This window comes from Anaerocolumna xylanovorans DSM 12503, from assembly GCF_900143645.1.
Classification (GTDB): domain Bacteria; phylum Bacillota; class Clostridia; order Lachnospirales; family Lachnospiraceae; genus Anaerocolumna; species Anaerocolumna xylanovorans.
On record NZ_FRFD01000003.1, the window covers coordinates 1,326,446 to 1,384,116 of the forward strand.

Here is a 57,671-nt window from a genome sequence, read left to right on the forward strand (position 1 = left end):
AGTACTGCCTGCAAAGAGTACAGGTTTCGGTTGCTTATGTACATTAAGGACAACCACCAGTCATTCCAGTAGGCAAAACTTAAAAGCAACCCTATGGTAGCAAGCAAAGGCTTTGATACCGGCAGTACAATGCGGCTGTAAATTAAAAACTGGGAAGCTCCGTCCATTTCCGCGGACTCTATAATAGACTGTGGAATAGTCGTCTTAAAGAAGGTCTTGCATATGATTACCTGAAAGGAGGATACTGCCATCGGAAGTATCAGCACCCATACAGAATCACCTAAGTGAAGTACTGTAGTGTAAACATTGTAAGTAGATACAAGTCCTCCGCCGAATACCATCGGAATAAATACTACCCAGGTCAGAAATTTCTTTAACTTATATTCGCTTTTTGAAAGCACATATCCCATGGTAGTTGTAAGGAGCAGTCCAAGCAGGGTTCCGGTAATTGTAACGAAGACAGAGATTCCCATTGCCCTTCCTATCATTTCGATATTGTTCCAGAGATAGATATAAGCATCCAGTGACCAGGCCTTTGGAATAAAAGAATAACCAATGGAATTAATACTTTTAACACTGGAAAAGGATATAATCGTTATAAAGATAACCGGTATTACACAGCAGGCTGCAAGCAGAAGGAAAACCGCCGAAAACAGGGAATTCGTAAGAGGCTTTATCCGGTTATATTTGGGAAGGCTGTCTTCATAAGTCTTACTGTCATTTATATTTTTCATTTCAACATAACCTCTTTCTCTTTTATATAATGGCATTTTCCTTATCAACTATTTTTACAATCTTGTTGGATAAAAGGATCAATGCACAGCCAACTGCCGACTGTAAGAAGGCTGCTGCCGCACCCATATTAGGATTGGGCTGTTCCTTTATCATCTTGTAAATAAATACGTCAATGGTTTCCGTAACCGCGTAAAGAGAATTGGAAGCCTTAGGAACCTGATAGAACAGACCAAAGTCAGAACGTACCAGCCCGCCGACACTTAAGATAAACATCATAATGATTATGGTCTTCATTAACGGAAGGGTTATTTTCTTTGCCTGTTGCCACTTGCTTGCCCCGTCCATCATGGCCGCCTCATACAAAGAGCTGTCAATTCCTGTGATAGTCGCCAGATAAACAACCATGCCGTACCCCATACCCTTCCAGGTATTTAAGAAAATCAGGAACGGCGGCCAAAATCCCGGCTTTCTGTACCAATCATTCGTCTCCATGCCCATGGTCGGTAATAAATGATTCAAAAGACCTTTATCAGGACTTAAGAAAGCAAATACGAAATAGGTCACAACTACCCAGGACATAAAGAAAGGCAAAAACATGAGTGTCTGACAGAACTTCGCATAACGGCTGCTGTATAGATTGCTCATCATAATGGCTAAAGTGACAGGAACCACTATACCAAGTATGATAAAGATTACATTATAAAACAAAGTAAGCTTGATTACGTCTCCGCCGTACCCGCTGCTGAATAAAAATTTAAAATTCGCAAGCCCTGTGGTCTTACTGGCTAAAAGGTTGTAAAAAAAGCTTCTATCCGCATCAATGATACGGAAATTCTTAAATGCCATCAGGACACCAAACATAGGCATATAGCAAAAACACAAATACCATATTGTTGTGGGAACCGCCATGATGGTCAACTCTAAATCCCGTTTCTTCCATGACATCTTTTTCTTTTTTTTCTTGTTTTCCAGAGAAAACACCTCTTTCTTTTTGAATCTGCTGATAAACTCTAGCGACAAGTTTATTATAGATAATATCCGGTGGGGTTTATAGTTGAAAATTTATAGATTCACTGTACATATTGCATATATTTTATCTGCAGTAATACAGGAATATAGAAAAAAGCAACAAGGACAGCTATGGTCCCTGTTGCTTTTTGCATAAAATCATTTCAATTTGGAATTATTTTTAATGAACTCTATAAGCGGTTTCTCCTGGGCAAAGCACATGCCGGTTACGGTATCCGCACAGCCGTAGTAAATTGCTATTCTTCCGCTTTCCTTCTCATGAAGGGCCGCGCAGGGAAAGACCACATTGGGAACATCCCCCATGCATTCGTAGTCTTTCTGGGGAGAGAGCAGATACGGTTCTGTCCTGTATTTTACGATCCAGGGCTTTTCAAGGTCTAAGATAGCTGCTCCAAAGCTGTAAACATATCCGTTGCAGGAAGTAAGGACTCCGTGGTAAAATAACAGCCAGCCCTCTTCTGTCTCAATAGGAACCGGACCCGCACCGATTTTTGTTGATTGCCACCAGCCTCTGGGTCCCATGACAAAGCGGTGTTTTCCCCAATAGGTCAAATCCGGTGAATCACTGTAGAAGATATCTCCAAAGGCGGTATGTCCGGTATCACTGGGTCTGCTTAACATGGCAAAGTTGCCGTTTATTTTCCTTGGGAATAGAACTCCGTTCCGGTTATAAGGTAAGAAAGCATTTTCTACCTGAATAAAGTTTTTAAAATCAAAGGTATAAGCTATTCCGATGGTAGGTCCATGGTATCCATTGCACCAGGTGACATAATAGCGGTCCTCAATAAAGCATACCCTTGGGTCATAGCCATATTCAAAATCTGCGATTTCCTCTTCACTGCACTGAAATCGTATGGGTTCCTCATCAATCTTCCAATCCACCCCATCCTTACTGAAACCTGCATGAAGCCCCATTTCACGGCGTTTGTCATCACAGCGGAAGACTCCTGCGTAGCCGTCTTTAAAAGGCACCACCGCACTGTTAAAAATACTGTTGCTGTTCTTTATGGCATCTCTCTTTATAATAGGATTTTGTGAATATCTCCAGATTACATCTTCTGACCCGGCTGGTTTTTCTTCCCAGGGTATTGTGTGCGGGCTGGTTTGTGTACTCATTCCATACTCCCCTTTCGTTTTAACTTACAACCTCATAGTATTATTTTCTTCTGTATGGTAACATTCCAAAGCCGCCATTTCAACCGTTTCAAAAGGGTTTATGAAATAAATACCGTAAATCTAGAAATCTTCCAGCCAAAGTGTTTCCTGCAATATTCTATTTTGGGGTCTGTCTTAAGAATGTTAAGCTTGTTCAAACTTATTGCTTTTTGTTGCCATTTGTAATATACTACCAAATGTAAAAAAATATTGTTAAGGAGGTTTTATGGATAGAAAGCTATCAATTTTGCTTGTTGAAGACGACCGGACAGTTTGCGAAGAATTTATTGAATATATTGAAAAATCCAATGATGCAGCCTTGATTGGCGTTACCAACGATTCGGCAAAGGCAATTGAATATATAAAAGACCTTCTGCCGGATGTGGTTATTTTAGACTTGGAGCTTCACAATGGAAGTGGAAACGGCTTAATGGTATTGCAGGGACTAAAGCAATCCGTCATAAGCAAATATCCATATATTTTGATAACCACAAATAATTCAAGCCCTATTACTTACGAATCTGCACGTCAGCTGGGTGCTGATTTCATTATGTCAAAGCACCAGGCAGATTATTCCGTCAAAAACGTAATAGAATTTTTAAGGATAATGAAAACTGGCATACATAGCCGTAAGGAAACCTTTTGTGCCGCACATTCTACTACCGAGCCCACAGAGGTTAAGAATAAACGAATAATAAGCCGAATCAGCAGTGAACTGAATTATGTGGGTATCAGTCCCAAAGCTGTCGGCTATCAGTATCTGATTGATGCCATACTTCTGGTAATAAATCAGCCAATGCAGAACCTATGTAATGCCATTGGAAAAAAATACGGCAAGACGGAATCCAGTGTAGAACGCGCAATGCAAAATGCAATCAACAGAGCCTGGCATACCTCTGATATTGATAACCTGCTAAAATACTATACTGCCAGAATCAGTTCAGAAAAGGGCGTTCCCACAATAACAGAATTCGTTTATTATTACGCTAACAAAATAAAAAATGAATATTAAAAATAAGCCGCACCTACGTACAGCCTGTTCACTTTATATAGAAAGCCATTCCCAAAGCTTTTCCCAAAATTTCATCATTTAACATCACCCCGTTTCTTTTCAGAATTTATCATAGCTTTATTATATAAGAAACGGGCCGATAATTATGTTTGTTACTGTCAGGGGTTTTTCGTTACATATAGTTGTTTTTAGAGTTTGAGGGGGAAAATAATGTTAGTAACGGTCTTTAAATACTGTGCCATGATTATCTGTAGCTTCTACGTTTATGTCAAACTGCTCCACATAAAAACGGAACGTTGTATCTGTCTTCCGTGTGTACTGTTTCTTTTATTTTTTGTGCCTGAGATTTATTTCTTAAGGTTATATGCAGCACCTTTAAGTATTTTCATTATGGTCACTCTATTCACACTTTTTGTCAAAGAGGTCTTTAAGACACCTCTGGACTTATCTTTCATTACCTCTGTGATCTCCTTCGGAATTGCTTTCTCCACCTTTTTAATAGCTGCCGCTGTAACGTACCCTGCCGGATACCTTATTTCCCGTATCACGAAGCAGTATCCGTCCAATCTGTCTGCCATTATCTGTATCGGCATTCTTCAATTTTTGTTAGCAGCTATGCCGTTCCGGCTCAAACGCTTACAAAAGGGCATGCCCTTTTTGATGGGACATGACTCCAATGACATAGGTGTCTATATCAGCCTTCTGCTATTACTGGCCTCCTCCTTTTTTGGCATGAGCAAGAAAGCAGACTTAATATATATTATCCCTGTCTTTTTCTCCCTGATCTGTGCTCTTGCCCTTTTCTTCTGGTGGAGAAACCGTATTACCCATAATTACATCGAGAAGGTTAAAAGCAAGGAAATGGAAACCCTGCAGCGAATCATACAGGAGAAGAACGAAGAAATCGAACAGCTTAAGTATCACAATGAAGAATTGTCAAAAATCATACACAAAGATAACAAGCTAATTCCCGCAATGGAATTAGCCGTCAGTGAGTATTTATTATCCGCCGGAGATGAAAGGATTACGGAAGTACGGTCAGCCAAAGCCAGCGAACTGATAGAACAGTTAAAGAGTATCTCCGGTGAACGTGCCGGAATTATAAAGAATTATGAGACCACCTGCAAGAAGCTTCCTTCCACCAGTGTTACCTCCATTGACACGTTGCTTTCCTATATGCTGCACAAGGCAAGCTTATGTCAGATTGAATTTAATTTATCCATATCCGGAAGTGTCAATTACCTGGTTCAAAATCTAATCAAAGAATCAGATATGAACACATTGCTTGCCGACTTAATCGACAATGCAATCATAGCCACCAGGAAAAGTTCAAAAAAGAATATCATCGTCAGCATAGGCATTTTAGATGGCTGCTATTCTATTGATATTTTTGACAGCGGCGAACCGTTCATGCCGGAGACTCTTTTAAATCTCGGATTAAAGAGAACTACCACTCATGTCCATGAAGGCGGCAGCGGTATCGGCTTAATGACTGCCTTTGAAATTTCCAGAAAATACAAAGCCAGTTTTGTGATCGAATGCTTTAATGAGAAAAGCCTCTTTACCAAAAAAGTCTCTTTTTGCTTTGATAAATTGGAACAATACCGCATTAAGCCCAGATATACAAAAGAAATGGAATTGCTCTCGCTGCGTGGGGACATCATACTGGTTTAAATTAACCTTATTGCATTACTTTGAGGCCTTAGTTTCTGTACCTGATAACCACTTAGTCCTAAATCTGCCTTACTGTCGGAAAAACAATTCAATTGCATACAAAAAGCTACCTTGCACTTAGGAGTATGCTATGTTATAATTACAAAATATGGATTTAATATTTGTTAAAATAATTACTTTAAGGAAGTGAATGTATGCTAAAAAAATCTCCAAGCGGAAGTTTATGTCCATATTATTATATGGGAGGCGAGTTGCATCCTCTCAAATACGGAAGCTACTTTACAAATAAAAAAGAGTTATTTGCAATAATAAAGGCAGAAGAAGATTTTATCCTAAGTTCACCTGGAACAAACAATAGGCGGATTTGGATAGACTTGTACGAGACGAATCTTGATGATGAAGTTATTGACTGCCTCGTCACTCATCTTCAGGCAATAAGACATAAAATACTAAAATTGAGTTTAGTTGGCTGTTCAGTTAAAGATAAAAGAAGAATCTCCAGCTTAATGAAAAGCAGAAACTGTGATCTGGCAGACAAAGCAAGGTACTTCCGTGATCCGGAGGATGCCAAAATGTGGCTTATAGGTGAAAAAAACAGATAAAAACGTTCTGGAACTTTCTGTAAGCTCACACCGGAAAGTCAACTGCATAAACCCTATCCGCATTTATGCAGTTGCTAATCCCAGTACCCTGTTGAAGTTCTTCAAGTTATTATACGGAGTAATAATTGGATAAATATTCTGGATACTTTCATTACCCAGGCAGTATTTCGTGAAATTTGCAAGTGTTCCTGACGGACCTAAATCAATATAAACAAACTTATCCGGTTTTTCAACTTCTTTAATGGCGTCTGCGAAATTAACCGGTTTCCTTACTACCTCCCAGAAGTAATTATCTTCAAAAGACAGCTTGCGTCCACCGGACATGCATGAAATCATCAAATAATGTACCGCCCATTCCTTTAGCCTGATCACCCTGTCCCGGAAAAACAATTGTTGACATACCTTTTACCTTCCTCCCATATAATATTGGCTCTATAAATCTTTATTGGTCATATTCAATACTCATTAAGGTTTCCTGATTCTTCACGGTACATCCTTCCTTAACCAGTATTTTTCCAACTACACCATTCCTGTGGGCAAACACATTGATTTCCATCTTCATGGATTCCAGGGTTGCCACTATGTCATTCTTTTCTACCCTTTGGCCTTCCGCCACATGAACGGCTATAATCCTTCCCTGCATCGGGCTTATTATCTGTTCCTTATTGCTGCTGTCATCAAATACGAAATCCGGAAGCCCGTCTCCTATCCCATCCTTATCCTCTGCAGAATCCGGCACGATAGCTTCCCTTTCATCCACAATGCATACCATGTTGTCATCGACTTCAATGCCGTAACGTGTCTTCCCCAATATTACTTCATAAACCATTTTCATCCCCCTATTTCATATACATTCCTTATCTTTATGTTTTCCGCACTTTTCCCGGTCCGGTATGCAATAATGGCCCTTAATTTTTCTTTCGTAAGCTTTGGTAATTCTTCCGTAACTTTTATCCAATCGCTATTTATCTTACCTGCCGCGGACTCTAAGAATCCATACCGTTCCCCTTTTTCCGTATCTCTGCCGGCTAGGAAGCTGTCTCCCATTCCGGGGAATAGAATGGTAGTCAGTATATCGCTCCTGCCATAGTTTTTATCCAGCAATTTCAGTTTCTGTATTTCATATTGGCGGGGCAGTTTCTTGGACAATCTTGTCCTGGGGAAATCCTCTTTTCCAACGAGTCTTTTCATCAGCTTTTTATCCACTTCTCCGGGCGGCGTACCATATTCCCCCTCAAAGTAAGCCTTTACTTCTTCAATTACCTGCTTATAACGTTCCCCCAGCATCACATTTACAGTCGCCTGTGTACCGACCATCTGACTGATAGGCGTCACTAAGGGAGGATATCCCATATCCTTTCTTACATTGACAACTTCGTTTAGTACATCATCCATTTTGTTTTCAAGGTTCTGCTGCTTTAACTGGGACAGCAGATTGGAATACATACCGCCGGGTATCTGATTGTCTATGGTTTTAGGCCTTGTCAGAAGGACTTTTGTTTCCAGCAGGCCGCTTTTGATGCCTTTCTCCATAATACCTGCAAAATGGTCGTTAATCCTCTCCAGCTTCCTTCTGTCCAGGGAAACTTCCCTGCCCATATCTTCCGCCACCCGTACCATTATTTCAGTAGCCGGCTGAGAAGTCCCTCCGGAAAAGCTTGATATTGCAGTATCAATGATATCCACTCCCGCTTCTATTGCTTTTAAATATGTCATATAGGCATATCCCGTACTGCAATGGGAATGCAGTATAATTGGCAGGCTTGTGGCCCTCTTTAACTTGCTGATAAGTTCATAGGCCGCATTTGGAGCCAATATGCCTGACATATCTTTAATACAGATTGACTTCGCACCGATTTCCTCCATCTGCTTCGCCAGGCTGATATAAGAATCAATCGTATGAACAGGACTGACGGTATAGGATATTGCACAGGAAGGGTGTGCGCCGCACCGGTTCGTCTCATCGACTGCCACTATTATGTTTTCAATGTCATTAAGGGCATCAAAAATCCGGATAATATCAATTCCTTTTTCAACGGAATTATAGACGAACTTTCTTACAACATCATCGGAATAATGCTTATATCCGAGCAGGCTCTGCCCTCTTAAAAGCATTTGCAGCTTTGTATCCGGCATGGCCTTTCTCATTATCTTCAGTCTTTCCCAGGGATCTTCCTCCAGGTACCGGATACAGGAATCAAAAATAGCCCCGCCCCAGCATTCAACGGAATAATATCCCGCTTCCCCCATAATATCCAGGATACTTTCAAAGTTTTCCCTTGGAAGCCTTGTTGCTATCAGTGATTGATTTGCATCCCGCAATACGGTCTCCGTTATATTTAGCTTCATACTCCCTCCATCATCATAAAGGTATATTGCCGTGTCTTTTCCCGATAGTGACCGGCGCTGCTTTTCCTTTTAACATCTGCAGGCTTAATCCAATCCGGTCACGCATCTCGCCAATCTCTATTATTTCATCTATATAGCCCTGCTCTGCGGCTGTTTTTGCATTCAAATAATTTTCTTTATACTCAGCCACCTTTGCCCGGAACAAACTATCGTATTCCTCTGTGGCGGCACTTTGAAGCTCGCGCCTGTTTATGATGCTCACGGCACCCTCTGCTCCCATAACGGCAATCTCGGCATTTGGCAAGGCAAATACAAAATCAGAGCTAAGATGCTTGCTTCCCATTGCAATATAAGCTCCCCCATGGGCCTTTCGTAAAATGACCGTTACTTTTGCAGTGACTGCTTCCGCATAAGCGAACAGCAGCTTGGCCCCATGCCTTATGATTCCGTTATGCTCCTGCTCAATCCCCGGCAAATAACCCGGTGTATCTACAAAAGTAATCAACGGAATATTAAATGCATCACAGAACCTTACAAATCTTGCTCCCTTATCGCTTGAATCGCAATCCAGCGCTCCTCCGTTGTTCTGTGGCTGGTTTGCAATAATTCCGACTAATTCCCCGGAAAGCTTTGCAAATCCAACGACCAGGGAAGTGGCAAAATTCTCATGGATTTCAAAAAAGCTATCCGCATCAGCGCAGCAGCCTATGATTTTCTTCACATCATAGGATTGCTTCTCGTTAGACGGGATAATGCCGCTAATTTCATCCCTTCCTACTGTATTGCCTGCATTCTTATCAAAGGTTTTCGGACTTTCGCCGGTACAGCAGGCAGGCAGGTAATCAACTAACCTCCGGACTTTTTTAAAGCATTCCTTTTCGCTGTTGCAGATAACGTGGGCCACTCCGGATATACCGGCATGTACTTTTGCCCCGCCCAGTTCTTCAGCCGTACATTTTTCTCCTGTGACGCTCTCGACAACCGACGGGCCTGTTATGTACATATTGCTGATTGAATTGACGCAGAATACAAAATCATTGATTGCCGGTGAATATGCCGCCGCCCCTGCACAGGGTCCTAACACAACGGCAATCTGCGGAATATAACCGGAGGCCCAGGTATTGTACTTCATTATTTCCCCGCATCCGGCCAGGGAATTAATTCCCTCATTTATTCTGGCTCCCCCCGAATCATAGATTCCGACCACCGGACATTTACAGGAAATAGCCATTTCTATCAAATGAGCAATCTTTCTGCCATGGTATAAGCCTATGGTTCCTCCGCTTAAAGAAAAATCCTGTGAAAAGACAAAAACCTCTTTTCCATTGATTTTTCCATGTCCTGTTATAACTGCATCATATGCAATATTGTTCTCCCCATGAATCCTGCTTCCAATTTCGCGGAATGAATCTTTATCCAGTAATAATGATATCCGCTCTATTGCATGATACTTTTTCTTATCGTGCTGATATTGTACGTTATACTCCATTTTCCACCTCATACGGTAAATTTAGAGGGCATCCTCCGGATATCCGCCTCTCATAATTATGTATTTTTTCCCAGCTTCTCCTAAAATCATATAAAAACCTTTTATTAACTGCAATTACTTTTTGATTCGATTTTTGTTATTTTTTGTTGCTTATCATTGTTTTCGCACTAAAAAACGCTGCAGAAAGACTAAAAATATTAGTCTTCCTGCAGCGCCTCTTATTGCGGTGAAAAGGTGCTTACTAGAGCACCTTCCATTTACCTTCTTTTAAAAAATATTCTGCATTATCCGAAGCCATTATTGTTACCTGATCCGGGTATCCCATAACTTCAAGCAGCTTTATAGCATTTTTTGATACTGCCCTTCCCTTCATCAGCTTATAGTCAAACAAAACATTATTGTCTGCAATCTGCTCCTTAAAATGATAATTCGTATAATAGTTCTCCAGGATATGTGTGAGTTCTATATCGTGGGTAGCCGCAAAGCAAACCGTATTTGTGCGGCTTAAGTAATAGAGAATCTGGGTGGATGCAGCGATCCGTTCCAGGGTATTCGTTCCTCTAAGCACCTCATCTACAAAACATAGTGTGGGTATTTTCTCATCTATCTGGTCTATGATTCTCTTTAGCGATTTTATCTCAACAATATAATAGCTTTCCTTTCCCAAAAGGTTATCCTTTAACGCCATAGAAGAAAGCACCTTAAAATAACTGGCTTTGTAGCTGCTGCTTAAAGAAGTGCAAATCGTCTGGGACAAAATAGCATTGACAGCTAAGGTCTTTATAAAGGTTGATTTACCGGAAGCATTGGAGCCGGTTATTAAGACAGAATCATTTGTATGGATGGAATTTAGTACAGGCTCCTCTATCATAGGATGATAGATGTCTTCCACCTCCAAAAAAGGCCCTCCTTCACCGGTAAGATCAGGGATGGTATAAAACGGCATCATCTTTCGAAAAGAGGCTGCCGCAATGCAGCTTTCCATCAGCCCTATGGTTTCATATATTGTATTTAAATCTTTACGGTTTGCTTTAAAGCAGTCCAGCATGGAATAAAATTTTATTAAATCAATATGAAAAAGAATCTTGATATAATCCAAAAATATCTCCGAAAGATCACCGCCGGCACTTTTTGTTGTTACCAGAAAAGACCTCTTTGTGAATTTAAGAAAAACTTCCTTGGTTTTTTTTAGTGTAGCGGTATATTCACTGATTTCAGGAATATTAAGCTTTATTATAGTGTTAACACCGTCCAGTAACCGTACAATATAAGCACATACGGTAAAATATAGCTCAATCTTTGCTTTTTCCCTGTAATACTGGTAAGTATTATTGCCAAGCATTAATACGGTCAATACTCCTCCGACAGCCGGGCTAACCGCTATCAGCGCTAATGATGCTACCAAACCAATCCCCATAAGAATATGGGGCCAGGTACTTTTGGTTTCAAGCCCCTCCAAACGGTTAATGTATTCATGTACGGAAACATTTCTGATTTTACCCATCTTGTACAGTGCCAGCTGCAGGGACAGCCTTTTCTCTTCATTATCTGAAAAGAAATTCATAAGCCGCTCTCTTTCCTTTAGCTTCTCCTCACTGAATTCCAGCTTATGAAGCAGTGCATACAGATATTCTTCTCCAATGGCACTGCCTGTATTATTAATCAGCATAAAAATCTCTTCCATACTGATATCATTCCAGGTAATATTATCCACATCATTCGTTTTATCGGCCTGTGAACGGTAATAGGCAGATAAGGATTGAAATTTCTCGGTAGTATATTCCTCCTCCGGTACTTTTCCCCAGTCGTTAAGAAGCTTTTGCTTTAAGTTCCTGTACCATACCCTTTTATCATAGACTCCTTTAACTACAAAAACTGCAACTATTGCAAGAATACCTAATGCAATTTCCATCTGTTTCATCCTCCTGTTATTTGAGGCAGTAAATCATCTTCATACAAATGATTTATACCATCGGTATTAATTCAAGAAAGAGTCTGGCTTACCAGACTCTGGCGCTGATGCGCTGTCACGCAGTGACAACTTCTCTGGCGCATCATGTGCATCCCGCCCGTAGGGCTTTTGATCTTATAGGACGCAATTTCCTATAAGATCAAAAAGGGCTGCGTATTGCAGCCCTTCAACTCAAACTTATTAATCATTGATTACTCTTACAATTTTTATTGGTGAACGGTAATACATGTTAGAAATTTTTATGCCGGTTCTGGGATTACTTGCATGAATAACCTGTCCGTTACCGATATACATAGCAACATGACTGATATAACTTCCGCTTCCGTAGAACACCAAATCTCCTGGCCTGATATCGCCGGAATTAATGCTTGTTCCTGAATATGCCTGACTTCTGGAAACTCTGGGTAAGGAATAACCGAACTTCGAATAAATGCCTAAAGTAAAACCTGAACAATCTGTTCCGCTTGTAAGACTCGTACCTCCCCATACATAAGGATTACCAAGAAACTGCTTTGCATAGGCAATCATCTGTGCTCTGATACCGGAGGTTCCTGACGTAAGTTCATCAATTGTTACGGCCTTTTCCAACTGATAGGATAAAGCAATATACTGTCTTGCAACATATCCTTCATCATCATCAATCTTAACCTTAAGCCAGTCCGTAGATACCGAAGTAACCTCTAAATCTTCATTATTCGGCACACTGGTAACTACACTGCCTAAAAGACTTGGCTCTACTCTGACATTGAGAGTTTCTGTATTTACTGTTGCAACCAGACTTCCTACCTTCTTGGCAAGGGATACTGCTTTGTCTCCAGTAATAAGGAATTCTTTCTTCACATAACCTGTAACTTTGCCGGATTTGATTTTAACCCATCCGTCTTTATCTTCGTCTATTATTGTACATCCTGCGTTCTTTGGTAATTTACCGATAATCTTTTGGTCCTCACCGGGAGCCTTGCGGATATTAAGATGATTATCCACATTCGCTATACCAAGGTTATTATAGTCATAAGCGGCAACACTGGACTCCAGCGTGGCAATGGTAATCTCCGAGGAAGCAGCCGTATTGGCTGAATCATAATATTTATCCAAAGTCACGGATATACCTGCTAAAGGCTGTTCCCCATAGATGGCCTCAGCGCTTGTGTACTTGGTATTTAAGGCAAATAATAACGCACCGGTTACACAAAGGCATGAAATCTTTAAAAATCTGGTAGTGCTATGGTTCATTGGGTTCCTCCTGCTAGTTATCCCTCATCATTAATTATGTATTAGTATCTCCATAGTTGTTACAAATATGTTAAATTTATTTCTAAGTTATTATATCAATGGTTCATAGTTTTGTCAACACTTTGCCTTAATTTTGATAAATTCTCTTTAATTTATTGTAAGTATTTCCAGTAAAGGGGATTTTTATACCCAAATAGAAGGCCGGGAACGGATTGTCTATTCTTAATTTGTAGAATAATATCGAAAAAACAGAAAAAGCGCCATGAAATTCATGACGCTTTTTCTATTTCCTCTTATATGATAATACAGATAATTCCTCCATTGCTTTCATTAATAATCTTTTGCATGGTTTCCTGAAGCTTTATCTGGCTTTCATCCGTCATCTTGCTGATTTTGGTATTAATTCCATCCTCTACAAGCTGTTGAATAGACTTTCCATAAATATTGGTTTCCCAGATTCCTTCCGGATTCTCGGAAGCATTCTTTCGAATATAGTTAATCAGGTCATTGGCTTGCTCTTCGCTTCCTACAATAGGGGCTATCTCAGTCTCTATCATTGCCTTTATCATATGCACCGATGGAGCCGTCGCGCGGATCTTAACACCGTATTTATTCCCATGTCTCATGATTTCAGGCTCTTCGATAAGAATTTCTTCCCTCCCAGGATTTACTACGCCGTATCCTTTCTGGCGAACTTCTTCACAAGCTCCGGCAACCTTACCATATTCCTTCTTAACCTCTGCTAATTCCCTGATCGTATTGATGAGCTGGTAATCATCTGCTATGGTCACTCCGATAAGGTCACTTAAAATATTATAATAGTAGGAATCATCAAACTCGACATCAACTTTAACCGAACCGTTTTCCATCTCAATCTTATCAATTTTAAAACGGTTGACATACTTACTGTCCGTAATCATATTGTCATTTTTCACATCATTGATTAAAGTAATACCCTTTAACAATTGCTTTACAGAATCAATCAAGTCAGCCTTAAGCCAATGATCATCAGGAAGTATTTCCGCCCATTTCGGAGTATAGAAATTAATTTCTGATACCGGAAATACCGAAAGGATATTGGTCATAACATGGTTGATATCTTCTTTTCTTAACTGCTCACAGTTTACAGGTATACAGTTTACATTGTATTTTTGGGTGATGTCATTGGCAAGATTCTGACTGCTTTCGGAATAGGGCCTGTTGGTATTGAGAAGCACAATAAAAGGTTTTTTTAATTTTTTAAGTTCTCCGATTGTTTTTTCTTCCGCTGTAACATAATTCTCCCTTGGAAGCTCTCCGAAGCTTCCGTCGGTAGTGACTACAATCCCTATCGTAGAATGATCGTTAATTACCTTCTGGGTACCGATTTCTGCTGCCTGGGTAAATGGAATTTCATAGTCATACCAGGGTGTCTTTACCAGACGCTCCTGCTCATTTTCAATATGTCCGGCAGCACCTTCCACCATAAAACCTACACAGTCAATCAAACGTATATTTACTTTTGTATCATCTCCCAGTTGAATCTGGGCTGCTTCCTTGGGAATAAATTTAGGCTCCGTGGTCATTATGGTCTTACCGGCAGCACTTTGCGGCAATTCATCAATTGCCCTTTCCTTATTGTTGACATCGGCAATATTAGGAATTACCAGCAGATCCATAAACCTCTTTATAAAAGTTGATTTCCCCGTTCTTACCGGCCCCACCACACCTATGTATATGTCACCGCCTGTCCTAGCCTTAATATCATTATAAACATCATATATCTGGCCTGACGTATCCAGTGACGAATATTGGTCCAACATACACATCCTCCTTTCGGTTATACTTAAGAATATGCAAGAGGATATCAAATAATGAATTCAATGTTTAATTTTTACATTTTAGAATTATTTCAGCTATAAAAAAGGCTTTGAACAGATGATTACACATCCATTACAAAGCCTTGTTTACCCTATTATATTATTTCTTCCACTGAAGCTCTGAATACTCTCTTCTCTTATCTCTTAAGAGTAAGTCCGATACCGCCTCAAGAGCCGGTTTATCCTCAAATAATATCTGATTTACCTGTTCTACGATAGGCATCTCTACCTCATATTTCTTTGCCAGTGCAAGAGCGGCTTTGGCAGAGTAAACTCCTTCTACCACCTGCTTTACTTCCTTCATGGCTTCTTCCATGGTATAACCTTGTCCGATAAGATAACCTGCATTACGGTTTCGGCTGTGTTTACTGGTGCAGGTCACAATTAAATCTCCAACACCGGAAAGCCCGGCGAAAGTCTCCATTTTGCCGCCCATGGCAATGCCTAAACGGCTGATTTCTGCGATTCCCCTTGTCATAAGTGCTGCCTTTGTATTATCGCCAAAGCCCAGGCCGTCAGCCATACCTGCTGCCAATGCTATGACATTCTTTATGGAACCTCCAAGCTCTATACCGATTACATCAGGACTTGTATATACGCGGAAACGTTCAGTCATAAATACATCCTGAATAAAATGTGCCGTATCCTTTGAATCCGCTCCCACAACACAGGTCGTGGGAATTCCCCTGCTTACTTCCTCTGCATGGCTTGGTCCTGAAAGAACCGCCACATCGGCCTGGGGAATCTCATCCTTTAAGATATCCGTTAAGGTCTCAAGGGTATTCTCTTCAATACCCTTACCGACATTGACAATTATCTGATCCTTTGCAATAAAGCTGCTTGCGTTTTTGGCAGTTGCACGTACATAGGGGGAAGCTACGGCAAACACGATTAAATCCTTGTTTTCACAGGAAGACTTCAAATCCCCGCTAATACTTACACTGTCCGGAAGCTTGATTCCTGGCAGCTTATCCTTTAATTCCCTGTCTGCAGTTAATTGTTCTACTTCACTCTTTAAAGCCGACCAAAGTACAACTTCATGACCGTTATTTCCAAGTAAAATAGCGATGGCCGTTCCCCACGCGCCTGCACCCAATATGCTTATCTTCGACATGAACACTTCTCCCTTACTTTTGTTCTATTTTTACCTTTTGTCCAATTTTATTCTCAGTTCCATTCATAAGCCTCTTGATATTCGCCCTATGTCTGATAAAGGCCAATACCGTAAAGATAATACTTATCAGAAGCATATGTAGATCTCCCGGATAAAAAACCAGCACTCCAATGGGAAACAGGAGTGAGATTAACAAAGAACCTACTGAAACATATCTGGTTATGGCAACAGAGAGAAGAAATACGACGAAAGCCGCCAATCCAATTCTCCAGTCAAAGGCCAGAATAGCACCTCCTGTAGCCGCAATTCCCTTTCCTCCCTTAAAATTCAGCCAGAAAGGGAAGTTGTGGCCTATCACAACCCCAAGGCCGGTGTAAAGTGCCAGTAAATGAACATATGGTTCATTCTTAAAAATAACAAACGTAATTATTAGAATTGGAATAAATGCCTTTAGAGCATCCCCTAAAAAGGTAAGAATTCCTGCCTTTATCCCTAACAGACGCATGGCATTGGTAGTGCCTGCATTTCCGCTTCCGTATTTTCTGATATCAATATTATTTGCTTTTCCAATAAAGTAAGCAGTCGACAAACAGCCGCACAAATATCCTAAAATTAAGCATATTATTATGTTTTGCAGCATCTTATTCTTTTTCCTTTCGCTCCCTGATGAAAAATTTAAGTGATGTTCCTGAAAATCCGAAGGCTTCCCTTATTTTATTTTCAATATATCTGGTGTAGGAAAAATGCATCAGTTCTTTGTCATTTACAAAGATAACAAAGGTCGGCGGTTTGATGGAAACCTGGGTGATATAGTATAATTTCAGTCGTCTTCCCTTGTCGGAAGGCGGCTGCTGAAGAGCTACGGCTTCCGCCATAATCTCATTCAATACTCCGGTAGCAACTCTTAAATTCTGGTTCTGGATAACCTTTTCAATCAAATCAAACAGCTTATTAAGCCTCTGCCCCGTTAGCGCTGATATAAATATCATTTCTGCATAGGACATAAAGGAAAGGACGTCTTTTATTTCATTGGTGTGTTTATAGATCGTTTTATCATCTTTTTCAACGGCATCCCACTTATTTACCGCTATTATAATGCCCTTACCGCGTTCATGAGCGATTCCTGCAATCTTGGCGTCCTGCTCAGTTACACCTTCCTTGGCATCAATTACCAGAACTACAATATCCGCACGCTCAACAGCTGATACGGTTCTTACGATACTAAAGCGCTCCAGCTCTTCTTTAATTTTACTTTTTCTCCGAAGTCCTGCGGTATCAATAAAGATGAATTCCTTGCCATGGTATTTAACCGGGGTATCAATGGCATCTCTCGTGGTACCGGCAATTTCAGATACAATTACCCTTTCTTCACCAATAAGCTTATTGATGATAGAGGATTTCCCGACATTAGGCTTTCCTACAATCGCAATACGGGGGCGGTCATCCTCCTCTTCCTTTAAATCAGCAGGGTTAAAATGGCTGATAACCTCATCTAACATATCTCCAAGTCCTAACTTGGAGGAGGAGGATACCGGATGAGGGTCTCCAATTCCCAGGTTATAGAATTCATAGACATCCGGCATTAATTTATCGAAATTATCTACCTTGTTTACCACAAGAACAATTGGTTTTGTTGAGCGTCTTAACATATCCGCTACCTTAAAGTCATTATCTACAAGCCCCTGCCTTACATCTACAAGAAATAAGATAACATCCGCTGTCTGTATGGCAACTTCAGCCTGCTGCCTCATATAGGAAAGAAGCACATCATTGCTCTCCGGCTCAATTCCTCCCGTATCAATCATGGTGAACTGCTTATCAAGCCACGTAACATCGGCATAAATTCTATCCCTGGTGACACCCGGGAAATCCTGGACAATGGCTATCCTCTCGCCTGCCAGGGCATTAAACAACGTTGATTTGCCTACATTAGGCCTTCCGACAATTGCAACAATCGGTTTACTCATTTTATAAAAATTCCTCTCTTTTATTTGCATGTTAATGTATGACTGCATCCACTAAGGATTTTCCGTCTGATTTTACAATACAAACTTTATTTGTAAAGCCTTTTCTCTATTACTTAGATAGTATATCAGCTATAGGAATAATTATCAAATATATTTTGTCAAAAAGCCACCGTATATTGACATTACAGCCACTAAAAGCGCATAATATTTCTGGATATTTTACAAGGATATTGATACAAAAGAGAAAGGCATGGCTATTAATATGAAGATTGAATTAAAGCACAGCCTTACCGTTGAGGACTACAATGCCGTAAGAAAAAGTGTGGGTTGGAAGGAAATACCTTCCAAACAGGCTAAAAGAGGTCTTTCCAATACTTATTATCTTACTGCTGCCGTCATAGACGGACAAACCGCCGGTATGGCACGCTTAATCAGTGACGGAGGATATGTGGCTTATATTGCGGATGTGATCGTAAACCCGGAATATCAGGGCCAGGGTATCGGCAGGATGATTTTGAATGATATAATGGATTATATAAAGAATACCCTGTCACAAGGAGAACAGGTTATGGTTATTTTGGTTGCCGCAAAGGGAAAAGAAGAATTCTATGAAAAGTTTGGCTTTATCAAAAGACCCAATGAAGAGTACGGAGCCGGCATGACCCTCTTGTTATAGGAAAAATTCCTTATAAGGTTGACTTACCATTTCTCCCATGCTATAACTAGATATGTGTAAAATGAGGAAATTCTGTTATCGTGACAGTTAGGAGGACAAGCAATGTCTGATAATTCAGTAAAAACCCCTGTAGCACCTTTGAGAATATTATCTCTAGATGGCTTTCGCTCTATGGCAGAAAAGGTGGACAAACATATTTCCGCTTCCAGAAAGGCAAAAGAAGAAGCCTCTCCCGATAATTTCTCATTTACAGGGTATTATAAAGAAAGTTACCTTGTTGATGCAAGCGTACCCCGTTTCAGTTCAGGAGAAGCCAAGGGTATAATCAATGAAACCATTCACGGCACCGATCTTTTTATCCTTGCGGATATCAGTAACCACTATCTGACCTATAATCTGCATGGCACGGAAAACGGTATGTCACCGGATGACCATTTTCAGGATTTAAAGCGTCTTATTGATGCCTGCAACGGAAAAGCCAGAAGAATCAATGTTATACTTCCTTTACTCTACGAAGGCCGTCAGGATAAGCGAAATGCTTTAGAGTCACTGGACTGCGCCACTGCTTTGCAGGAATTAGTACAGATGGGCGTTAAGAATGTCATAACCTTTGATGCCCATGACGGAAGAATACAAAACGCCGTCCCTCTGGAAGGCTTTGATAACTTTTATACCTCCTATCAATTTTTGCAGGCATTATTACATACAGAGGATGGTATATCCATTGAAAAGGAAGACTTCATGGTAATAAGCCCTGATGTGGGCGGTATGTCAAGAGCCGTATTCTATTCAAATATTTTAGGTGTAGATATGGGAATGTTTTATAAAAGACGTGATTATTCTGTTGTTAACGACGGTAAGAATCCCATTATCGCCCATGAATTCCTGGGAGGAGATGTAGCCGGAAAATCTGTTTTTATCGTAGATGATATGATTGCTTCCGGTGAAAGTGTCTTAGAGGTCGCCGCTGAATTAAAGGCAAAGAAAGCCGAAAAAATCTATATCTCAGCAACTTTCGGGCTTTTTACCACCGGCTTTGACCGGTTTGATGAGGCCTTTAAAGAAGGTATCATTGACAGGGTATACACAACCAACCTTATATATACTCCAAAGGAGCTGATAGAGAGGACTTACTATACGAATGTAGATGTCAGCAAATACCTCTCCCTTATAATTGATACCATCAACCATGACAGCTCTGTGGATGGCATTATGAATTCCGGCGGACTAATAAGAAAGCATCTGGCAGAATACAGGGAAAAGTGTAAAGGTACTCTCTAAAGTTTCCCCTACTCTGTTAACATCAAAAATGCCGCTAAGGTTCCCCTCTTTCCTTTTGATGCCCGGTGTGAAAATAAAAGGTCAGAATGACAGCAGGTACATAAACCGCTGATATGGATATTTTCTTCTTTTAAGCCTGCGGCTTTTAAAATGATACGGTTTACTTCCCATAAATCCAGTTGGTATCCGCCAGCTGGATTTTTTGTAAAAATTCTGCTATACTCACCATGAAGTTCCTCACTAAATTCTTTTCTGAATTCCTCTGCCACTTCCCTGCTCACTTCATAGCAGTCCTTACAAATAGAAGGTCCGATCAATGCTCTTATGTGCTCGGGTTCGGAACCAAATGCCTCCTGCATGGCAGTTACAGTCTTTAATCCCATTCTCCCCACTGTTCCTCTCCAGCCGGAATGGCTAAGCCCTATGGCAGGCTGCTTCGTATCCACAAAATAAAGAGGTACACAGTCTGCATAAAAGGTCGCAAGAGGTATTCCCCTCTCTTTCGTAATAAGTCCGTCAACATCTTCGTAATCTCTTGGCAGATATAATCCCTTGCCCTTATCACTGTTCTCGACCAGACGAACATTTGTTTTGTGAACCTGATGGGTTGCTACCACATCCTTATAAGGGACCTCTAAGCTTCTGCAGATTCTTTTATAATTTTCATCTACATTTTCCTTCTCATCCCCTACGGAATAGGAAAGATTTAAAGATTCAAAATAACCCTCGCTCACCCCTCCAAGCCTTGTGGTAAAGCCATGCTTGATAAAAGGAATATCCGACAAATGAGCAAAGGTCAAAAAAGGCGTTTCTTTTTCTGTATGCAGCGTTACATTTTCATTATTTTCAAACAATTCCCATGCCTCATTTCCAGCTATTTAGTATTGTGCATCAAATGCATTCCGTATTAAGGTCACTTCTTCTCCCACAATTCCAATCACATCAAACCGACAGGGAGTGTCCTCTGGTATATGGTTTATGTACATATAATATCTGGCTGCCTTGCAGATATTTCTTATCTTTTTTGAATCAATGGCTTCCAGAGGGGAACCGCTTTGCAAATCCTTACGGTATTTTACCTCAATAAATACAAGAGCCTCTTCTTCCCTCGCTATCAGGTCTACTTCCCCGGACCGGGTAAAGAAATTGGCGGCAAGAATCCGGTAGCCTGCCGCTGTAAGGTAAGCTGCTGCCATTTGTTCCTTTTCACTTCCTACGGCTCTTTTATTGTACATAACCCTTCCCTGTCTTATTACTGCTTTTTGTTCTTAAAATTCCAAACTAATAACATCAGAAATTCCACTGGCCTGGGAGTTTTAACTTTTCCATATAAGGAAACTGCTTATCATATTCTTCCACTTCCGAAACATTCAGATTCTCAAAGACTTCCGATTCATAGAATTTCCCGCTTACATCCTTTAATCCATCCGGTACCAATTCCAGGCCCATGAAGGCATCAAAATTCTTTCCTTCCCTGGTGGTAATATGAAAATTATCACAGGTCAGGAAGCCATGCCTGGGATAGTATCCCGGTTCGCCAAATATGATAATCGCTTTATGTCCCTGTTCCCTTGCCAGCTCAAAGGTTGTCTCTAGGAGCAGCTTTCCGATTCCCTTATTCTGAAGTTCTTTATCGACACACAAAGGCCCGAAAGTTAAGACCTCTGTCTTTTGCTCTCCATTATCAACATATGCCTTTGAATACATGACAGTACCTGCAATTTTACCGTCTATTACTGCAACTCTGCTTATTTCCGGAATATAATCCTTTGAGAGGCGAAGCAGGTGCACCAGATAATGTTCATCACATCCCGGTACATGCAGGTTCCAAAAAGCTCTCTTCGTCATGCACTCTGTTTCATACCAGTCTTCCTTTTGTTCTTGCCTTATAACGATATCCACTGATATCATATCCTTTCTTTTCCGGTATTTTTATCCCATCATTGACCTGACCGATAAAGGCAACAGCTGTCCTTACTTCTCGAATTTGGCTTTCAGACGGTCCATATCATCTACGAATATCATAATTTCAGAAACGATCTGGTAAAGTTCCGGCGGTATATAATCTCCCAGATCAAGCTTTGAAAGGCTGTTCGCCAGTCTGCTGTCTTCATGGACTGGTATTTGGTTTTCCCTGGCTCCCTTTAATATCTTATCAGCCAGATATCCCTTCCCAGTGGCAATAATTCTTGGTGCTTCATCCTCTGGATTGTATCCAAGGGCAACTGCTGTCTTATTTTTAAATTTTTCACTATCCGAAGGTTTTTTTTCAGAAAATTCTTTTTTTTCCATAGAACTTTTCCCTCCTGACTAACACCAATTTATAAAAAGTTCTTTATGAAGCTTCTTCTGTGAAGCAAAGTCGGCCCGTATTTTTTCAAGGTTTCTATGTGTTCTGCTGAACCATAGCCTTTATTGGAAGCAAAGCCATAAGCAGGAAAAAGCTTGTCATAGGCTGTCATAATGCGGTCTCTGGTAACCTTTGCAACGATACTTGCAGCGGCTATGGAAACACTCTTGGCATCCCCTTTGATAATCGGTACCTGCTTAATGGCAACTTTCGGTATGGTTACGGCATCATTAAGCAATATATCGGGGGTCATACCTAGATTACCTATCGCCTGACGCATGGCTTCATAGGTTGCCTGAAGAATATTAATTTCATCAATTTTCCCCGGAGGTACGGAACCGACACCTACATAAAGAGCCTTCTCCATAATCTCATCGTAAAGTTTTTCTCTCATCTTTTCCGATAACTGTTTGGAATCGTTAATGTATAGGATATCACAATTCTTTGGCAGGATAACGGCAGCCGCCATAACCGGACCGGCTAAGGGACCTCTGCCAACCTCGTCAATGCCACAGATATAAGAATATTCCCCATACTTTCTTTCAAAAGAAGTCATCTCGTATATTCGTATCTTTTCCGCCTCTATTGCCTTTTGTTTCTTCTGATATCTGTCAATCAGGCTTTTTACGCCTGTTCTGGTATCTTCCTGATACTTTATAATAATATCGGCTATTTCCTCTTCCTTCGCCAGCAGAAATTCTTCTTTTATTGCCTGTATGCTCTTCTCCATGTAGTTTCTCCGCTATTTTTATCTTGCTATAAACTTTAGTTATCTGTTGGTATATTTAAGGCATCCTCTTCCCTTACCTGCTCTGCAGGAAATTCCAAAGTCACCTTGCCAAGCTTGGCATTTCGGAAATCATCTATAATAAAACTTGAGGCCCTTTCAAGGTCCAATTCCCCGCCCTTTAACAGGCAGGCCCTCTTCTTTGCTATCTCAGTCAGGTTTTCTTCCGGTGTATCACTTTCTGTAATTCCGTAGCGCTCTGTAAGCGCTCCTTTATAATTCTGTATAAGAAATTTAATCAATGAAATGCTTAAATCATAACTGTTTAAGATTTCTTCCCTAATAGAACCAATAAGTGCCAGATGAAGGCCTACCTTCTGATCCTCAAACTTCGGCCAGAGAATACCGGGGGTATCAAGAAGTTCAATGGATTTATTTAACTTAATCCATTGCTTTCCTTTTGTTACACCTGGCTTGTTGCCGGTTTTGGCCGCAGCCTTACCGGAAATACTGTTAATAAAGGTAGATTTACCAACATTGGGTATACCAACTACCATTGCACGCAGGGGTCTGTTCAGGATTCCCCTCTTTCTGTCTCTTTCTATCTTTGCTTTACAGGCCTCTATTACCGCATCATTTACTCTGCGGATTCCATCCCCCTTCTTTGAATTTACCAAAACCGCAATATATCCCTGGTTTTCAAAGTATTCCTTCCATTTCAGGTTCTGGCTGTCATCTGCCAGATCAGATTTATTCAACAGAATGACCCTGGATTTACTCCCTGCCATCTGATTAATATCCGGATTCCTGCTGCTAAGTGGAATACGTGCATCCACTAATTCGATGACTACATCGATTAACTTCATATCTTCCTGCATCATACGTTTTGCTTTGGACATATGACCGGGATACCATTGAAAATGCATTACTCCTCCTCCTTTGCAATGTTTAATTTATTAATAAAAGCAAAACCATTCTGTCTGATCCAGGCTTTGCCCAGTATATCTCCCGAAACGATGTTTCCGACATTCGCAAAACGGCTGTCTTCGCTGTTGTTTCGGTTATCTCCTAAAACAAAAAATTCATTCTCATCCAGCTTGATTTCCTCTTCTGCCAAGCCGGGGTTTTCAATCGGATCGTTTACAATCTTCTCCGTTAACGGTTCACCGTTAATGTAGATCTTGCCTTCCTTTATCTGTACTGTTTCACCAGGCAGTCCAATGATCCTTTTAACATTCAAATAACTGTGCTCTTTATCGGATTGCTTAAACACGATAACGTCAAAACGCCTGGGCTGATGAAAGACATAGGAAAATTTATTAATTATTATCTTATCCTGGTCCATCAGCGTCTTTTCCATGGAATCTCCCGGCATGACCGTCTTTTCCAGCGCATAGTTGGCTATAAAATAGGCCAGACCAACCACGGCAGCAATCTCTGCAAACCATATGATCAAAGATAGAATTACCTTTTTTACAACAGGACCCTTATCCTCTTTTTCAAAATCATATCTCATTTTTCAACTACTCCCATGCATATCGCAGGCTTGACAGCAGATTGCCCGCAATCTGCGATACTGCTCAAATAAAACGTGTTTTACCGCATACACGGATAATAAAAGGGACAATACCATAAGTAGTTGTCCCTTCCCGTTTTTGGTCACGTGCTATTATTTTACGATTTCTTTAACTTTAGCTTTCTTACCTACTCTACCACGTAAATAATTCAACTTAGCTCTTCTAACCTTACCATGTCTGATAACTTCGATCTTTTCAACACTGGGGGAATGCAGGGGCCAAGTCTTTTCAACGCCAATACCATTAGAAGACTTTCTTACGGTAAATGTTTCTCTTGCACCGCCGTTCTGTCTCTTTAAAACAGTACCCTCAAAAACCTGTGTTCTTTCGCGGTTACCTTCTTTTACTTTTGCGTATACTTTTACAGTATCGCCTACGTTGAAATCTGTGATTTCACTCTTAAGCTGTGCAGCTTCGATTTCTTTAATAATATTATTCATTTTTGTGACCTCCTTTAAATTCGATGTTCTTAATACCTTGCCTCACAGAAATCTGCTTGTACAAATCCGTCAAAGGGCGTTGTATCAGAGGACCATCCCATCTCACAACATCTTACTATAACATGCCAATATAAAAAATGCAAGTAATTTCATAAGATAACTTTCGTTTAATTTAAAAAGGTGCACAGATGTAATACAACCTCTATAAGATTATACCCCCCTCGTACCCGTGCACCCATTTATAAGTATATCCTCGACTACCATAATAGTCAATAGACATTTGTGTCTATGCCTCGTCCAATCTGTCCGTTTTCTGCTCCAGTGTATGAAGGAAACGCTTTTCCTTTTCTGTCAGCACTGCCTTTTTAAGCATATCCGGCCGGTTTTTTAAGGTTCTTAGGAGGGACTGCTCCCTTCGCCATTCTTCAATTTTGGCATGATGGCCGGATAAAAGAACCTCCGGTACCTTTTTCCCTTCAAATTCTTCCGGTCTGGTATACTGGGGATATTCTAACAGGTTATCCTGAAAGGTCTCAAACTCTGCCGAGGTTTCGTTATTCAGCACCCCAGGCACCAGTCTGCTGATAGCGTCTATCATAACCATAGCAGGAATTTCCCCGCCGGTTAATACATAATCCCCAATAGAAATATTGTCTGTCACAATCATTTCCAAGGCCCGCTCATCAATTCCCTCATAATGACCGCACAGAAAAATGAGATTCTCTTCCTTGGATAATTCCTCTGCCATAGACTGATCAAACACCTTTCCCTGAGGAGTGAGATAGATGACTCTTGTAGTCTTCTTATCTTCTGCTTCTATCCGCTCTTTCACAGAACGGTATGCCCTCACTACAGGCCCGGGAGCCATAACCATGCCGGCTCCTCCGCCATAAGGGTAATCATCCACCCGGTTATGTTTGTTTTCCGAAAAATCTCTGATATCCACTGTATTTAATTGCAGGATTCCTTTTTCCAGTGCCCTTCCGGTGATACTGGCAGACAAACCCTGTCTTATCATTTCAGGAAATAAAGTCAGTACGTGAAAATTCATTTGTTACGGCCTTTCGGTATATTCTGCATTTTAAGTTTTTATGTTGATTCCAGTCCTAATCTATAGCAGACCCGGCATCAGATGTACCAGTATCCGCTTATTTTCTGCATCCACTTCTTTGATGCACTCCTTAATGGAAGGCAGGAGGATTTCACCTCCGTCCTTTCTGGTTACCACATAGACATCATTAGCACCGGTTGCCATTACGTCCGTCAAGGTGCCAAGCTCCTCTCCTTCTTCCGTAACCACCAGGGAGCCTATAATGTCGCAGATAAAATATTCATCCTCTGCAAGCTCCACTGCATTTTCTCTTGAAACCCAGAGATCATGCCCTTTATATTTCTCAATATCATTTATATTATCAATTCCCTTGAACTTCAGGATAGCCCATTGCTTAAAGAATTTTACCCCTTCTATTTCAAGTTCCATATATTCTTTACCCATGCTTAAAAACACCTGTTTTAACTGCTTAAAACGCCCCACATCGTCTGTTGTGGGGTATACTTTTACTTCCCCTTTTATCCCATGGGTAGCTGTTATTATTCCAACTCTTAAATAGTTTTCCATCAAAACTCCTTTTGTATCTGACATCAAAAATAAGAACCCATGACAGTTAGGATACGGAAAGAATTCTCCGGAAAATAACTGTTTTCCGGAAGGTTCTTTCTATTCACCTATTCCAGACAGGGTCCTTTAAAGGTTTATGATCATTATTGAAGTATTTCAACAACTACCTTTTTGTCATCCTTAGCAGCTGCTGCTTTTACAACGGTACGAATGGATTTTGCAATTCGGCCTTGTTTGCCGATGACCTTCCCCATGTCCTCAGGTGCAACCTTTAACTCCACAATAATGGACTGGTCGGTTTCCTTTTCTGTTACAACAACTTCTTCAGGGTGATCAACGAGTGATGTAGCAATTACTTTTACTAATTCTTTCATTACCCTACACCTCCAATGGAATATGACTTACTTTACCATAAATCGGAATTTACGGCAATACGCCATCATTCCTTAAAAATGTCAAACAGAAAATTATTTTGTAATTCCTGCTTTTTTAAATAAATTGCCAACTGTATCAGTAGGCTGGGCACCGTTTTGTAACCACTTCTTCGCTGCTTCCTCGTTAATCTTAAAAGCATTGGGTTCTTTCGTAGGATCATAAGTACCGAGTTCTTCGATAAATCTTCCATCTCTCGGGGATCTGGAATCTGAAACAACGATTCTATAGAAAGGAGCCTTTTTTTGACCCATTCTTCTTAATCTGATCTTAACTGCCATGATTTCACCTCCTTAAAATCTCAAATAAATATCTATTTATTGAAAAGTTATAATGTATTTATAACCTGACAACCTAAAATCCAAAGGGCATCTTAAATTTGCCTTTTTTCATACCCTTAGAGCCCATCATACCGGACATCTGCTTCATCATCTTTTTCATCTGGTCAAATTGCTTTACTACCTTGTTTACTTCGCTGATGTCAACGCCTGCTCCCAGGGCAATCCTCTTTTTTCTGGAAGGATTTAAAATATCGGGATTCGCTCTTTCCGCCTTTGTCATGGAATAAATAATGGCCTCCACTCCGCCGAATGCATCATCATCAACTTCAACGTCTTTTAACTGGCTTCCCATACCGGGCATCATCTTAAGGATATCATTGATACCGCCCATTTTTTTAATCTGCTGTAACTGATCCAGATAGTCATTAAAGTCAAATTCCGCTTTTTTTAACTTCTTTTCCAGCTGTTTGGCTTTTTCCTCATCAAAATCTGCCTGGGCTTTATCTATCAGTGTCAGGATATCTCCCATGCCAAGGATTCTGGAAGCCATACGGTCAGGGTAAAACTGCTCTAAATCTGATAGTTTCTCTCCCATACCTGCATAGAGAATGGGGCGCCCTGTTACTGCCCTGATAGAAAGTGCTGCACCGCCTCTGGTATCACCGTCAAGCTTGGTAAGAATAACACCGTCAATACCAATTTTATTCTGGAAATGCTCTGCTACATTGACAGCATCCTGACCAGTCATGGAATCGACTACCAGAATGGTCTGGTGAACCTGTATATTCTCTTTGATCTCAATGAGCTCATTCATCATGTCTTCATCAATATGAAGACGTCCTGCGGTATCCAGGATTACCACATTCATATTATTGCTCCTGGCATGCTCTAAGGCAGCCTTTGCAATATTAACGGGCTTATGTTTATCTCCCATGGAGAAAACAGGTACTCCCTGCTTATCGCCGTTTATCCTTAACTGCTCGATAGCAGCCGGACGGTAGATATCACAGGCAGCTAAAAGAGGTCTCTTGCCCTTTGCCTTAAACTTTCCGGCGAGCTTTGCCGTGGTAGTCGTTTTACCGGCACCTTGTAAACCGCACATCATAATAACCGTAATTTCATTACCGGGCTTAAAAGAAATTTCCGTAGTCTCGGAGCCCATGAGATTTACCATCTCTTCGTTTACTATCTTAATAACCATCTGTCCGGGAGTAAGGCTTGACATAACATCCTGCCCTACGGCACGCTCCTGAACGGTCTTGATAAAGTTCTTAACCACCTTAAAGTTAACATCAGCTTCTAACAAAGCCATCTTAACTTCCTTTAACGCGGTGGCAACATCCGCTTCGCTTAAGCGTCCCTTGCCTCTAAGGTTCTTAAATACGTTTTGTAATTTTTCAGAAAGGCTGTCAAATGCCATCCGGGAACCTCCTGCTTACATTCATCTCCAGATTTTCATAGTCCAAAATCAGATTGTTTACTATAGCACTTCTATCATATTTCTTGAAAGGGCAAGAACCTTTTCAAGGGTATCTTCCCTGTATTCCGTTTTTAACTCTGCAGCCAGACTGTGTATCTCTTCTGCCATCTGCCTGGTAGTCTCAAATTTATGAATCAGTCCAAGCTTTTCTTCATAATCCGTAAGGTGCTTCGAACATCTCTTAACAATGTCATATACCCCTTGCCTGCTGATTCCCTGCTCCTGTGCAATCTCTCCCAGGGAAAGATCATTTAAGATATAATCCTCAAATATCTGTTTATTATGGTTTTTTAACAGCTCTCCGTAAAAATCATAGAGAAGTGATAAATATACTTTTTCCTGCAGCTTCTGGCTGATATCTGTATTATCCATAAAAACACCCATGCATAAAACATCTGCTGGCAGATGTTTTACTGCCATAAATAAGAAGTGAAAATTGCTTTCTATTTTTCACATTAACACCCATGCATTTCGCAAGTTTACTTGCGAAACTGCCCAGATAGAAAGTGAAAAATGCTTTTTATTTTTCACATTAACACCACCTGTAAAGTTTTTTTCTTTACAGGTGGTAGTATATCTGATTATGATATGTTTGTCAAGAATTTTTTATTAAAATCCCTTCCGGTAAGTACTTAAGGCATACAAAATTACTGCATCAGCAAATCAGTCAAGGCATCGAAGGATATTTCATTTACACTTTCAAGCATACTTATGATATCCTGTCCAAAACTTCCATCACTGGAATAAGCCCCGCTGATTCCGCAGGCCATCGCTCCTATCGTGTCTGTATCTCCTCCTATGTTCGCAGCATATTCAGCACACAGCAGCGGATTTCCCTTTGCCAGATAGAACAGTGCTGCCGCCGCGGGAATACTTTCTGTTGACGATATCCCCGTCCCAATATAGTTATATATGTTTTTTAATGCTTCCGCAACAGAAAAATTATCTGCAAAATATTTTCCCATCTCCATTCTGGCTGTTATGGAAGGCTCTCCCGTTGAATTCCCATAATGCCTTCCTTTTTCGGCCATTTTTTTCATATACTCATATATATTGCCGATATTACGTTCTCCATGAACTGCAATGGCACCTCCGGCGGCAATAGCAACTGCCGCACTTATGGCAGGAGAGGTATAATGTGTTGGCATGCAAAGCTTTACAACCTCTTTTATTAATCTTTCTTCCTCTATGCCACCGTCCGTAATCCCTGCCTTAAGACCGATCGGAAGTATTTTCATTGCAGCCCCGTTTGTTACTCCCATTTTTCCGGTTTCCTCCATTGGCACTCCCTTTTCCAGAAGCTCTATAGCCTTGGCAGTACTTGGCCCAACTACTGCCTGGCTTTTGGACGATTCTTTTATCCATTTTTTAAGCTTTTGAATAAACAGTTTCGCATCTACTCTCCCCTGGTTTTCTGCCAGCATTTCAATTACAAGAATAGTATTTATCGTGTCATCGGTTACTTCTCCCCTTTTTAACCCGGCTGAAATAGAATTTTCCGGATGTCCGGGAAGAAACTTTTCGATCTTTCCGAACTTTTCTCTGATTTTTTCCGGCGGCCACATTTCAGCAGGCATTCCAAAAGCATCTCCATAGGCCACTCCTATCAATGCTCCCTTAACTCTCTTTATCATTTCTGGTCCCCCTTCCATAATAACAAGCTCCTTTCGTGAATATCAAAACTTCTTAGCGGATATTTGCTTTCATATTTATAGCCTCTTCAAGTGTTGGTGTGTGTCTTGCTCCGATTCCGGTACAGGTATATCCGGCACATAGCGCAGCAAATTCCATTGACTCTTGTATTGTCTCATTTTTCAGGCAATATTGATATAGGAAGGCTCCTATGTAAGAATCACCTGCTCCGGTCGTATCAATGGCATCAACCGGATAGATGGAAGCATAGTATGCTTTTCCCTGTTCATCATATGCAACCGAACCTTCTTTACCAAGAGTAAACAAAAGAATTCCTTTGCAATAATGCCTTAGGAATCCGGCACATTCTTCCAGGTTCGTTGTTCCGGTAAGCCCGTACAGCCCTTCTCTGCAGGGCGCAAAAACATCCACATATTGCAAGGCATCTAATATCTCATTTTTGGTAACCTTTAATCCTTCCATGGTTTCAAGACCTGCCTGCATATTGAATACTGTTTTTGCATCAGCCTCTTTCGCAGCCTTCAATGCCATAAGGGCCGCTTCTTTCGGAAGAAAATCCGTGTAAAATACTCTTGCTCTCTTAATGGACTGGATATTAATCTCTTCCGCCGAAAGTTCTAAAAATGCGTCTCCCATATTAAGCATTATAAATTTTCGTCCTGCATCGTCTATTACTATTTCCGTATGAAGGGTTGTTTTTCCTTCCTTTATAATCATATCCGCTGTGCTTACTTTTTCCGCTTCCAGACTTTTTAGAACCTCTTTTCCAAGGTCATCATCCCCCACAGCACCAATGTAACCGCATTTTGCCGTAAGGCGTGACAGCTGGACAATAACATTTGTCCCGCTTCCTCCCGGCTGCTTACTATTGCTTCTCACCAGACAAAAGCCATCTTCTTTTGGCAGCATATCCACTTTCATTAAAACATCCATTGCCAGCGTTCCCAATCCGCATACATCTATTATTTTTTCCATAGGATATTCTTCCTTTCTTTTTTGTTTTCAAAAAGCGGACAGAATATTCCTACCCTGCCCGCCAGTAAATTGACCTATTTTTCTGCTATTGTTATTCTTCTATACCGGGTATGGCTTCCGTTTTGTACGGAAACCCCAATGCCTCCCTTTAAGTATGGAGCATCTTCATCTTCAGCCACTAATATGCATTTGTCGTTTATTCTGGCTTCAATCCGGTTCCCCAAAACCACTACCTGTATCTTATATTCCTCCTGCTGCTTCCATTCAAATTCAGTTTCCGTAAGAATACGGTATCCATTTTCATTTTTAAGAATGGCTGCCTTGCCTTCCGGAAGAAGGCCCACTGCATAGGAACGTATGGCCCCCTGAACTCTTACATTTACCATGTGGTGCTGTCCGGTAAGGGGTGTTAAGAAAAAGCCTGCGCTATAATTGTCCCAGTCATATTTTCCTGTATAAGCTTCTCCAAAGTCGGCACAGGAGATGTGCAATTGTCCCTGTTTAAGATACATAAGACCTTTTAGTCTTGTAAACTGGCTGATTTCTCTATGCAGTCCTGTCCAGAATTCTTCTTTTTCCTTCGTGAACTCAATAGAATATGCCGGCTTGCCATCCGCATATAAATCATCAATGATTCCTGTAAAATCAAATACCTGGGTATGGGTACCGTGTACATGAAAGCATAGCCCTGCTTCCTTTATTAGTCCGCCTTCCAGACAGGGGATTTGAAAAGAAAGCTCTTTCCATTGTCCTTTCACCAGTTCAATTTTCTCCCCTTCGTATATAGTACCGGAATGAGCCTCCAGCACATAAAGGCTCACAGCTGCTTCACAGCTGTATTCCGGCAGGTATGCACTTCCATGGAGTACCTGTCCCGGATATATTACCGGCGAAAAGCAGGGGTCATACCTGCTGTCATGAAAATCAGCCGGTTCATAATATGTCTTTTTATATACATATATATTTTCTCCAGGTTCCATCGGCTTAACTGTAAATTTTAAAGCTCTTAAGCCTGTATACGCTGTTTCTTCCGTATTTGTTACTTCCCATTCCCTTTCCCTGCGCGCTCTTACATCTAATCCGTCTGTGCGTACACGGATAGAATGGGTAGAACCAGGATATTCAAAATGGCAGCTGTCTATCTTTTTCATTATAATCGTGTTCCATGGTTCCGGTATTTCTTCCCCGGCTATAGCATATGCCAGTTTCGCAATATAGGATGCTCCAAAAGGAATATCCATAATATTCAACGAACCAATGACACTGGAGCATACCAGGAAATCATGAACAGGCTTCCTCCACTTTTCATACGGAATCCCATTCAAACCATTTCTTACGCCCATAATAGTAGCCACATTTCCAACATTACAGTCAGTATCCCACCCACACATATTACAAATAGTCAAGGTTTTCGAAAAATCACCTTCACCATATAAAAGTGCCAGAATCATCACTGCTATATTAGGAATAATGTGGCAGTTTCCCGGATATCTGTCATATCCGAAGTTTTCATAAATGTACCTGAAGCACTCTCTCCAATCAGCAGGATGGTTCTCATAGTATTCCATAACCGCCTGTACAACTCTTGCATATTCACAATCCTCCGGAATATAAGAAAGTCCTTTTTGAATAATTTTTTTAATATCTTTTTCTTCAAAAGCAGCACTGATACAAACAGCTACAAAAATGCCGCCGTATATGCCATTGCCGCCATGTGTTACACTTGCTGCCTCTCTGGCATATTTTGCTGCCAGGTCGGTATTTCCGGGAGCTACCAGTCCCCATGTATCAATGAATATCTGTCCGCCGATTTGTTCTGCAACGGCACTTCCATTTTGCTCAATACTGCCGCTTCTTGGAGCCGGTATTCCATTTCTGATGTTTAAGTACGCCGTATGTTCTGTAGAAGTGCCATAACCGCCCCACCAGAAAAATCCATGTTCAAAAGGAGCATAGTTTAGCAGTGCATCTGCTACATCCTGGGCCTTTAAGTCAAATCCATTCCGTCCGTCTTCTAAAGCTCTTAAAAAGAAAAGGGGCACATTGCTGTCGTCGTCTGCTGCAAAGTCCCGGTAATCTACCGGATAACCCTCCATTTCGCCATATATATTCTTTATTTTATCATAAGTCCATCCTTCAATGGGCGCTCCAAGACGAATCCCGATTATTTTTGCCAGCCAGCCGGCGTATATCCCCTCGATATATTCTGTTTTCATATATTTTTCACTCCTTTCTTTCTGCCTAGTTAACCTTTTACACTTCCGCTGGTCATACCTTCGATAAATTTTCTGCTTAAAAATAAATATAATGCAATAACCGGAGCAATTGTAATTACACTGGCCGTATAAATTCTTGCCATATTTGATCCATATTCCCCTGTGAATTTTACAAAACGCGTTGCAACCAGTTTAAGACTTTCTGTTGTTATAAAGGTATTAGACCAGAGAAATTCATTCCATACACTGACAAATACCAGAATTGCTATTGTAAGAAACATGGACCTTGCAATTGGCAGCGTTATTTTCAGTAAACTGTCCAGCTCGCTGCATCCGTCTATCTTAGCGGCTTCCTCCAGCTCCCTTGGAATTCCTGCCAGAAAGGTCCGAAGCAAAAGCATGTTAAATGGTATCTGCATGGCCGTATAGACAATAATAAGGCTCCATCTTGTGTCTACCAGCCCCATTTTATTCATGACAAAATAATCCGGTACTATATAGAGGAATCCAGGCAATGAAATCGCTACAAAGAAATAAGCTGTAAAAAAGCCCTTCAATCGAAAATTCAGCTTACTGATTGCATATGCGCCTAACCCCACCACCACAAGAACAGCAATAATGACTATAAATGCCGTTAAAAAGCTGTTAAAGTAAGCTTGCCCATAACCGCCGATCAGCCAGGTATCCTTATAATTATTAAATACCCATTTTTGCGGTAATCCAAGAGGCATGATTTTACATTCCCTATCCGTTCTGAAAGAATTCAAAAATACCTGTATCAGAGGAACGGCTGCAAATATTGCCATGAGCAGCAAAAATATTCTTTTAATGATAAATGAAATCTGATATCCCTTGCGTTTTCTGATTCCATTACTCATCTTCCATTCCTCCTTTTTTGCTGATATACTTCTGAAGAAAATATAAAAGCACACAAACACCGCTTTGAATTACGCATAGAGCATTTGCATAACCTGCCCTGTATTTCACAAATGCATTTTTATAAATATAAGTAGACATAATTTCTGTAGAATTAGCCGGACCGCCATTTGTCATTATATATACATAATCAAAGGTTAGAAACGACCACATAATAGTCATGATTAATACAAAAGCAATAGTTTGTTTTATTCCTGGAATCGATACATGGAGCAGTTCCTGAAAACGGCTGGCTCCATCAACTCGGGCAGCTTCATATAATGTGGAATCCACCTGCTGCAACGCCCCCAAAAAGAGCACCAGTATAAATCCCCACCAATGCCAGTTATCCACAAAGGCAACTGAGTAAAGTGCTATTTTGGGATTTCCCAGCCATAAAACCTTTGCCAGGCCCTCCCAGCCTAATTTGTCAAAAACCTGATTTAAACCGTAATATGGATTCATATAGGCCGTCCATATTTTTCCTGCTACCGCTGCCGATATGATATATGGTATAAAATACACCGTCCGAAAGAACATCTGGGTCCGCCCCAGCTGGCTTACAATAATTGCTACAGTAAATCCCAGAATCAAAGGAACTGTAATGAATATAAGAAGCCACTGGATGTTATGCATTATAGATAATTTTACAATAGAATCCTGGAATATCTCTTTAAAGTTCTTTATCCCGATAAATTTCGCATTCCCCATTCCGTTCCAGTCAAATAAAGACATCACCAGCGTACTGAATGCCGGCGCCGTAACGATGGATACGTGGATTATAAATGCAGGGATAATAAATAGATATGGTACTACATGCCTTTTTTTAACTGAACTCATTTCGTCACCACCTGTTATGATTCTACTTTGTTCAAATAAAGGCACCGCACAATTATATCCATACAGCTATTTAATTGTGCGGCAGCCCGAATAATTAGTCCTGCATATTACGGAAGAACAGGGATTGTCTTATCTGTTATGGCTTTATCAATATAAGTCTGCGCTTTGGCAAGATAATCGTCCACCGATAATAATTCAAGGAATAAAGCATCTGTGTTTTCATTCATGTACACTCTCATATCAGAGGGATAAAAGGTCCAGGAGCAATAACCAATCTGATTATTTGTTTGTGCATCCATCAAAAGTTTGTACTGGTTATTAAGCTTCTCATCGATTCCTTCCAGTTTGCTGATATCAAACTCCTTTAAGGGATACGGCTGATATCCTGCTTCCCTGATGGACTGGTAATGCCTGTCAAGAGAAGTAAACAGATAATTTAGAACTTCAGCTGCCAGGTCCGGATTATCTGAATTCGCATTTATTGCATAGCCGCCGCCTGTTGCAAATGGCAGAATAGGTCCTATTCCTTCTTTTGCAGGCATCATTTCAGAATCCCAGTTACAGTCAGGGTATGTTGCTAACAGCTGATTGGAAGCCCATGTTCCGTCAATCATCATAGCAGCCTTTCCTTCTGCAAAAAAGGCAAGCATATCTTCGTTTGTAACGGACTGGGATGCTTTATCTCCAATCCAGCCATTCTTCCACCAGTCTACCATGGTTTGAAATGCATCCTTTATTGCCGCATCCGTATACTTCCCATTTCCTTCCATTGCTGCCTTTACGGCCTTAGGTCCTGCATAACAGCTTGAAAAAGTAGAATAAAGCCAGTCTACAGCGCCCTGATAATTAGAATTACCGAAAGCTATCGGAATAATATCTTTTTCTTTCACCTTCTTCATTAATTCCACCAGTTCATCCTCAGTTTGAGGTACTTCCCATCCATTTTTCTCCATTACATCCATATTATAGTACATTACCATTCCTTCAAAGGATGTCGGAAGAGAATACAGCTTATCATTATAGAAGCAGCTTTTATATGCCCAATCATAGAACAGATTGGCCCACCCATACTTCTCGGCATAATCTCCAAGCTCTAATACCCTGCTTCCTTTTGCAAACTCTGCCACATCCGTAGGCCCGTCCAAATCCATTATATCCGGCCCTCCTCCGCCTGCAACCTCTACCTGAAGGCTCTGCCTGTCATTATACATTTTTATCTCAATATTAACATCCGGAAACGCTTTCTTCAGCGGTTCGTCTATGTACTTTTCCCTTACAGCCACCTGACTATCATCTGCCAGATAGCATGATATAACTATTTTTTCTTTGTCTTTACTACTTTTTCCGGTATCTGCTGTACCGCTCCCACCTCCTGACTGATTTCCATTTCCACCAGAACTACATGCAGCCATTGTACACATCATTGCTGTTACCAAACACATTGACAAGATCTTTTTTAAACTTTTCATCATATTCCTCCTTAATATATTAGATTCTTTGAATCTCAAGGCCTCATAGAAAGCCTTCAGTACCAATAAAGGAAAATTATTGCTGCCAGTGCTTAAGTATGTCTTCCACCTCTTTTCTATCCGGGATGGAACTTTGTGCCCCCTTCCTTGTAACTGCAATGGAAGAAGCACAGTTAGCAAATATAACTGCCTCTTTAACACTCTTGCCTTCCGAAAGAGCTGTAACGAATGCTCCGTTAAAGCAGTCTCCGGCAGCCGTGGTATCAACGGCCTCCACTTTTCTGGCAGGATAAAGTGCTTCCATTTGCCTGCTGATATACAGTGTTCCCTTTTCTCCCAATGTGACCAACACATTAGGAACTCCCTTTTCTAAAAGAATGCGGGCTCCTTCCCTGATGTTTTCTGGTGATATTTTTGTCTGTCCGCTTAACATAATTAACTCTGTCTCATTTGGTGTTATGTAATCAATATTTTCAAAAATATCCTCGGGCAGCGTCTTAGGATTCGGTGCCGGAGCAGGATTTAAAATAACTGTTTTATTCAATTCTTTTGCCCGTCTTATTCCATACATAATGGTTTCAAGGGGTATTTCCATCTGAACCATGACATAGTCGCTTTCCTGAATAAGGTTATCGTTCTGCTTCAGATATTCAACATTACACGCATTATTGGCACCGGAAATAACCACAATACTGTTATCTCCCTTCTCATTTACATATATCACTGCAGTCCCGGTAGGTATATTCTCCGTTTTCATGATGAAAGAAGCATCCGCACCGCTTCCTGCTATATTACACACAAGCTTTTCACCCATGTTGTCATCACCTACGCAGCCAAGCATTGCAACATCCCCACCCAGCCTTCCGGCTGCATAGGCTTGATTTGCTCCTTTGCCTCCCGGAATGTAAGAAAGATTGTCTCCCAGTACCGTTTCTCCTATTGCCGGCATGCGCTTCATCTCAATTATCATATCCATATTTAAACTTCCGATAATCAGAATCCGCTTTTTCAAAACACCACCTCCAATTCGATGTTTTCATTCATGAAAATGTTTTCCTAAACTCTTTTCCTATGCATTTATAATAATATTATTTTCAAACTAAGTCAATACCATTTTATAATATTGTCATTTTTTATATTTTTAAGGCATATAATTATGCATATTGTACACATTCAAAGCATGGTACAATTATGGTACAATTCGCTCTGGTACATATGTTTACCTATAATTTGAATTTTATTGACAATAAGCCTTTTATTATCCATAATAAAATAAAAAAGGCTGAGGTTGTTATGACAATCAAAGAGATAGCTGCTCTTGCAGGTGTATCGATATCTACGGTATCTAAAATTATTAATAATAAAGATCTGAATATTAATCCCGAAACACGCAACCGGGTTTTAAAAATAGTAAAAGAATATAACTATACCCCTTATGGTATGATCAAAAATACATCTTCTTCGAAAAACTTTGTACTGGGTGTACTTCTATGTAACTCAGGAGAATCCCCCCTTATGCTGAATGGTATTTTGGCGGCTGCACAGGAAAACGGCTACAGCGTAATGGTTTTAGACAGTCAGAATTCTGTCAATACAGAATTGAAAAACATATCCGTTTTATGCAAAAACAACGTAGATGGAGTTATCTGGGAGCCAGTGCAGGAGGACAGTGTGCTACACGAGCATTACCTTAATGACCTGAACATACCCGTCTGTTATATCAACAATAAAATAAGTACCGATGAATATTACATTGACTTTGCCCAAATGGGTTATTTTATGGCTCAAAAATTAATTGAATACAAACATTCCAAAATTGCTTGTATTATAAAGAAAAGCAGCCGACGCTCCCAGCTTGTTTTAGAAGGTTTTAAAAAATGTCTGTATGATAACCAGATTGCTTATAACGATAAAATGGTATTTTCAGTGGAGGATGAAGACTATATCCAAAAGATTATTACCCATGAGATTTCCGGTATTATATGCTCGCATTTCGCATCAGCACTGGTGCTTTATGGTAATATGACGAAACTTCGGCACTACATTCCATCCGATTTATCTTTAGTCAGCCTGAAGGATGATGCAAGAGACCCTCTTCCCTACCCCAAAATTTCCACGGTCTCGATTCCTTACAAATCCTTTGGCAGCCATGTGTGCCAATGCTTAATTGCAGAATGCGAAAAGAGCAGCATGCATATGCCGCCCTTTTCTCCGGACTATGTTTTTGATAATGAGGATAGCTTATCCTCCCCTTACTACTACCGTACAAAAAAAATCGTGGTTGTCGGCAGTATCAACATTGACTGTACCTTTAACGTGGATTTCCTTCCCCAGGCCGGCAAGACTACTAAAATATTAAATTCTGCTGTAACCTTAGGAGGCAAGGGAGCCAATCAGGCAATAGGAGTATCAAAATTAGGCAGAGAAGTTTCTCTGATTGGAAGAATAGGCAATGACCCTGATTCTGACTTTATTTTTAATGTTTTAGAAGAACAGCGTGTTTCTACACAGGGTATTCACCGTGATTCCAATACTCCAACCGGCCGTGCTTATATTTACATTGAAAATCATGGCGAAAGCTCCATCACTGTGTTATCCGGTGCAAATGGCAATTTGACTCCCGATGATATCATAAAACAGCAGCACTTATACAGAAATGCCGGATATTGCCTGTTGTCAGCCGAACTGCCGCTTCCTGTTATCATAGAGGCTGCCAGAACAGGCAGAAAGTACGGAGCGCAGAATATCTTAAAACCCGCAACCCTTAAAAATCTGCCGGAAGAACTTATAGAAAATATTGATATTTTCATTCCTAACCGCAAGGAAGCAGCAACTCTGTGTCCGCACTATAATACCATTGAGGATCAGGCCGACTATTTTGGCAAGAAAGGCATACCTGTCGTTATCATAACCCTTGGACATAAAGGCTGCTATCTAAGAACTCCTGACAAAACCAGCTATTATCCGGCTTCTGCATTTACTTCTATTGACAGCACCGGAGGAGCAGATGCCTTTATCGCTGCCCTTGCCTCTTACATGGCCAAAGGCTTTTCACTGGAAAAGTCAGTTCAAATTGCTAACTATGCGGCAGGCTTTTGCGTTTCACGATTAGGAGTGAGCCAGGCACTTGTTGATCAGATAACCCTCGAAACCCACATAGGACGGCTGGACCCGGCACTTATGGTCCTCAAATCCTGATTTTTTTCTTCGTACAGCTTTGCATAATTTTCGTATGCTGAATTAAGTGAAATCTATGCCGGCTGTACGAAACTATATATGGCTTATAAAAAAGTTGCCGCAAGTATCACAGTCCCTCTGCCTTTACACAGGGCTTTATGATATCTTGCAGCAACGTTTCACTGTTCATGCTTTATATATTTCTTTAATATTTCCTCTACCAGCCTGTTATCAAGCTCTGATACCGGTATCAGTCTGTCCGGCGCTCCCTGGGGAGTTCTTAGCCGTTTTTCCATTACCAGTAAATCACGCCATTCCCCAAATTTATATGCTGTTTTATAATAGGTACCCACTTCGGTAAAACCGAACTTTTTATGTAAGGCTACACTGCCTTCATTGGGAACACAGATAAGGGAATATATGTTATAGACCCCTTGAGCCTCTGCCAGTTCAAAAAGGGCATTGTAAAGTACTGTACCGATTCCCTGCTTGTGATAAGTGTCTTTTATATATACCGAGCATTCGCAGTCCCAGGCATACGCTGCTCTTTCCCTATGCAGGGAACAATAGGCATAGCCGGCAATTTCACCATCCACCGTATACACAAGCCATGGATAACCGCTCTTTACTTTTCGAATTCTTTCTTCAAATATTTCAAGGGGAACCTTGTCATATTCAAAGGAAACCACCGTATTTAAAATATATGGCTCATAGATTGCATAGATTTCTTTCGCATCCTCTAAGACAGCCATCCTGATTTCCGTCTTTTTCATATTTACACCCATTGCATATCGCAGGCTTGCCTGCAATATTGCCACAAATAAAAATGAGTAAAAGAATCTATACGTGGCATCCTTACATTTTTAAATTTTCTTTCACTCATATAACCATGCTCCTTTCAAAATCCACTGTATTTTCATCTTCCGTTATGAGTAAATAAGAACGCTCCTATTCCTACTGCAATAGTTATATTCAAAGAATCCACCTCCGGCGACTGGGGGATACATACACTGGTTCCTGCTAAGAGATAAGAATCATCAAGTCCTGTAGCCTCATTTCCAAATACCAGTGAAAAAAGGTCTGTCCTGGGGCAGTTTTGTATCTCCAGAGTCTTTTCCCCGTTTAGCATAAAGGTAAATACCTCCTGCTTTTTATACTTGCTTCTGTATTCCTCAAAAGAGTCAAACATTTGAACTCTTAACCGGAACAAAGCCCCCATAGACGCTCTGATTACCTTGGGATTAAAAAGATCCGCACAAGGTGTTATCAGGGCTATATCCTTTATCCCAACCCCCAGGGAGGTACGAAGAATTGTCCCCAAATTCCCCATATTGCTTGGATTCACAAGAACAATATGGGAGGTATCTTCCTCTAAAATATCCTCGTATTTATCAAATACTCCGATAACATAGCAGTTTTCCTTATCACTGATTCTTGTAAATAGCTTGTCATCGGTAAGAACCGGTATGTTATGGGCTTTACAGGTATTTATAATGCTCTCTTTATCTGTATACTGTGAATGCACATAAACACTCCGTACCGCTTTCTTTTTTCCTGTTATTAATTCATAGGTCGGAAATGCTCCAAGGGTATAGGAGTACTCCGCTCCTTTTTTGTATGGTTTAATGGCTTCCATATTCCGCTCCGTTTCTTCGTTTTTCATATCTATGCTTGTACCGGCTTCTGCCATATGCAAGCTTTTAGAATTAAAATCTCCTTCACCATATTATAACCTGCCATACAAAACGTCAACACCTTTTCTGAAATGATAATGCAAAAAGGCTTAAGAAAACCACCTCCGGTTTTACTTAAGCCTCTCTGCTTATTACTATATACAGCTATATCATTACAGGCATAACTTATACGGGATATGCCTTATTCTCATAATCTGCAAACAACGGATCCACACCTGTTTTTTGTGCGCAGCGGTATTTGAAATATTCCATAGCAACCTGAGGGAATAATGCATAGGATAAAACGTCCTCCTCCTGCTCTTTCCAATCCTTTACCGCTTCCTCCATTGCCGGGAGCTCCGGTTTCAGCAAATCAGCAGGCCTGCATTCAATGGGTTTGGTATCTCCGATAACCTTTTTCCTTACTTCCTCATCAAAGGGTCTTACCGTCTTGCCATACTCACCGGATAGGATTGCCTTTGTTTCTTTGGTTACCATCTTGTAACGTTCACCGGCAATTACATTTAGTACAGCCTGTGTCCCTACAATCTGGCTGGAAGGCGTAACTAACGGCGGCTCTCCAAGATCCTTACGGACCCTTGGTATTTCCTCTAAAACCTCATAATATTTATCTTCTGCCTTTTGTTCCTTTAACTGGGACATAAGATTGGATAACATTCCGCCCGGTACCTGGTAAAGAAGGGTTTTGATTTCAACACCCATTACCTTGGGATTTAAGATCCCCTCTTCCATGGCACGGTCTCTGATAGGACGGAAATAGTCCGCTATTTCAGCCAGAAGCTTCTGGTCAAGTCCGGTATCATAGGGCGTATTTTTAAAAGTTTCCACCATTACTTCCGTAGCCGGCTGGCTGGTACCCATGGCAAAAGGAGACATGGCGGTATCAATAATGTCCGCGCCTGCTTCCACTGCCTTCATATAGGTCATGGAAGCTACGCCACTGGTGTAATGAGTATGAACATCAATGGGAATGCGGACTGTTTCCTTCAAAGCTTTCACAAGGGTAACAGCCTCATAGGGAACTAAAAGACCTGCCATATCCTTTATACATAAGGAGTCAGCCCCCATTTCCTCTATTTTCTTAGCAAGCTTCGTAAAATACTCCGTGGTATAAGCTTCTCCCAAAGTGTAAGCTATGGCAATCTGAGCATGCCCTTTTTCTTTCTTTACTGCCTTAACTGCTGTCTCCAGATTTCTGGTATCGTTAAACGCGTCAAATATTCGAATATTGTCAATACCGTTAGCAACGGATTTTTGTATAAAATATTCCACTACATCATCGGCATAATGGCGGTAACCTAACAGATTCTGTCCGCGCAGCAGCATCTGAAGCTTTGTATTCTTAAAACCATCCTTTAGCCTGCGCAGTCTGACCCAGGGGTCTTCCTTTAAGAATCTTAAAGATGCATCAAAGGTTGCACCTCCCCAGCATTCTACCGCATGGTATCCAACCTTGTCCATTTTTTCGATTATGGGCAGCATCTGGTCGGTGGTCATTCTAGTCGCTATAAGTGACTGATGGGCGTCACGCAATATGGTTTCGGTTATCTTAACCGGCCTTTTTTTCTGTTCCGAATTGTTATACAATTCGTTCATCGTTATGCCTCCTTTTTATGTCTTTCATTAGTTTAAGGTTGCGAGCACTGTTCCCGATTCCACACTTTCTCCGGAAGAAACATTAATACTTGCTACAACACCATCCTCCGGCGCTACTATTTCATTCTCCATCTTCATAGCTTCGAGAATCAATATAACTTCGCCTCTCTTAACAGCCTGTCCGACAGATGCTTTTACGGATAAAATTTTCCCTGGCATAGGGGAATCAACAGATACTTTTCCTGCTGTGCCCCCTGCGGCTGGTGCTGCAGTTTGTGCAGGCGCTTCTACGGGTGCTGCAGCGGCAACAGGAGCCGGTACGGGCGCAGCAGTTGGAGCAACTGGCTGCGGCGCTGCATAGACAGGTGCTGCTTCCCTGTACTCTCTGACAGGACGTCCTGTGGTTTCTTCTACTGTTACATCATATGCAATACCATTTACTGTGACTGTATAAGTCTTCATATCTTTATTTCCTCCTTCAAGTATCAATGTGAAATATTATTTTTTTCTGATAGAACGGATTACTAATCCATCCGCTGGAACCTCTTCCATGGATGCCATTAATGCTGCCGTTATGACAGCCACCAACTGCGGATCATTTACTGTATTGTATGCCTTCCTTTGTCCTGCATATTCTGCCAAAGGCATAGGAACAGCTTCCCGGCTGACATCATCTTTTTTATACATGCCTTTTGTCAGTAATATAAACAACTTTATGATACTTAGAACACCCATTACCGCAATCAAACCGACAAGGACTAATCCAAGAATTACTATTATATCCAAATATTCATCGGGAATCTTATCGGAAATCCCTGAAGCACTCACTTTCAAAAGAAAGCCCGTATTCCCATTGAATCCTAATAAACTCATATCTGCTCCAATCTGCACGGTAAGCTTAACATCCGTACGAATTTAATTTCCTAAAGTACTGTCCGTATTCCTTTAAATCGTACCATGCTTTCCATTTCCTGCAGGCACACTCTTTGTAAAAAGCATTTCAAAGGCATATATCAAATGCTTTCGTGCGGAGGTTCCTTCGATAACAGCATCCACATATCCGCGTCTTGCCGCGGACAGGGCACTGGCTTGAAGCTCCTTGTATTCCTTTGCCTTTTCCTTTAAATCAACCGCTTCTTTGTCATAGATAATGCTGACCGCTTCATTTTCCTCCATCATTCCGATAGAAGCTTTATTAAGAGCAAATACCATATCTGCTCCGATATGTTTGGAATTCATAGCTAAATAAGCACTTCCATAAGCTTCTCCGACAATCAGGTTTACCTTCGGAACAGCAGCAGAGGAAAATGCATAGGTAAGCTTTGCTGTGGCTCTTGCAATGGAAGCTTCTTCTGAAATCTCTGTTTTAAATCCTTTTGCATCTGTTATGGATAATACCGGTATATGGAAAGCATCACAAAACCGTATCAGTTTTTCAGCCTTTAAACACCCGTTCGCTGTAAGTGTTCCGTCATGTTCAAAAAGCAGCTCTCCTTCTTCCCCATAAACAGCTCTTCGGTTGGCAACAGCTCCCACCGTCATTCCATTTAAACGAAGAAAGCCTGTAACCATTTCTCTGGCATGCCCTGCTTTAACTTCAAGAAAATATTTATCGTCGGATATTTCTTTTAATATATGAGAAGTATCTTTCTCCAAAAAGACATCTTCCGGTATCAGACGGTTCAAATCATCATAACATTCCTCATAGGAAGCATCATCTTCAAAGCTGGCGGGAAGTAACATTATCAGGTTTCTGACAGCCTCTAACACTGCCGCTTCATCTTCCAGAACAAAATCGATATTACCTGCTTCCTCCTGAAACCTTGCTGATGTTGTATCACACTTTGCAGTAAAATTCTTTTTCAGAGCATTGGGAGAATTTATAAAAAGCCTGCCGTTTTCTTCCGTCATAAAAGAAAAATCACTTAAGGCGCTAAGTACAGCAAGGCCTCCTCCGCATGGACCCAATACTGCGGTAATCTGAGGTATCACACCGGATGCCATTGCCTGCTTTTGATAAATCTCTCCCAAGCCGCTTAATGCATCGGTGGCTTCCTGTAATCTTAAGCCGGCACTGTCAATCAATCCGATAACCGGTGCCCCCACCTTAAGTGCTAAATCATAAAGTGCAACTATTTTTTTTGCATGCATCTCGCCTATTGTCCCGTTGCCGGCTGAACTATCCTGGCTATATACATATACAGGGTTTCCATCAATGATTCCATATCCGGTTATAACCCCGTCGGAAGGGATTTCCTGCTGACATAGATTAAAATCCGTATTTCTTTTGGTGACCAAAGCACCAATTTCTACAAAACTGTTATCGTCAAGAAGAGCGTTAATTCGTTCCCTTGCTGACAATTGTTTAGCCGTATTCATCTTCTGCCCTCCATTTATTTCTATATTAAAACATAAATACAAAATTTCTGCCTATTATATTATAGGATAACTTAATGGTAATTTCAAGGATGAATGAAGAAAAGTTTCCTTTCAAAACATTCAGGAAACTTTTCTTTCATTTTCTATATTAAGATAACGATAATACTTTTAAAAATGCATCGACAACCTCGGGATCAAACTGGGTGCCCGAATTGCTTCTTAATTCTTTGATGGTCGCTTCCATCGAAAGTGCCTTCCGGTACGGTCTGTCAGAAAGCATAGCCTCAATTGCATCAGCCACTGCCAATATTCTGGAAAGTTTCGGTATTTCACTGCTCTTTAAACCTCTCGGATAACCGCGTCCATCATACCTTTCATGATGACACAGCACTTCATCTGCCAGATACATAAGCTCCGGAGATGCTTTAATAATCTGATACCCTCTTTCTGAATGGCGTTTCACTATCTCATATTCCTGCTCTGAGAGCTGACTGCTTTTATTTAAAATCGTGTCATCAATGGAGATTTTTCCTATATCATGAATCTGACCCAGGACCCGCAAATCGGTAATCTGGTTTTTAGTAAGATTAAGTCTGCCTTCCAGCTGATTGACAAGCTGTGCTATACCCATTGAATGCTCTCTTTCGGACTCGTTTTTTACATAAAGTGTCTGCAGGATAATGTTAACTGTCCTGTTCTTAACACTTCTGCTGACAGCCAGCTTTTCCTTATACATCATATCATCTGCCTGCTTAATGACCTCATCCATGTCTTCTTCCTTCCTGTGCTTTGTAGCATAACCCATGGATATTGACAGATTAATATTTTCTATGAATTCCTTTTTATTCGACCGGCTTATCTTTTCTATGATTTCTGCCGCCTCTGCTTCATCCGTATTAGGGAGCAGCAGGATATATTCATCTCCGCCCCACCTGGCCAGAATGTCCTTTTGTCTGCATGCGCTTTGGAGAGAACTGGCTGTCGCAATCAAAAGCCTGTCACCGGCGTTATGCCCAAAAGCATCATTTGTCATTTTCAGACCATTGACATCAGCCATTATAACGGAAAAGGGATAATATTGGGGCGCGTCCAATTTTATAAGCTGTTCTTCGGCAAATCTTCTATTATAGATTGCGGTAAGCTTATCGTGGTAAGTTAAGAGCTGCAGCTCTTCTTCCGTCCTTTTCTTTTCCGTAATATCAGAAACGGTAATAGAATTGCCTTCCCATATCCCCTCCCCCACCACTATGGGAGTTATGTACATCTCTACATATCTGCGGCTATGATCCTCCAGTATAAGATATGCATTATCAACATGGGAAACGCATTCTCCCGTTAACGGATAGACATTTCCATCTGCTGAATATATTGTTAAAATTTCTGCTAAAGGCTTCTTAGCAATTTCTTTATTGATCAAGCCGCAGATTTCCCTGGCTTTTTCATTAATAAATTCAATATTTCCCTTTGCATCCGTTATTATAATTCCATCTCTGATAGAGGATAAAATCGTATTCAGCCGCTCGACGTTTCTTCTGGATTTGCTTATTCCCTTGCGAAAATATAACCGGTCGGATAAAAATGCCGAGAGGAAAGAGGAAGTATTTCTAATATGCTTTGACATAACAGTAATCACCCCATACCGTCTATAATCAATCAAAATGCTCGTTTTTGTTTATAGCATTATACCATTAAATATTTCCAGAAACAACTTATTTTTCCTTATTCCTACAGCAAACGCGTAAAAGATTGTCCTGTCTTATTCCGCTAAGGCCTAATTTCCTTTAGCTGCGGCAATGTTTTCTCTATCTGTTCCTTTGCCCAAAAGTACATACCCCGGTCAGGATATTTTCTATAATCGCTTTCCATGAGAGCCAGAAAAAACAGATATAGATCATACCAAAGAATCCTTACCTTTTCTGCCTCTGTGAATTCTTTTTTACCGTATCCTGCCAAGAAATGCGGCTTCTGGTAATGTGAACGAAAACCCACCTCCAACAGTACATCTGCCCACATACAGCGTTCAAAATCAATAAATCCGGTTATCCTTTTGTCCATTACAAAAACATTGCCTTCCCAAAGATCCCAATGCAGCAGCCTGGGAGTAGTCACTTCCGCAAAATAGCTTTTATGCCTTGTAAGCAATTCTTCTATGCTGGCATAATCCATACCGGTATCCAGACCAATTGCCCCGGCATCTTTAAATATATCAGCAAAAAAGCTTAGGAAAACCTCGAACCAGGCAATACCCTTTTGGACCCTGTTATAATACCCAAATCCCTCTCCTGTAATGGAATTTATACGGGAATTATATTCTCCCGTATGAAATTCTATTAAATTCTTCTCTTCCTCTGTGAATGTCTCTTTTATGCTGCTAAAGCTCATACCTTCAAGCTTTGACATGAAGAAATAATCACTGGGACATACTGTGTGTGAATAGTCACAGAAAAGGATATCCGGAACAGGAATATCAGTCCTGTCTTTTACAAGCTCCATACAGTCTGTTTCAGCGCGCATAATATCTTTTTCATAGCTCATAACAGGGACTTTTTTTGGAGGTGCAATCTTTAAAATCACTTCCTTTTTATCGAAAGCCACCAAATAAGCGGCATTAAAATATCCCCCTGTCAGCTCCCTCACTTCCTTCACTTTATCAGATGGAAATGCATTTTCAGCTATTTTTCTTATGGTATCATCGGTGATGCTGCTTTTTGTTATACTGTCCATTGTTTTATAGGATTTTACTCCTTCTCCTTTCTTATTATCTTGCTGCATAAAGCTCCTTCTTATGGCTGCGGTAACTTAAATACCACTGGAAGGAGGATAGAACCCTTAGAAGAAACAATACCGCAAACACTCCCCGGAATGCATTAAGGTTATTGCCGAGCAGCTGATAGGCCTTCACTCCTGCCATAGGCATAATCGCATTGCTAAGGGTAATAAAAATAGTATAAATGGAAATGCTTAGAGTCTTATTTTCCTCCGGTATCACAGAAAGAAGATACTGTGGGATATTTAAAGGTATGGTAGCAAAAGCCAAATTAGCCAGGGTATTTAATATCAGGAATACCACAGGCCCCAAATCAGGCGGAAGGCTGGTTGATATAATCATACAAATAGGACATAAAGCAAGTCCCAAATTACCAAATATAACTCCGAATCTTGGCCCCAGCCTCTCATTTATCCTGCTCCAGAATCCGATTGTCAGGAACTGTGCAAGAGCTGCTCCAATGGACGCATAACTCAACCAGGCTTCATTCATTTTAAGATAATTTACCTGGCCTAAGAAATAAAGAGTCCAATCAGCCTGCCAAAATATATAAAAGAAAAGTGCTCCTCCAAGAAATTTCATGAAAGGTTTATGATGAACCAGTTCCTTTAAAGCAATTTTAAAATCCGATACTCTGACAGATTTTATATTTTCAGAGTATCCTCCCTTAATCCTCATTACTGCTGCAATCTGCATAAAAAATACCAGAAATATAAACCAGTTAAAAATTTGGTGTATTTTTATCTTATAGCCAACATCGGTCGAATAAGCAAGCAAAGCTCCGGTTGCAAGGGGCAAGGCAACATTGACAAAAAACATGCTGCCGGTTCTTGCCGTAAGAACACGGTTTCTTTTTTCAAAGGGTACCACATCAGAAAAATATGCCTGCCATGAAGCATTATATCCTGTCATCGGACCCATGGAAATGCTTAGCAGCAGTAAAAATGCTGTAAACCGGTAACCGTTAAGATAAGGCACAAATCCAATAAGCAGATAGAAAATAGCCATTGCAAGCAATGAAAGATTGACCATGAGGCGTTTATTTCGCATCCGGTCTGTAAGAATACCAAGAGGAAGCAATACGAGCAGGCCCACAAATTGGGGAATAGAGGAAACCAGGCTCACCTGTGCATCCGTTGCTCCCAAACGAAGAGCGAACAAATTATTGTTATTATTTATGATATTTGTTGCAATTGCAAATAATATTCCTTCTATCGTAAACATAAGCAGTGCATTATTTTCTATAAGAAAGAAGGAAGCAACTCTTCTTTTAAAAGCTGCTGCAGTAAAATGCTGCAAGCATTTCTTCATGTACAAACTCCTTCCATAGGTTCCGGTGCAGCTGTATATTATGTTGATTCTACCATAATAGTAGCATAAATTGTATATTTTACAAGCCTTTCTTTTCAACATTCTTCTATACTATAAAACAAAAGAAACCTCCCTCAAAGTGCCGTTGTCCAACACACATTGATAGGAGGTTCCATACGTTTAATCCTATTATGTTTTTATTTAAGATAGTCTTAAGAATCAAGCTTCATATACCGTCTGATTAAATCCATCCCGTATCCTTTCCGGTAAAGCTTTGCAGCCAGCTTCTGCTTTTCATCTCTGCTTAAATCTTCCACGTCTCTTACTTTTTTTGATATTTCTCTTTGTATTGCTTCTTCTTCATTATCATATTCAGCGAAAAGAGCTTCTTCTATATCCGTATCAGATATTCCTTTTTGCTTAAGCTCTCCCAAAATCTGTCTTCTGCTTTTAATCTGCTTTTTAAGGTGTATATAATTACAGGCATAACGTAAATCATCAATGTAATGATAACTCTTTACATACTCTATGGCCTCTTCTATTATCTCCTCCGTATAGCCGGAATACTCAAGCTTACGCTTAATCTCCGTTTCCGTACGATCCATATTCTTAAGCAAATCCATTGCTTTCTTTTTTGCCTTTTTAACAAAAGAATTAGTAAGCTCATCTACGAGGGCATCCGGGATTTCTTTCTCTTTTTCCAATCCGTATTTACGGATTTCCCTGTCATAAAGTATAAAGCAATATCTTTCATCAATATATACCTTTACCTTGTTCTTATTACATTCTTCTAAATCAGTTATTATCATTATTTCTCATCAGCTTCCTTTTCAGGTGCCGGCACTTTGCTAATTATATTGTATTTATCTCTGACCTTTTTTTCAATCTCTGCAAAGATTTCAGGATTATCTTTTAAAAACTGCTTTGCATTTTCTCTTCCCTGTCCAATCTTAGCATCATTGTAAGCATACCATGCACCGCTTTTTATTACTATATTTTCATTAGAAGCCAGATCCAGTACATCCCCTTCTCTTGAAATACCTTGTCCGAACATAATATCAAATTCTGCTTCCTTAAAAGGAGGCGCTATCTTATTCTTTACTACCTTGATACGTGTTCTGTTTCCTACAATCTCTCCGCCCTGCTTTAGAGATTCAATCTTGCGCACATCCATACGGATGGAGGAATAGAACTTAAGTGCCCGTCCGCCTGTAGTAGTTTCCGGGTTACCAAACATAACTCCAACTTTTTCACGAAGCTGGTTAATAAATATTACAATACAATTGGACTTGCTGATAGCAGCTGTCAGCTTACGAAGGGCCTGTGACATCAATCTTGCCTGTAATCCTACATGGGAATCACCCATATCTCCGTCGATTTCCGCTTTTGGAACTAACGCTGCAACAGAGTCCACAATTATGATATCCACAGCACCGGAACGAACCATCGTTTCGGTAATTTCCAAAGCCTGTTCGCCGTTATCCGGCTGTGATATGTAAAGGTTATCAATATCAACCCCAATTTTCTTGGCATATACAGGATCCAAAGCATGCTCCGCATCAATAAAGCCTGCAATTCCATCTGCTTTCTGAACTTCCGCTACCATATGAAGGGCCACTGTTGTCTTACCGCTGGATTCCGGTCCATATATCTCTACAACTCTTCCTTTGGGAATTCCTCCAAGACCCAGGGCTATATCCAGACTGATGGAGCCTGTAGGAATAGTTTCTATATTCATATGAGCTGCTGTATCTCCAAGTTTCATAACAGAGCCTTTTCCATACTGCTTCTCAATCTGTGCCAGAGCTGTTTCTAATGCTCTGCTTTTATCTTCCTTTGACATCTTTTCCTCTCCTTTATGCGAACTTATGTTCTTGTTTTAATGATAACGTATCTTTTCCTGTTTGTCAATCGAAAATTAATAATCCGCGCCAAAATATACCCACTCCCGAACGCAGTAGAGTAACTGCTTATCCCCTCCTTTTTTATATAAATTTCCATTCTGCCAAAGCGCTGTGAATTTGGATATCAGCACAGATTTGCCGTGTGAAAATTGCTTTTTAGTTTTCACGTTATGCTTTTACCGCAAAGGCAGTAATTAACCAACAATTAAGTATTCTGTGGAAAATCCGGTGAGATACCGTAAAAAGAAACATACCAGAATAGAACTATAACAGTATAATAACAGAAAGGTAAAATTTTGTAAAGCCTTAAGTAAAATTTTTCCGCAAGGAACCCCTCAATAGGATTGAAAAAAAGACAGCTGCAAAAAAATACTTGCAGCTGTCCTAAGCCAATTCATTTACTTTTTATTTAGCAGACTTTCCTTTTAAGAAGGAGAATCCGCCATTCTTAGAATACAGTATTGCAAAAACGATTACAACAAAGCATACGATAAGGGTTGTAATCATTCCCCAATGTGTAGCGTTATACTGAACCAGTACAGGTGCTGCAAGCAGGGATACCATATTTATAACCTTAATCATGGGGTTCAATGCGGGACCGGCAGTATCCTTAAGAGGATCACCGACGGTATCACCGACAACGGCTGCTTTATGGGCTTCGGAACCCTTGCCGCCATAAAGTCCGTCTTCAATGGTCTTCTTTGCATTATCCCAGGCTCCGCCGGCATTGGACATAAATACGGCAAGGAGCTGACCGGAAACAATTACACCTGCCAGGAAACCTCCAAGGGACTCTACTCCAAGCAGAATACCTACCACCAAAGGACTAAGGATTCCAATCAAAGCAAGCCCTAAAAGTTCTTTTTGAGCTGAAACGGTACAGATATCAACTGCCTTCTGATAATCAGGCTTTACCTTTCTTTCCAGAAGTCCGGGTATCTTAAACTGTCTTCTTACTTCCTCAACAATCTTTGCCGCAGCTCTGGTAACCGCATTGATAACAAGGGAGGAGAAAAGCCAGGGAATGCAGGCTCCTATTAAAACTCCAGCGAATACCTTGGGTTCGGAAACACGGATACCCGTAACAGCAATTCTTAAGGATTCGCCGATATTCATCTGTTCCTGTATCTTTGAGACATCTGTTAAGAAAGAGCCAAAGAGGGAAACCGCAGCAATAACTGCTGATCCGATTGCTACGCCCTTGGTAATTGCTTTTGTTGTATTACCGGTTGCATCCAGATGGTCCATAACCTTCCTTGCCTCTTTATCAAGGCCGGAAAGCTCTCCTATACCATTGGCATTGTCAGAAATTGGTCCAAAGGAATCCATTGCTACATTATTTCCGGTAAGGGTAAGCATACCGATACCTGTCATAGCCACACCGTATAATATATATGTTATTCCCATACCATGATAGATCAGGGTAGAGGTCAGTATGGTAACAGCAATAACGATTGTCTGCCATACTGCACTTTCATAGCCTTCTGCGATACCTCGAAGCAGAAGCGTTGCGGAGCCTGTCTTTGATGCGGCGGCAATATCCTTAACCGGCCTGTAATGAGTATCCGTAAAATATTTCGTTATTTCGTCAAGTACAATGGCAAGAACAATACCAACGCCTACTGAAAAGAAAGCTCTCCACTCATTCATATAGAAATGAGCCAGAAAAGCAAAGGAAACAAGGCTTATTGCCGCAGATATATAAAAGCCTTTGTTAATGGAGGACATTGCATTATTACCTTTTAGTTCCTTCGAACCCTTTACCAGATATGTACCGATCATGGATGAAAGTACACCGATACCTCTTACGAGCAGAGGGAATACAATCCACTTCAAATCGCCATTATTAAGATTCATTAATGCCAAACCAAGAATAAGCCCGGAAACAATAGTAACTTCATAGGATTCGAATATATCAGCTGCCATACCTGCACAGTCACCAACATTGTCACCAACGAGGTCTGCAATAACGGCAGCATTTCTTTCATCATCCTCCGGAAGACCGGCTTCTACTTTACCGACAAGGTCTGCACCAACATCCGCTGCCTTTGTATAAATACCGCCGCCCACTCTCATGAAAAGGGCTAACAGGGTACCGCCAAAGCCAAAGCCTAAGAGCGCATCAGGTGCAGCAATACCAAATATCATAAATATCAGGGTACCGCCAAGAAGTCCCAGTCCATCTGTCAGCATACCTGTGATTGTACCGGTTCTATATGCAATCTTAAGGGCTTCGCCAAAGCTTCTCCTTGATGCGGAAGCAACACGGACATTACCCTCAACAGCCATTCTCATACCAAACTGGCCAACCATTAAAGAGAAACAGGCTCCCATAACGAAGGCAATAGCCCGTCCGATACCAATAATGATTTTTACCGTATCTTCGGATTTACCTGCAAAACGACTCATTGCCTCATCCGAAGGCGGAACAACATAAACAGATAAAAACAGTACGAAGGTGAGAACAACGATAAGCGGTACAATCGTTTTTAATTGCCTCTTCAGGTAAGTATCTGCCCCAACTTTGATGGCGCCCCATACTTCCTGCATCTTTTCAGTGCCTTTGTCATACTTCATGATCTGTCTTCTAAGTAAAAGGGCATACCCTAAACCAAGAAAAGCAATGAGAAGTACGCACCAGATTGCGACTATTTCAAAGGTAGTCGCATTTGCAAGATTTAACATGTAATAACTCCTCCTGTCCGATATTTTAAGTATTATTTATAACCTCACACAATTATATACCTTTCATTATGAAAATGCTACTAAAATTCTTGTAAATTTAATATTTATTCGGCATATATTACAACTCATATTCCTTTTAATTCCATAGAGTCCAGCATGTTATATGTCTTATCACTAAATATCCACCTGTCTTTTGGCTAGAATCTTCATATCAAATAGTATGATAATTGTAATTTTACAGCGGGCAGGAAAGCAACTTGCCACCATATATTTATATTCTGATTCTTTCACAATAATTCTTTTATAAGCAAAAGAGGCTTCCCTAAGATAACACTCTTACGGGAAGCCCTTAAATAACACATTATTTGATTAGTTATTAATTGTATGTATTTTTAGGCGGCACAATCTGCGGATTATACCCCCTGTCCTGCAATGCCTTCACGATACTGTCCTTATGCTCGTGCCCGAAGGTTTCCATGGTTATGGTAAGTTCCACGGCACTGTTTCTGTTAATGGAAACAAACTGATTATGGTCCAGGCGGATAATATTTCCCTGTTTTTCTGCGATGACATTGGCTACATTTACAAGCTCACCGGGGCGGTCCGGTAATAGTACCGATACGGTAAATATACGTCCTCTCTGGATAAGTCCGTGCTGTACGACAGAGGATACCGTAATAACATCCATATTGCCTCCGCTTAGGATAGAAACTACCTTTTTGCCGGCACAGTTTAAATGCTTTAAAGCTGCAATGGTCAAGAGTCCTGAATTTTCCACCACCATCTTATGGTTTTCTATCATATCCAGAAAGCTTACGATTAATTCCCTGTCATCTATGGTTATAATTTCATCAATATTCTTCTGGATATAAGGGAATATACTGCTTCCCGGGGTCTTTACTGCTGTTCCGTCTGCAATGGTCTCTACCTGGGGTAAGGTTACGACATGGCCTGCCTTTAAAGACTCCTCCATGCAGTTTGCCCCTAAAGGCTCTACTCCAATAACTTTGATATTCGGATTTAACAGCTTTGCCAGGGTCGATACTCCTGCCGCAAGGCCGCCTCCTCCAATAGGAACTAAAATGATGTCAACGGTAGGAATCTCTTGAAAAATTTCCATGGCTATGGTACCCTGACCGGTTGCGACTACTTCGTCATCGAAAGGATGGATAAAGGTATAGCCCTTCTCTTCCGCCAGCTTTAAGGCATGCTGACAGGCATCATCATATACGTTTCCATATAGAATCACTTCAGCGCCATAGCTCTTGGTGCGGTTTACCTTAATCAGAGGGGTGGTGGTAGGCATTACGATGATAGCCTTTGCTCCATATATTCTGGATGCATAGGCAACACCTTGGGCATGGTTTCCTGCGGAGGCAGTAATGAGTCCCTTTTCCCTCTCCTCCTTGCTTAAAGTACTGATTTTATAATAGGCACCCCTTACCTTATAAGCACCGGTAAACTGCATATTTTCAGGCTTTAAAAACACCTTATTTCCTGTAGTGTCAGAAAAATAATCGCTATAGATTAACTTTGTTCTTAAAGTAACCCTTTTCACGACTTCCGCAGCTTCCTCAAATTTATCCAATGTCATCATTTTGAATTCTCCTTTTAGTTAAACAGCGCGTTTACAAAATCACTTGCGTTGAATTTCTGTAAATCGTCAATATGTTCTCCGATACCGATATATTTTACCGGTATGCCAAGTTCTGCCTGAATGGCAATTGCGATACCGCCCTTGGCTGTTCCGTCTAACTTCGTTAAAATAATGCCTGTAATGTCTGCTATTTCTTTAAACTGCTTTGCCTGGGCCAGAGCATTCTGCCCGGTAGTTCCGTCAAGGACAAGCAGCGTCTCCCTAAAAGCTTCCTGGTATTCTCTTGTGATTACCCTGTCAATCTTTTTTAACTCTTCCATTAGATTTTTTTTGTTATGAAGCCTTCCTGCTGTGTCACAGATTAATACATCGGTCCCTCTGGCTTTTGCAGAGGTTACCGCATCATATATTACTGCTGCCGGGTCAGAACCTTCCTTTTGTGCAATTATCTCAACTCCCGCACGGTTTGCCCATTCGGTAAGCTGCTCAATGGCCGCTGCACGGAAAGTATCTGCTGCTGCTACCATAACCTTTTTGCCCGTATCCTTTAACTGGCCTGCAAGCTTTCCTACGGAAGTGGTCTTTCCCACTCCATTTACACCAATTAAAAGTACAATGGACTTTTGACTTTCAAATTCATAAGCGGTTTCCGTGACTTTCATCTGGTCCATAATACTCTGCATTAACAGTTCTTTGCATTCCTTGGGTTCCTTTATCTTTGCTTCTTTTACCTTCTGTTTTAAATCAGATATAATGGAACCTGTAGTATTAATGCCGATATCTGCCATAATAAGGATTTCTTCCAACTCTTCATAAAATTCATCATCAATGCTTGAAAATCCGCTGAAAATGGATTCAATACCAGATACAATATTATTTCTCGTTTTTGAGAGTCCTTCTACCAGTCTGCCAAAAAAGCCTTTTTTATTTTCTCCCATCCTTACCTCTTTTCTTAACTAGCTTATTTTTCCAAATCATTTTCTATGAGGTTTACAGATACAAGGGTTGACACACCCTTTTCCTGCATGGTGATGCCATATAAAACATCAGCGGCATTCATCGTTCCTCTTCTATGGGTTATTATAATAAACTGTGTATCCTTTGTGAGCTTATGAAGGTATTTTGCAAAACGCTTCACATTTGCATCATCCAGAGCCGCTTCTATTTCATCCAGAAGACAAAATGGCGAGGGCTTTAAGTTCTGTATGGCAAAGAGCAGGGATATCGCAGTCAGTGCCTTTTCACCGCCGGAGAGCTGCATCATATTCTGGAGCTTCTTTCCCGGCGGCTGGGAGGTAATGATAATGCCTGCTTCCAGGATATCCTCTCCCTCTGTTAATTCCAGTGTTGCCCGTCCTCCGCCGAATAATTCTTTAAATACCAGGTCAAACTGCACCTTAATCTGTGCAAATTTTTCATTGAACTGGTTCCGCATTTCCTC

General features: G+C 40.7%; 55 protein-coding genes (2 of these 55 running past the window's edge). 6 read left to right on the forward strand and 49 right to left on the reverse strand.

The annotated features are described in order from the left end of the window. The 3 genes from BUF11_RS05670 to BUF11_RS05680 form a co-directional block, all read right to left on the reverse strand. On the reverse strand, positions 1–734 hold the 5' portion of the coding sequence (locus BUF11_RS05670) for a carbohydrate ABC transporter permease (RefSeq protein ID WP_073587755.1). It extends 205 nt beyond the left edge of the window; 734 of the gene's 939 nt are visible here — the first part of the coding sequence; its start codon is at positions 732–734; its stop codon lies beyond the left edge, outside the window. Positions 735–756: 22 nt separating this feature from the next. Beyond that, positions 757–1,680 carry an ABC transporter permease gene (locus BUF11_RS05675; protein ID WP_073587962.1) on the reverse strand — a complete coding sequence of 308 codons (924 nt, stop codon included), beginning with the start codon at positions 1,678–1,680 and terminating at the stop codon, positions 757–759. Between the two features lie 222 nt (positions 1,681–1,902). Further along, entirely contained in the window at positions 1,903–2,880 is a 978-nt protein-coding gene (locus BUF11_RS05680) for a glycoside hydrolase family 130 protein (RefSeq protein ID WP_073587756.1), read from the reverse strand. 265 nt (positions 2,881–3,145) lie between these two features. Between BUF11_RS05680 and BUF11_RS05685 the strand changes: the two genes are divergently transcribed. The 3 genes from BUF11_RS05685 (at position 3,146) to BUF11_RS05695 (ending at position 6,207) form a co-directional block, all read left to right on the forward strand. Beyond that, the gene (locus tag BUF11_RS05685; RefSeq protein WP_073587757.1) at positions 3,146–3,931 is read left to right on the forward strand and encodes a sporulation initiation factor Spo0A C-terminal domain-containing protein; all 786 of its coding nucleotides are present in this window, start codon (positions 3,146–3,148) and stop codon (positions 3,929–3,931) included. Between the two features lie 210 nt (positions 3,932–4,141). After that, complete coding sequence (locus BUF11_RS05690; protein ID WP_073587758.1) at positions 4,142–5,605, forward strand: GHKL domain-containing protein; 1,464 nt, start codon at positions 4,142–4,144, stop codon at positions 5,603–5,605. A gap of 194 nt (positions 5,606–5,799) precedes the next feature. Then, positions 5,800–6,207, forward strand: a complete 408-nt coding sequence (locus BUF11_RS05695) for a hypothetical protein (protein WP_073587759.1) — start codon at positions 5,800–5,802, stop codon at positions 6,205–6,207. 63 nt (positions 6,208–6,270) lie between these two features. Here BUF11_RS05695 and BUF11_RS05700 read toward each other — a convergent pair whose 3' ends face one another. The 10 genes from BUF11_RS05700 to der form a co-directional block, all read right to left on the reverse strand. Beyond that, a complete protein-coding gene (locus tag BUF11_RS05700) occupies positions 6,271–6,546 on the reverse strand; it encodes a hypothetical protein (RefSeq protein ID WP_139243281.1) in 276 nt (91 codons plus the stop codon). Positions 6,547–6,649: 103 nt separating this feature from the next. After that, on the reverse strand, positions 6,650–7,036 hold the full coding sequence (locus BUF11_RS05705; RefSeq protein WP_073587761.1) for an acetyl-CoA carboxylase biotin carboxyl carrier protein subunit: 387 nt from the start codon (positions 7,034–7,036) through the stop codon (positions 6,650–6,652). Between the two features lie 2 nt (positions 7,037–7,038). Continuing rightward, complete coding sequence (locus BUF11_RS05710; protein WP_073587762.1) at positions 7,039–8,556, reverse strand: pyruvate carboxylase subunit B; 1,518 nt, start codon at positions 8,554–8,556, stop codon at positions 7,039–7,041. Positions 8,557–8,569: 13 nt separating this feature from the next. After that, the gene (locus BUF11_RS05715) at positions 8,570–10,045 is read right to left on the reverse strand and encodes an acyl-CoA carboxylase subunit beta (RefSeq protein WP_073587763.1); all 1,476 of its coding nucleotides are present in this window, start codon (positions 10,043–10,045) and stop codon (positions 8,570–8,572) included. A gap of 241 nt (positions 10,046–10,286) precedes the next feature. Then, positions 10,287–11,957, reverse strand: a complete 1,671-nt coding sequence (locus BUF11_RS05720; RefSeq protein WP_175561980.1) for a MutS-related protein — start codon at positions 11,955–11,957, stop codon at positions 10,287–10,289. A 240-nt stretch (positions 11,958–12,197) separates the two neighbouring features. Beyond that, on the reverse strand, positions 12,198–13,250 hold the full coding sequence (locus tag BUF11_RS05725) for a C40 family peptidase (protein ID WP_073587765.1): 1,053 nt from the start codon (positions 13,248–13,250) through the stop codon (positions 12,198–12,200). A 293-nt stretch (positions 13,251–13,543) separates the two neighbouring features. Continuing rightward, entirely contained in the window at positions 13,544–15,052 is a 1,509-nt protein-coding gene (gene spoIVA, locus BUF11_RS05730; RefSeq protein ID WP_073587766.1) for a stage IV sporulation protein A, read from the reverse strand. A 157-nt stretch (positions 15,053–15,209) separates the two neighbouring features. Beyond that, positions 15,210–16,223 (reverse strand): NAD(P)H-dependent glycerol-3-phosphate dehydrogenase, encoded by a 1,014-nt coding sequence (locus BUF11_RS05735; protein WP_073587767.1) that lies wholly within the window; start codon positions 16,221–16,223, stop codon positions 15,210–15,212. A gap of 13 nt (positions 16,224–16,236) precedes the next feature. Continuing rightward, on the reverse strand, positions 16,237–16,863 hold the full coding sequence (plsY, locus tag BUF11_RS05740) for a glycerol-3-phosphate 1-O-acyltransferase PlsY (RefSeq protein WP_073587768.1): 627 nt from the start codon (positions 16,861–16,863) through the stop codon (positions 16,237–16,239). Position 16,864: 1 nt separating this feature from the next. Then, positions 16,865–18,190 carry a ribosome biogenesis GTPase Der gene (der, locus tag BUF11_RS05745; protein ID WP_073587769.1) on the reverse strand — a complete coding sequence of 442 codons (1,326 nt, stop codon included), beginning with the start codon at positions 18,188–18,190 and terminating at the stop codon, positions 16,865–16,867. A gap of 250 nt (positions 18,191–18,440) precedes the next feature. Between der and BUF11_RS05750 the strand changes: the two genes are divergently transcribed. Both BUF11_RS05750 and BUF11_RS05755 read left to right on the forward strand, forming a co-directional pair. Further along, positions 18,441–18,866 (forward strand): GNAT family N-acetyltransferase, encoded by a 426-nt coding sequence (locus BUF11_RS05750; protein WP_073587770.1) that lies wholly within the window; start codon positions 18,441–18,443, stop codon positions 18,864–18,866. Positions 18,867–18,968: 102 nt separating this feature from the next. Next, positions 18,969–20,147: a ribose-phosphate pyrophosphokinase gene (locus tag BUF11_RS05755; protein WP_073587771.1), complete on the forward strand. Its 1,179-nt coding sequence runs from the start codon at positions 18,969–18,971 to the stop codon at positions 20,145–20,147. Between the two features lie 8 nt (positions 20,148–20,155). Here the strand turns inward: BUF11_RS05755 and pgeF are convergent, their stop codons facing one another. The 21 genes from pgeF to rbsK form a co-directional block, all read right to left on the reverse strand. Further along, complete coding sequence (pgeF, locus tag BUF11_RS05760) at positions 20,156–21,001, reverse strand: peptidoglycan editing factor PgeF (protein ID WP_073587772.1); 846 nt, start codon at positions 20,999–21,001, stop codon at positions 20,156–20,158. A gap of 24 nt (positions 21,002–21,025) precedes the next feature. Next, positions 21,026–21,382, reverse strand: a complete 357-nt coding sequence (locus tag BUF11_RS05765) for a YraN family protein (RefSeq protein ID WP_073587773.1) — start codon at positions 21,380–21,382, stop codon at positions 21,026–21,028. A gap of 55 nt (positions 21,383–21,437) precedes the next feature. Next, positions 21,438–22,049, reverse strand: a complete 612-nt coding sequence (locus tag BUF11_RS05770) for a GNAT family N-acetyltransferase (protein ID WP_073587963.1) — start codon at positions 22,047–22,049, stop codon at positions 21,438–21,440. A 72-nt stretch (positions 22,050–22,121) separates the two neighbouring features. Then, positions 22,122–22,439, reverse strand: coding sequence for an EscU/YscU/HrcU family type III secretion system export apparatus switch protein (locus BUF11_RS05775; RefSeq protein ID WP_073587774.1), 318 nt, complete (start codon positions 22,437–22,439; stop codon positions 22,122–22,124). A gap of 29 nt (positions 22,440–22,468) precedes the next feature. Next, positions 22,469–23,227: a ribonuclease HII gene (locus BUF11_RS05780; RefSeq protein ID WP_073587775.1), complete on the reverse strand. Its 759-nt coding sequence runs from the start codon at positions 23,225–23,227 to the stop codon at positions 22,469–22,471. Positions 23,228–23,262: 35 nt separating this feature from the next. Beyond that, a complete protein-coding gene (ylqF, locus tag BUF11_RS05785) occupies positions 23,263–24,150 on the reverse strand; it encodes a ribosome biogenesis GTPase YlqF (protein ID WP_073587776.1) in 888 nt (295 codons plus the stop codon). Next, positions 24,150–24,740, reverse strand: coding sequence for a signal peptidase I (lepB, locus tag BUF11_RS05790; protein WP_073587777.1), 591 nt, complete (start codon positions 24,738–24,740; stop codon positions 24,150–24,152). The genes ylqF and lepB overlap by 1 nt, the downstream gene beginning before the upstream one ends. Positions 24,741–24,893: 153 nt before the next feature. After that, positions 24,894–25,241 carry a 50S ribosomal protein L19 gene (gene rplS, locus BUF11_RS05795; protein ID WP_073587778.1) on the reverse strand — a complete coding sequence of 116 codons (348 nt, stop codon included), beginning with the start codon at positions 25,239–25,241 and terminating at the stop codon, positions 24,894–24,896. 286 nt (positions 25,242–25,527) lie between these two features. Further along, positions 25,528–26,292: a tRNA (guanosine(37)-N1)-methyltransferase TrmD gene (gene trmD, locus BUF11_RS05800; RefSeq protein ID WP_073587779.1), complete on the reverse strand. Its 765-nt coding sequence runs from the start codon at positions 26,290–26,292 to the stop codon at positions 25,528–25,530. Between the two features lie 60 nt (positions 26,293–26,352). Continuing rightward, the gene (rimM, locus tag BUF11_RS05805) at positions 26,353–26,859 is read right to left on the reverse strand and encodes a ribosome maturation factor RimM (protein WP_073587780.1); all 507 of its coding nucleotides are present in this window, start codon (positions 26,857–26,859) and stop codon (positions 26,353–26,355) included. A 143-nt stretch (positions 26,860–27,002) separates the two neighbouring features. Beyond that, positions 27,003–27,233 (reverse strand): KH domain-containing protein, encoded by a 231-nt coding sequence (locus tag BUF11_RS05810; protein WP_033166400.1) that lies wholly within the window; start codon positions 27,231–27,233, stop codon positions 27,003–27,005. 93 nt (positions 27,234–27,326) lie between these two features. Beyond that, entirely contained in the window at positions 27,327–27,572 is a 246-nt protein-coding gene (gene rpsP / locus BUF11_RS05815; protein ID WP_073587781.1) for a 30S ribosomal protein S16, read from the reverse strand. Positions 27,573–27,645: 73 nt separating this feature from the next. Continuing rightward, a complete protein-coding gene (gene ffh, locus BUF11_RS05820; RefSeq protein ID WP_073587782.1) occupies positions 27,646–28,992 on the reverse strand; it encodes a signal recognition particle protein in 1,347 nt (448 codons plus the stop codon). Between the two features lie 60 nt (positions 28,993–29,052). Continuing rightward, positions 29,053–29,424 (reverse strand): YlxM family DNA-binding protein, encoded by a 372-nt coding sequence (ylxM, locus tag BUF11_RS05825; RefSeq protein ID WP_073587964.1) that lies wholly within the window; start codon positions 29,422–29,424, stop codon positions 29,053–29,055. A gap of 275 nt (positions 29,425–29,699) precedes the next feature. Further along, positions 29,700–30,686: an ADP-ribosylglycohydrolase family protein gene (locus BUF11_RS05830; protein WP_073587965.1), complete on the reverse strand. Its 987-nt coding sequence runs from the start codon at positions 30,684–30,686 to the stop codon at positions 29,700–29,702. A 52-nt stretch (positions 30,687–30,738) separates the two neighbouring features. Beyond that, complete coding sequence (locus tag BUF11_RS05835; RefSeq protein ID WP_073587783.1) at positions 30,739–31,680, reverse strand: carbohydrate kinase family protein; 942 nt, start codon at positions 31,678–31,680, stop codon at positions 30,739–30,741. Between the two features lie 74 nt (positions 31,681–31,754). Continuing rightward, the gene (locus BUF11_RS05840) at positions 31,755–33,896 is read right to left on the reverse strand and encodes an ADP-ribosylglycohydrolase family protein (protein WP_073587784.1); all 2,142 of its coding nucleotides are present in this window, start codon (positions 33,894–33,896) and stop codon (positions 31,755–31,757) included. 29 nt (positions 33,897–33,925) lie between these two features. Beyond that, complete coding sequence (locus tag BUF11_RS05845) at positions 33,926–34,774, reverse strand: carbohydrate ABC transporter permease (protein ID WP_084558472.1); 849 nt, start codon at positions 34,772–34,774, stop codon at positions 33,926–33,928. Beyond that, a complete protein-coding gene (locus BUF11_RS05850) occupies positions 34,767–35,651 on the reverse strand; it encodes a carbohydrate ABC transporter permease (protein ID WP_073587785.1) in 885 nt (294 codons plus the stop codon). Before BUF11_RS05850 ends, BUF11_RS05845 begins: the two co-directional genes overlap by 8 nt. A 107-nt stretch (positions 35,652–35,758) precedes the next feature. Beyond that, positions 35,759–37,120, reverse strand: coding sequence for an extracellular solute-binding protein (locus BUF11_RS05855; protein WP_073587786.1), 1,362 nt, complete (start codon positions 37,118–37,120; stop codon positions 35,759–35,761). Between the two features lie 76 nt (positions 37,121–37,196). Continuing rightward, positions 37,197–38,132 carry a ribokinase gene (gene rbsK / locus BUF11_RS05860; protein WP_073587787.1) on the reverse strand — a complete coding sequence of 312 codons (936 nt, stop codon included), beginning with the start codon at positions 38,130–38,132 and terminating at the stop codon, positions 37,197–37,199. 179 nt (positions 38,133–38,311) lie between these two features. Between rbsK and BUF11_RS05865 the strand changes: the two genes are divergently transcribed. Then, the gene (locus tag BUF11_RS05865) at positions 38,312–40,318 is read left to right on the forward strand and encodes a PfkB family carbohydrate kinase (protein WP_330393854.1); all 2,007 of its coding nucleotides are present in this window, start codon (positions 38,312–38,314) and stop codon (positions 40,316–40,318) included. Positions 40,319–40,476: 158 nt separating this feature from the next. On the opposite strand, the gene BUF11_RS05870 is transcribed toward BUF11_RS05865, so the two are convergent. The 15 genes from BUF11_RS05870 to smc form a co-directional block, all read right to left on the reverse strand. Continuing rightward, on the reverse strand, positions 40,477–41,070 hold the full coding sequence (locus BUF11_RS05870) for a GNAT family N-acetyltransferase (protein WP_073587968.1): 594 nt from the start codon (positions 41,068–41,070) through the stop codon (positions 40,477–40,479). A 143-nt stretch (positions 41,071–41,213) separates the two neighbouring features. Continuing rightward, the gene (locus tag BUF11_RS05875) at positions 41,214–41,987 is read right to left on the reverse strand and encodes a TrmH family RNA methyltransferase (protein ID WP_242952320.1); all 774 of its coding nucleotides are present in this window, start codon (positions 41,985–41,987) and stop codon (positions 41,214–41,216) included. A 169-nt stretch (positions 41,988–42,156) separates the two neighbouring features. Then, entirely contained in the window at positions 42,157–43,587 is a 1,431-nt protein-coding gene (locus tag BUF11_RS05880; RefSeq protein ID WP_073587788.1) for an oxaloacetate decarboxylase subunit alpha, read from the reverse strand. A gap of 27 nt (positions 43,588–43,614) precedes the next feature. After that, complete coding sequence (locus BUF11_RS05885; RefSeq protein ID WP_073587789.1) at positions 43,615–44,049, reverse strand: biotin/lipoyl-containing protein; 435 nt, start codon at positions 44,047–44,049, stop codon at positions 43,615–43,617. Positions 44,050–44,085: 36 nt separating this feature from the next. After that, positions 44,086–44,460 carry an OadG family protein gene (locus BUF11_RS05890; RefSeq protein WP_073587790.1) on the reverse strand — a complete coding sequence of 125 codons (375 nt, stop codon included), beginning with the start codon at positions 44,458–44,460 and terminating at the stop codon, positions 44,086–44,088. Positions 44,461–44,532: 72 nt separating this feature from the next. Beyond that, entirely contained in the window at positions 44,533–45,966 is a 1,434-nt protein-coding gene (locus BUF11_RS05895; protein WP_073587791.1) for an acyl-CoA carboxylase subunit beta, read from the reverse strand. A 148-nt stretch (positions 45,967–46,114) separates the two neighbouring features. Next, the gene (locus tag BUF11_RS05900) at positions 46,115–47,587 is read right to left on the reverse strand and encodes a sensor domain-containing diguanylate cyclase/phosphohydrolase (protein ID WP_073587792.1); all 1,473 of its coding nucleotides are present in this window, start codon (positions 47,585–47,587) and stop codon (positions 46,115–46,117) included. A gap of 143 nt (positions 47,588–47,730) precedes the next feature. Then, positions 47,731–48,738: a phosphotransferase family protein gene (locus BUF11_RS05905; RefSeq protein WP_084558475.1), complete on the reverse strand. Its 1,008-nt coding sequence runs from the start codon at positions 48,736–48,738 to the stop codon at positions 47,731–47,733. Further along, positions 48,725–50,044: an MFS transporter gene (locus tag BUF11_RS05910; protein ID WP_073587793.1), complete on the reverse strand. Its 1,320-nt coding sequence runs from the start codon at positions 50,042–50,044 to the stop codon at positions 48,725–48,727. Before BUF11_RS05910 ends, BUF11_RS05905 begins: the two co-directional genes overlap by 14 nt. A 212-nt stretch (positions 50,045–50,256) precedes the next feature. Continuing rightward, positions 50,257–50,853, reverse strand: a complete 597-nt coding sequence (locus BUF11_RS05915; protein ID WP_073587794.1) for a regulatory protein RecX — start codon at positions 50,851–50,853, stop codon at positions 50,257–50,259. Continuing rightward, positions 50,853–51,887 carry a recombinase RecA gene (gene recA / locus BUF11_RS05920; protein WP_073587795.1) on the reverse strand — a complete coding sequence of 345 codons (1,035 nt, stop codon included), beginning with the start codon at positions 51,885–51,887 and terminating at the stop codon, positions 50,853–50,855. Before recA ends, BUF11_RS05915 begins: the two co-directional genes overlap by 1 nt. Positions 51,888–52,353: 466 nt before the next feature. Next, positions 52,354–54,633 carry a sodium-translocating pyrophosphatase gene (locus BUF11_RS05925; protein ID WP_073587796.1) on the reverse strand — a complete coding sequence of 760 codons (2,280 nt, stop codon included), beginning with the start codon at positions 54,631–54,633 and terminating at the stop codon, positions 52,354–52,356. Positions 54,634–55,009: 376 nt separating this feature from the next. Then, complete coding sequence (gene ilvA, locus BUF11_RS05930) at positions 55,010–56,230, reverse strand: threonine ammonia-lyase (RefSeq protein ID WP_073587797.1); 1,221 nt, start codon at positions 56,228–56,230, stop codon at positions 55,010–55,012. A gap of 14 nt (positions 56,231–56,244) precedes the next feature. Further along, positions 56,245–57,168, reverse strand: coding sequence for a signal recognition particle-docking protein FtsY (gene ftsY, locus BUF11_RS05935; RefSeq protein WP_073587798.1), 924 nt, complete (start codon positions 57,166–57,168; stop codon positions 56,245–56,247). A gap of 23 nt (positions 57,169–57,191) precedes the next feature. Continuing rightward, on the reverse strand, positions 57,192–57,671 hold the final stretch of the coding sequence (smc, locus tag BUF11_RS05940) for a chromosome segregation protein SMC (RefSeq protein WP_073587799.1). Its footprint extends 3,087 nt past the window's final position; the window shows 480 of its 3,567 coding nt (coding positions 3,088–3,567); its start codon lies off the right edge, out of view — the gene reads right to left on this strand; the stop codon is at positions 57,192–57,194.

Coding starts and splice junctions, on each gene's coding strand:
- BUF11_RS05675 (WP_073587962.1), bottom strand. CDS start 1,680: ATGTCATGGAAGAAACGGGATTTAGAGTTGACCATCATGGCGGTTCCC.
- BUF11_RS05680 (WP_073587756.1), bottom strand. CDS start 2,880: ATGAGTACACAAACCAGCCCGCACACAATACCCTGGGAAGAAAAACCA.
- BUF11_RS05685 (WP_073587757.1), top strand. CDS start 3,146: ATGGATAGAAAGCTATCAATTTTGCTTGTTGAAGACGACCGGACAGTT.
- BUF11_RS05690 (WP_073587758.1), top strand. CDS start 4,142: ATGTTAGTAACGGTCTTTAAATACTGTGCCATGATTATCTGTAGCTTC.
- BUF11_RS05695 (WP_073587759.1), top strand. CDS start 5,800: ATGCTAAAAAAATCTCCAAGCGGAAGTTTATGTCCATATTATTATATG.
- BUF11_RS05705 (WP_073587761.1), bottom strand. CDS start 7,036: ATGGTTTATGAAGTAATATTGGGGAAGACACGTTACGGCATTGAAGTC.
- BUF11_RS05710 (WP_073587762.1), bottom strand. CDS start 8,556: ATGAAGCTAAATATAACGGAGACCGTATTGCGGGATGCAAATCAATCA.
- BUF11_RS05715 (WP_073587763.1), bottom strand. CDS start 10,045: ATGGAGTATAACGTACAATATCAGCACGATAAGAAAAAGTATCATGCA.
- BUF11_RS05720 (WP_175561980.1), bottom strand. CDS start 11,957: ATGGAAATTGCATTAGGTATTCTTGCAATAGTTGCAGTTTTTGTAGTT.
- BUF11_RS05725 (WP_073587765.1), bottom strand. CDS start 13,250: ATGAACCATAGCACTACCAGATTTTTAAAGATTTCATGCCTTTGTGTA.
- spoIVA (WP_073587766.1), bottom strand. CDS start 15,052: ATGTTGGACCAATATTCGTCACTGGATACGTCAGGCCAGATATATGAT.
- BUF11_RS05735 (WP_073587767.1), bottom strand. CDS start 16,223: ATGTCGAAGATAAGCATATTGGGTGCAGGCGCGTGGGGAACGGCCATC.
- plsY (WP_073587768.1), bottom strand. CDS start 16,863: ATGCTGCAAAACATAATAATATGCTTAATTTTAGGATATTTGTGCGGC.
- der (WP_073587769.1), bottom strand. CDS start 18,190: ATGAGTAAACCGATTGTTGCAATTGTCGGAAGGCCTAATGTAGGCAAA.
- BUF11_RS05750 (WP_073587770.1), top strand. CDS start 18,441: ATGGCTATTAATATGAAGATTGAATTAAAGCACAGCCTTACCGTTGAG.
- BUF11_RS05755 (WP_073587771.1), top strand. CDS start 18,969: ATGTCTGATAATTCAGTAAAAACCCCTGTAGCACCTTTGAGAATATTA.
- BUF11_RS05765 (WP_073587773.1), bottom strand. CDS start 21,382: ATGTACAATAAAAGAGCCGTAGGAAGTGAAAAGGAACAAATGGCAGCA.
- BUF11_RS05775 (WP_073587774.1), bottom strand. CDS start 22,439: ATGGAAAAAAAAGAATTTTCTGAAAAAAAACCTTCGGATAGTGAAAAA.
- BUF11_RS05780 (WP_073587775.1), bottom strand. CDS start 23,227: ATGGAGAAGAGCATACAGGCAATAAAAGAAGAATTTCTGCTGGCGAAG.
- ylqF (WP_073587776.1), bottom strand. CDS start 24,150: ATGCATTTTCAATGGTATCCCGGTCATATGTCCAAAGCAAAACGTATG.
- lepB (WP_073587777.1), bottom strand. CDS start 24,740: ATGAGATATGATTTTGAAAAAGAGGATAAGGGTCCTGTTGTAAAAAAG.
- rplS (WP_073587778.1), bottom strand. CDS start 25,241: ATGAATAATATTATTAAAGAAATCGAAGCTGCACAGCTTAAGAGTGAA.
- trmD (WP_073587779.1), bottom strand. CDS start 26,292: ATGAATTTTCACGTACTGACTTTATTTCCTGAAATGATAAGACAGGGT.
- rimM (WP_073587780.1), bottom strand. CDS start 26,859: ATGGAAAACTATTTAAGAGTTGGAATAATAACAGCTACCCATGGGATA.
- BUF11_RS05810 (WP_033166400.1), bottom strand. CDS start 27,233: ATGAAAGAATTAGTAAAAGTAATTGCTACATCACTCGTTGATCACCCT.
- rpsP (WP_073587781.1), bottom strand. CDS start 27,572: ATGGCAGTTAAGATCAGATTAAGAAGAATGGGTCAAAAAAAGGCTCCT.
- ffh (WP_073587782.1), bottom strand. CDS start 28,992: ATGGCATTTGACAGCCTTTCTGAAAAATTACAAAACGTATTTAAGAAC.
- ylxM (WP_073587964.1), bottom strand. CDS start 29,424: ATGGATAATACAGATATCAGCCAGAAGCTGCAGGAAAAAGTATATTTA.
- BUF11_RS05830 (WP_073587965.1), bottom strand. CDS start 30,686: ATGATAAAGAGAGTTAAGGGAGCATTGATAGGAGTGGCCTATGGAGAT.
- BUF11_RS05835 (WP_073587783.1), bottom strand. CDS start 31,680: ATGGAAAAAATAATAGATGTATGCGGATTGGGAACGCTGGCAATGGAT.
- BUF11_RS05840 (WP_073587784.1), bottom strand. CDS start 33,896: ATGAAAACAGAATATATCGAGGGGATATACGCCGGCTGGCTGGCAAAA.
- BUF11_RS05845 (WP_084558472.1), bottom strand. CDS start 34,774: ATGAGTAATGGAATCAGAAAACGCAAGGGATATCAGATTTCATTTATC.
- BUF11_RS05850 (WP_073587785.1), bottom strand. CDS start 35,651: ATGAGTTCAGTTAAAAAAAGGCATGTAGTACCATATCTATTTATTATC.
- BUF11_RS05855 (WP_073587786.1), bottom strand. CDS start 37,120: ATGAAAAGTTTAAAAAAGATCTTGTCAATGTGTTTGGTAACAGCAATG.
- BUF11_RS05865 (WP_330393854.1), top strand. CDS start 38,312: ATGGTACAATTCGCTCTGGTACATATGTTTACCTATAATTTGAATTTT.
- BUF11_RS05870 (WP_073587968.1), bottom strand. CDS start 41,070: ATGAAAAAGACGGAAATCAGGATGGCTGTCTTAGAGGATGCGAAAGAA.
- BUF11_RS05875 (WP_242952320.1), bottom strand. CDS start 41,987: ATGGCAGAAGCCGGTACAAGCATAGATATGAAAAACGAAGAAACGGAG.
- BUF11_RS05880 (WP_073587788.1), bottom strand. CDS start 43,587: ATGAACGAATTGTATAACAATTCGGAACAGAAAAAAAGGCCGGTTAAG.
- BUF11_RS05885 (WP_073587789.1), bottom strand. CDS start 44,049: ATGAAGACTTATACAGTCACAGTAAATGGTATTGCATATGATGTAACA.
- BUF11_RS05890 (WP_073587790.1), bottom strand. CDS start 44,460: ATGAGTTTATTAGGATTCAATGGGAATACGGGCTTTCTTTTGAAAGTG.
- BUF11_RS05895 (WP_073587791.1), bottom strand. CDS start 45,966: ATGAATACGGCTAAACAATTGTCAGCAAGGGAACGAATTAACGCTCTT.
- BUF11_RS05900 (WP_073587792.1), bottom strand. CDS start 47,587: ATGTCAAAGCATATTAGAAATACTTCCTCTTTCCTCTCGGCATTTTTA.
- BUF11_RS05905 (WP_084558475.1), bottom strand. CDS start 48,738: ATGCAGCAAGATAATAAGAAAGGAGAAGGAGTAAAATCCTATAAAACA.
- BUF11_RS05910 (WP_073587793.1), bottom strand. CDS start 50,044: ATGAAGAAATGCTTGCAGCATTTTACTGCAGCAGCTTTTAAAAGAAGA.
- BUF11_RS05915 (WP_073587794.1), bottom strand. CDS start 50,853: ATGATAATAACTGATTTAGAAGAATGTAATAAGAACAAGGTAAAGGTA.
- recA (WP_073587795.1), bottom strand. CDS start 51,887: ATGTCAAAGGAAGATAAAAGCAGAGCATTAGAAACAGCTCTGGCACAG.
- BUF11_RS05925 (WP_073587796.1), bottom strand. CDS start 54,633: ATGTTAAATCTTGCAAATGCGACTACCTTTGAAATAGTCGCAATCTGG.
- ilvA (WP_073587797.1), bottom strand. CDS start 56,230: ATGATGACATTGGATAAATTTGAGGAAGCTGCGGAAGTCGTGAAAAGG.
- ftsY (WP_073587798.1), bottom strand. CDS start 57,168: ATGGGAGAAAATAAAAAAGGCTTTTTTGGCAGACTGGTAGAAGGACTC.